We start from the raw sequence: 55,746 nt of genomic DNA on the forward strand, positions 1-55,746 counted from the left end.
TCGATCGCCTTGGTGCGCGCGACGGTTCGGGCCAGCCCGCCGACACCCCTGGCGACCAGTCCCCAGCCCGCGCGCACCAAGGAGATCGACTCCGCCCACCACCGCGACACGGTCGGCCTGTTGCTCATCGCGGTCGCGGTGATCTCCGCCGCCGGGGTCTGGTGGCAGGCGGGCGGTCCGGTCGGTGAGGGTCTGAACTGGGCCGTTCGCAGCGTGATCGGCGCGGGCGCCGTGGTGCTCCCGTTGCTGATGCTCGGCATCGGCATCACCGTGATGGTCCGCGAGAGCACTCCCGAAGCCCGGCTGCGCACCGTTCTCGGCTCGATCCTGGTCACCCTGGCCGTGCTCGGGCTGCTGCACATCTTCACCGCGCGCCCGCAGAGCTCCGACGGCTGGATGACCGGCGGCGGCGCGATCGGCTACGCGATCGGCGATCCGCTCTCCCAGGGGCTGACCACCTGGGTCACCGTCCCGCTGCTGCTGCTCCTGGTGATCCGCGGCGGCCTGCTGATCTCCGGCACGCCGATCCGCGAGCTCCCCGGGCGGCTGCGCGCGCTCACCCAGGGCGAGCCCTACGACGACGGCTCGGAGGAGGTCGACGCCGAGGACCTCTTCGACGACGTCGACCCGGCCTCGGTGCGGCTGCGCAAGCCCTCCCGGCGCCGCCAGGCCACCGCGCCGGAGGAGGACGACCAGCTCAGCCTGGACGACGTGCCGCGTGAGCCGGCCAAGCCCGCGCGCCCGGTCAAGGAGACCCCGCAGGTCGTCGACAAGGCGCCGGCCAAGCTGGCGATGCGCCCCGTCGAGGGCGACTACAAGCTGCCGCCGATGACGCTGCTGACCACGGGCGAGGCGCCCAAGGCCCGCAGCCGCGCCAACGACGCGATGATCGAGGCGATCACCGGCGTGCTCGACCAGTTCTCGATCGACGCGCAGGTCACCGGCTTCACCAGGGGCCCGACCGTGACCCGCTACGAGGTCGAGCTCGGCCCCGGCGTGAAGGTCGAGAAGATCACCGCGCTGACCAAGAACATCGCCTACGCGGTGGCCACCGACAACGTGCGGTTGCTGGCCCCGATCCCGGGCAAGTCGGCCGTGGGCATCGAGGTGCCCAACAGCGACCGCGAGATGGTCCGCCTCGGCGATGTGCTCAAGTCCGGGACCGCGGCCAAGGACCACCACCCGCTGGTGATCGGCCTCGGCAAGGACATCGAGGGCCACATGGTCACCGCGAACCTGGCCAAGATGCCGCACCTGCTGGTCGCGGGCTCCACCGGCTCCGGAAAGTCCAGCTTCGTCAACTCCATGCTGGTCTCGCTGCTGTCCAGGGCCACCCCGGAGGAGGTCAGGATGATCCTGATCGACCCGAAGATGGTCGAGCTGACGCCCTACGAGGGCATCCCGCACCTGATCACGCCCATCATCACCCAGCCGAAGAAGGCCGCCGCCGCGCTGGCCTGGCTGGTCGAGGAGATGGAGCAGCGCTACCAGGACATGCAGGTCAACCGCGTCCGGCACATCGACGACTACAACCGGAAGGTGAAGTCGGGGGAGATCACCGCGCCGCCCGGCTCGGAGCGGGAGTACCGCCCGTACCCCTACATCCTGGCCATCGTCGACGAGCTGGCCGACCTGATGATGACCGCGCCCCGCGACGTCGAGGACGCGATCGTCCGGATCACCCAGAAGGCCCGTGCGGCGGGCATTCACCTGGTGCTGGCCACGCAGCGGCCCTCGGTCGACGTGGTCACCGGCCTGATCAAGACCAACGTGCCGTCCCGGCTGGCCTTCGCCACGTCCTCGCTGACCGACTCGCGGGTCATCCTCGACCAGCCCGGCGCGGAGAAGCTGATCGGCATGGGCGACGCGCTCTACCTGCCGATGGGCGCCTCCCGCCCGGTGCGCGTGCAGGGCGCCTACATCGGCGACGACGAGATCAACTCGGTGGTCGCCTTCACCAAGGAGCAGGCGGAGCCGGAGTACACCGACGGCGTCACCTCGGCCAAGGCGGGCGAGAAGAAGGAGATCGACCCGGACATCGGCGACGACCTCGACGTGCTGGTGCAAGCCGTCGAACTCGTCGTGACCAGCCAGTTCGGCTCCACGTCGATGCTCCAGCGGAAGCTTCGCGTCGGCTTCGCCAAGGCGGGCAGGCTGATGGACCTGATGGAGAACCGCGGCGTCGTCGGCCCCTCGGAGGGCTCCAAGGCCCGCGAGGTGCTCGTCAAGCCCGACGAGCTCGACTCCGTCCTCTACTCCATCCGCGGCGGCGGCCCCGCAGACGACGACTAACCCCCGCCCACGCCAAAACCCGTTTCGTACTCCACTCGGGAAAGAGAGCGCTCCCAAATCCCGCTACCGGTACGAAACGGGAAGGGTCTGGACCACTTCCGCGCGCGTTGGGGCATGAAGAAGGCCCACCCGAGCAGGGAGCGGGTGGGCCTTCCGGTGTGCGGTGGGATCAGGTGCCCCACTTGCGGACGGCGGCGTAGTAGAGGTCCGCGATCCGCTTGCAGGCCCAGTTGGACCCGCAGATGCCGTAGAGGTCGCTCTTGAACTTGTTGTCGACCCGCAGCTTGGCGTCGGAGTTCCACCGCTGCTGCTTCTTGTAGTTGCGGTAGCCGAAGTCGTGCCGGTGGCACGCGGGCTTGAAGTTGAAGCCGACCGGCTTGTCCGGCGACCACGAGCAGGCGTCGGAGGACCAGTCCAGCTGCCCGTCGTAGGGCTTCTGGTTCCTGGTGTTCTCGAACTGGCTCAGCGAGTGGCTGAACAGGTACTGGTCGGTGACCGCCCGAATGTCGACAGCCTGTGCGGTGCCCGCGCCCATGGTGACGCCCATGGCCAGTGCCGTGGCCACGAGCGTGCCCCGGGCGGCGGAGCGGATGGAACCGGTCATGAAGTCTCTCCTCGCAGGGTGAGGTAGATAACACCGGGATTCCTACCTGGCCGGGCCGCCGATCGGTAGCGCGCTCTAAAAAATCCTGAACAGGATTCGACAAAAGGGATGGTGATCAATTCTCGGTGGGCCGAAAGTCGTGAGCCGTTCGCTGCTGGTCCGTTTGTACGACCATGCGGCCACGGGCACCCCGCGCTAGGCCGTTGGGGTGAGTCATCGATCACACTGTTGGCCTATTGTCGCTGCACAGGGCGTGTTCGGGGCGTTCTGGCAGCCCCAAGTGACCGATGTGTGCGGGATGCCAAAACGTGACCCTGACTAACGTGTCGCCGCCGCCCTCGCGGCTGCCTTCACGTCACTTCGGTTGAGCGCGTCGGCCGTGCTGCCGCTGCCGCCGAAAGCGCGCACCGCGTAGTAGTAGATGTCGGCCACCCGACGGCAGCCCCAGTTCCCGCCGCAGATCAGGTACATGTCGTCGCGGAACTTGTTGTCGATCCGCAGCCGGTTCGCCGAGTCGAATCGCCCCTGCCACGTGAAGTTGCCGTAGCCGAAGTCGTGCCGGTGGCAGGCGGGCAGCACCTGGAAGCCGAAGGGCCGGTCCGGGGCCAGGGTGCAGCCGTCGGTCGACCAGTCCAGCTCGCCGTCGTACGGGCGCGCCAGGCGGATCTGGCCGAACTCGGCGAGGGACTTGGAGAACATGTAGTCGTCGGTGACCGCGCGGACGTCGATCGCCTGGGCGGTGCCCGCGCCCATGGCGAGGGACAGCGCCAGCGCGACGATCGCGGTGACACCGGCTCTCACCCGGGGCGCCAGTCGCTGGAAGCCTCGTGAAGTCCTCATCGTGGTCTCCCTCCGTGCTCGGGCGCACAGATGCGCACACCCATCTAGTTACGGCACGGATGAGCTGGGAGAACAGCTCCGAATGGGGAATGCTTCCTAACGATCGCGCACGCGGTCGGCCAGCATCAGCAGCATCCGGGAGTTACCGAGCGTGTTCGGCTTGACGTAGGGCAGGTCGAGGAACTCCGCGACACCGACGTCGGGGGAGCGGCGGATCTCCTCGTAGACCTCCGGGGTGACCGGCGTGCCGTCGATCTCCACGAAGCCGTGCGAGCCGAAGAAGCCCGTCTCGAAGGTCAGCACGAAGATCCGGCTCAGCCCCAGCTCGTCGGCGACGTCGAGCAGCTTGCTCACGATCCGGTGGCCGATGCGCTTGCCCTTGGCGGCCGGTTCGACCGCGATGGTGCGGATCTCCGCCAGGTCCTCCCACAGCACGTGCAGCGCGCCGCAGCCGAGGAACCCGCTGGCGTCGGTGGCGACCCAGAACTCCTGCACGTCCTCGTAGAGGGTGACGAGGTCCTTGTCCAGCAGCACGCCCTCGTACTTGTCCGCGAGCGCCTTGATCGCGGGAACGTCACTCGTCCTGGCTCGGCGGACGGTGACCCCGGAGATCTCCGGATCGATCGACACGCGAGCAGCCTACGCCTGCCGCCGATCATCATTCGCCCAGCAACGCGCGCGTGGGAGTGGTGTGGTCGGAGGGAGTCGGTGCGGGCGGTTACCCTGACCCGCGTGTCTGCGCCCCCCTCTTCCCGCCGTGTCGCTCTGCTGACCCTCGGCTGCGCCCGCAACGAGGTCGACTCCGAGGAGCTGGCCGGTCGGCTCGGAGCGGGCGGGTGGGAGCTGGTCGACCCGGACGCCGAGGCCGACGTGGTGGTGGTCAACACCTGCGGCTTCGTCGAGTCGGCGAAGAAGGACTCGGTCGACACGCTGCTCGCGGCCTCCGACACGGGCGCGAAGGTCGTCGCCGTCGGCTGCCTCGCCGAGCGCTACGGCAAGGAGCTGGCCGACAACCTCACCGAGGCCGACGCGGTGCTCGGCTTCGACCACTACCCGAACCTGGCCGAGCGGCTGGACGACGTGGTCGCGGGCCGCGAGGTCACCTCGCACGTGCCGGTCGACCGCCGCACCCTGCTGCCGATCAGCCCGGTGGAGCGCCCCAAGGCCACCTCCGACGTCTCCGTCCCCGGCCACGGCTGGGTGCCCGGCGTGGTCAGCGCCAACCGCAAGCGCCTCGACGACTCCCCGGTCGCGCCGCTGAAGATCGCTTCCGGCTGCGACCGCCGCTGCTCCTTCTGCGCCATCCCGTCCTTCCGCGGCTCCTTCGTCTCGCGCACCGCCGACGAGCTGGTCGCCGAGACCACCTGGCTGGCCTCCCAGGGCGTCCGCGAGGTCTTCCTGGTCAGCGAGAACTCCACCTCCTACGGCAAGGACCTCGGTGACCTGCGGGCGCTGGAGAAGCTGCTGCCGCGCCTGGCCGCCGTGCCCGGCATCGACCGCGTGCGCGTCTCCTACCTCCAGCCCGCCGAGACCCGCCCCGGCCTGGTGACCGCGATCGCGAGCACCCCCGGTGTCGCCGCGTACTTCGACCTCTCCTTCCAGCACTCCAGCGAGCGCGTGCTCCGCCGGATGCGCCGCTTCGGCTCCACCGACTCGTTCCTGGCGCTGCTGGAGCAGATCCGCGAGCAGGCGCCGTCCGCGGGCGCGCGCACCAACGTCATCGTCGGCTTCCCCGGCGAGACCGAGGAGGACCTCGCGGAGCTGGAGCGCTTCCTGACCGGAGCGCGGCTGGACGCCATCGGCGTGTTCGGCTACTCCGACGAGGACGGCACCGAGGCGCTGGAGCTGGACGGCAAGCTCTCCGAGGACGTCGTCAACGAGCGCGTCGCCCGGATCTCCGCGCTGGCCGAGCAGCTGACCACGCAGCGCGCCGAGGAGCGCGTCGGCGAGGAGGTGCTGGTGCTCGTCGAGCAGCTGGCCTCCGAGGAGTCCGACTGCACCGGCCGCGCCGAGCACCAGGCGCCGGAAGTCGACGGCGAGTGCGTCTTCGCCGACTCGGACGAGTTGGCCGTCGAGGACCTGGAAGTCGGAATGCTGGTGCGCGCCAAGGTGATCGCTGCCGAAGGCGTTGACCTCGTCGTCGAGCCCCTGGAGATCGTGCCGGGGATCTCGGCGTGAGCGGCGGGGGTGAGCCCGCCGCGGCCACACCCGTGCCGCTGCTGAACATCGCCAACCTGCTGACCATGCTGCGGCTGGCGCTGGTGCCGGTCTTCCTGGTCACCCTGTTCGTCGGCGACGGCCACGACCAGTACTGGCGCTGGATGACCTTCGGCGTGTTCGCGCTCGCCTCCATCACCGACCGCATCGACGGCAGCGTCGCCCGGCGCTACGGCCTGGTCACCGACTTCGGCAAGATCGCCGACCCGATCGCGGACAAGGCGCTGACCGGCGCCGCGCTCGTCGGGCTGAGCCTGCTCGGCGACCTGCCGTGGTGGGTGACCATCGCGATCCTGGCCAGGGAGCTGGGCATCACGCTGCTGCGGTTCTGGGTGATCAGGATCGGCGTGATCCCGGCCAGCCGCGGCGGCAAGGTCAAGACGCTGCTGCAGATCCTGGCGATCGGGCTCTACCTGCCGATGCTGCCCAGCGGCTTCGACCCGCTGCTGTGGACGATGATGGGCGCCGCCGTGGTGGTCACCGTCGTCACCGGCTTCGACTACATCGTCCAGGCGCTTCGACTGAGGGCCGGTGCCCGTGAGCGTGAGTCCCACTGAGTTGATCACCGCTCTGCGTGCGCGAGGGGAGACCGTCGCCACCGCGGAGTCGCTGACGGCCGGTCTGGTCTGCGCCGCGCTGACCGATGTCCCCGGTTCCAGTGCCGTGGTGCGCGGCGGGCTGATCGTCTACGCCACCGAGTTGAAGGCCTCGCTCGCCGGGGTGGACGCGGACCTGCTCGCCGAGCACGGCGCGGTGCACCCGGAGGTCGCCGCCCAGCTCGCGGAGGGTGCGCGGCTGCGCTGCGGCGCGACGTGGGGGCTCGGGCTGACCGGCGTGGCCGGGCCCGATCCGCAGGACGGCGTCGCACCGGGCACGGTGCACATCGGCCTCGCGCACGCGGACCGGGAACCAAGCGTCGTCACCCTGCGTTGTGCAGGTGACAGGCACGCGGTGCGTGCGGCGTCTCGCGATGCCGCACTGACAGTGCTCGCGAGCCACGTCATGACCTGATCGGGGTAACTCCGTTCGGAACATCAGGGGAATGGATAACGTTCGCCCTTGGCGGACGAGCACCATTGCGCACTTCCGGTGTCGGAGACGCTGGGTACCGTGTTCGGCACGGCCGTGAGGCTCGGGCTTGCTGAAGGCTTGAAGGGAGGCACGCGATGACCGTGCTGCTGAGGGAGGCGCTGGGGGACCGGCTGCGCCGTGCCCGCACCGACCAACGCCGTACTCTTCGCGAGGTTTCGCGGACCGCCCGGGTGAGCCTGGGATACCTCTCGGAGGTCGAACGCGGCCGCAAGGAGGCTTCCAGCGAACTGCTGGCCGCCATCTGCGGAGCGCTGGACCTGCCGCTGTCGGAGCTGCTCGGCGAGGTCGCCGCGGACATCCGCGCGGGCGAGCCGGTCACCATCCCGGCGCCGTCGCAGGTCAGGCCGGAGCGGCGGGTCCCGGCCGAGGCGAGCGCGGAGCGCGGGGGCATCGACGCGGGCTCGCTGGTGCCCGCGATCGTCGGCAACGACCTCTCCGACCTCCGGCTCCAGCCCGTTCTGCGGACCCAGCTGACCCAGAAGATCACCAACTCCGTTTCCCGTGGTGTTGTCGTAGCGGCCTGATCAGGTCACAGGTGGGAAAACCCCCGAACCGCCCCGGTGTGTTCGCCCCTAGGGTGAGAATGGGTGGTCGGGGGTTGTTCCCTGAATCGTGTCGGGCTCGACCCTGATATCCGTGGGGGCCGGTGGAAGCCGGGACGAGCACCTGACACGATGGATGTCAGCACCGGGTGAACGCCTGGTCATGGGGCGTAGTCACGGGGCTGGGCCGCGGCAGGGTCGCACGAAGAAGGCAGGCGGAGGAGATGGCCAATCCGTTCGTGAAGTTCTGGAAGTACCTGATGGCGGCGTTCTCGTCGAAGATCGACGAGCACGCCGACCCGAAGGTGCAGATTCAGCAGGCCATCGAGGAGGCTCAGCGCCAGCACCAGGCTCTCTCGCAGCAGGCGGCGGCCGTGATCGGCAACCAGCGCCAGCTGGAGATGAAGCTCAACCGCCAGCTCGGCGAGGTCGAGAAGCTCCAGGCCTCCGCCCGCCAGGCGCTGGTGCTCGCCGACCAGGCGCGCGCCTCCGGTGACGAGGAGAAGGCGCGGCAGTACGAGGACACCGCGACCGCCTTCGCCACCCAGCTGGTGACCGCCGAGCAGTCGGTGGAGGACCTGAAGAGCCTGCACGACTCGGCGATCCAGGCCGCGGGGCAGGCGAAGCAGGCCGTCGAGCGCAACGCCATGGTGCTGCAGCAGAAGCTGGCCGAGCGCACGAAGCTGCTCAGCCAGCTGGAGCAGGCCAAGATGCAGGAGCAGGTCTCCAGCTCGCTGCGGCAGATGAGCGAGCTCGCCGCGCCCGGCAACACCCCCTCGCTGGAGGAGGTGCGGGAGAAGATCGAGCGCCGCTACTCCACCGCGCTCGGCCAGACCGAGCTCGCCAAGGACTCGGTGCAGGGCCGGATGCTGGAGGTCCAGCAGTCCACCGCGGACTTCGCCGGTGCCTCCAGGCTGGAGCAGATCCGCGCCTCCATGCGCGGTGGCTCGGCCACCCCGCAGGTCACCGGTGGGCAGGCGGCCGCTCCGGCGCCCGCGCCCAGCCAGGCCACCACCCAGCTGCCGCAGAACCCGCAGCAGGGCTGAGGCCGCGGTGGCGCCGGGACGGGACGAGCTCAACAAGCTGGGTGAGCTCGTGGTGAAGCAGCTGCGCAACAGCGGCGAGCTGACCAAGCACCTGCGCGGTGCCGCCGACGCGGTCGACGGCGTCCAGCGCAAGCTCTCGGCCTGGCGCGATCCGCGCGCCAAGATGATCCGCCAGCGCAAGCGCTCGGTGCGCCGGGTCTGGTTCCGCACGACGCTCGCGGCAGCCGCGGGCGTGGTGGCGTTCTTCGTCGGGGGCGACCCCGGCAGCCTGGAGTTGTCCGAGGCGGCGCTCGGCACGGTCTCCGTGCTCAGCGCCGCCGCGGCGACCTCGGCGGGGGTGCGCTCCTACAAGCTGCACAAGACCCCGCTCCCGGAGCCCGCGGCGCCGCCGCCCACGCTCCCGCCCTCCTCCTCCGCCGCTCGCGGTCCGATGCGCGAGCTCGCCGAGGCCGAGGCCCTGCTCTCCGACCTGCTCACCCAGCTCGCCACGCCGCGCAACGGGGTTCCCCCGGTTCCGCTGGAGTCCGTCGGCGAGTCCAGGGCGATCGCCGCCGAGGCCGCCATCGCGATCCGCGAGGTCGCCGCCCAGCTGCGCGCGGTCGAGCAGGCCCGCGACGTCGCGCCCGAGCACGAGCGCGCCGGGCTGGACGCCGCCGTCGCCCGCCTGCTGCACGAACTCGTCGAAGGCGTCGAGGGCTACCGCGGTCTCGTCGCCGCCGCGGGACGTGCCGTGGCCGAGAGCTCGACGATGCGACCCATGCACGCGCTGGAGGACGCCACCGACCGGCTCGCCGGTCTCGCCTCGGCGCTGCGTGAACTCGCCTCGGGCAACGGCAAGTTCTAAAAAACCCCGTCTGAGCTGGAAAAACCGCGTCAGTTCGACGAATCGCGCCCCTATCTCGATTTGATTACATACGGTGCTAACGTTGCTCTTCCGGGTGGGGCGCCGGTGGTTCCCGGCACTCTTCGGCTCCTGCTCAATCCCGCGTTGGAGGGGTCCTTGTGGCGTTGTGGACGGTGCACGGCGACGGCCGCCACCTCGCGGACGGAGACGTGGTCGCGCCGAACGAGCGGCTGACCTGGCCGCGCACCATGAGCTTCGGGCTCCAGCACGCCGTGACCATGTTCGGCGGCACCCTGCTCGTCCCGCTGCTCACCGGCCTGCCCCCGACCACCGCGCTGCTGTTCTCCGGCCTGGGCACCCTGCTGTTCCTGGTGATCACCCGCGGCCGGGTGCCCTGCTACCTCGGCTCCTCGCAGACCTACGTCGCCCCGTTGACCGCCGCCGACACCGCGTCGCTGGGCGGGCGCACCGGCGGGCTGCTGATCTCCGGCGTGCTGATCACCATGGTCGGCGTCGCGGTGAAGGCGCTCGGCGCCCGCCTCGTCGAGTCGATCATGCCGCCGGTGGTGACCGGTGCCGTGGTGATCCTGATCGGCTTCCACCTGGCCCCGGACGCGGTGAAGTCCTTCAACGCCAACCCGGGCCTCGCCGCGCTCACCCTGCTCGCCGTGCTGCTGGCCACCGCGCTGCTGCGCGGGTTCCTCTCCAGGATCGCGGTGCTGATCGGCGTGGTGACCGGCTGGGTCATCGCGGCCGTCTCCGGCAACCTCGACCCCGCGCGGCTGGCCGCCGTGCACACCGCCGACTGGATCGGGATGCCGCCGTTCGTGGCGCCGGAGTTCCAGCCCGAGATCGTGCTCAGCATGCTGCCCGCCGTGATCGTGCTCGTCGCCGAGAACCTGGGCCACGTCAAGGCCGTCGCGGCGATGACCGGCCGCAACCTCGACGGCAGCGCCGGTGACGTGCTCATCGGCAACGGCCTCGCCACCGCGCTGGCCGGCTCCGGCGGCGGCTGCGGCACCACCACCTACGCGGAGAACATCGGCGTGATGGCCGCCAACCGCGTCTTCTCCACCGCCGCCTACATGATCGCCGCGGTGACCGCGCTGCTGCTGGCGTTCTCGCCGAAGTTCGGCGCGCTGGTCAACACCATCCCGGCCGGGGTGCTCGGCGGGGCCTCCATGGTCCTGTTCGGGCTGATCGGCCTGGTGGGCGTGCGCATCTGGATGGAGAACAAGATCGACCTGACCGACCCGGTGAACCTCATGGTCGGCGGGGTCGCCCTGGTCGCGGGCATCGGCAACCTGACCCTGACCGTCTTCGGGGCCACCATCGGCGGCATCGCGTGGGGATCGCTGATGATCATCGTGCTGCACCCGGTGATGCGCGGCCTCAGCAACCTCCGCAAGACCCCCACCCCGCCCGCCGCGGACTAGCTCGCGTCCGTCGCCAATGCCCTGAACGACCCGTTCAGTGCGTTCAACGCGTCAAACGGGCCGTTGGGACAGCTCGCCCCATCCACCGTCCGGCCGTCACCGCGACGTACCCAATGTGGCATTTGTTTCGTCAGACGTAACCAATGCCGCATTGGGTACGCCCCCACCACGGGGCGCACGGGGTTGGCGACCGCGGGGCTTGAGGACTGGGTCACCCGGGTTGGCAGGTGGGGCAGTGGTAGGTGCTGCGCTGCTGGACGCCGGTGCCTTGCACGGTGCGGCGGACGGGGGTGCCGCAGCGGCGGCAGGGGCGGCCTCCGCGTTCGTAGACCCAGTGCTGGCGACCGCGCGCCAGTTCGCCCGTGGTGGACTGCTCGGGGCGGAGTGCGTTGCGCAGCAACAGCTTGCGGGCCAACGCCACCGCGCGTGGAGTGTCCACAGTGGACACGGGGGCGAACGGGGAGACGCCGAGCAGGAAGCAGACCTCGGCCTTGTAGAGGTTGCCTACGCCCGCCAGCACGCGCTGGTCGAGCAGGGCCAGGCCGAGTTCGCGGGAGGGATCGGCGGCGAGCCTGCGTGCGGCCTCGGCCTCGTGCGCGGAGCTCCACGCGGGGTCGAGCAGGTCGGGGCCGAGGTGGCTGACTAGGCGGGATTCCTCAGCTGTGGCAAGGAGTTCCATGTCGTGCAGGCGGAAACCCACTGCGATGCGCCGCTCCGTGGAGAGGATCGCGCGCACCTGGTGGCCAGGCCCGCGCCACCGCTCGCCGGGCGCGTAGAGGTGCCACGAACCGTCCATCCGGAAGTGCGTGTGCAAGCTCCACGCATCGTCGAAGCGGAAGAACAGGTGCTTGCCGACGGGGCGCACTTCGAGCACGACACGTCCCGCGAGGTCCACTGTGGACAGTCGTGGATGACGCAGTTCTCCGCGCTGCAACCGTTGCCCGGCAAGGGCGTCGTTGAGCCGCTTGCCCGCGAGGAAGACCGTGTCCCCTTCCGGCATCGAAGCGTCAGTGGTTCTCGAAGGCCAGCTTCACGCCGAGCCCGACCAGCACGGTCGCGGTGACCCGGTCGAGCCAGCGCCGCACGCGTTCGCGGGCGAGCAGTCGCTTTGCGCGGGTGGCCAGCCACACGACACCGAACAGCCACAGCAGGCCGGAGCCCGCGTGCGTCAGGATCAGCAGCGCGGCCCAGCCGGTGGTGTCACCGGTGGCGGGGAGGAACTGCGGCAGCAGGCTCAGGTAGAACACGCCGACCTTGGGGTTGAGCAGGTTGCTCAGCAGCCCGGCGCGCACCGAACCCCACGCACTCGTCGCAGCACTGGTGACCTCTGCGGAGGAGGCGGCTGCGGGACGGCGGGACTTCCACAGCGCGGACGCGCCGAGCCAGATCAGGTAGCCCGCACCCGCGTAGCGCAGCACGTCGTAGGCGAGCTGGGACGCGGTCAGCAGGGCGGTGATGCCCAGCACGCTCGCCGCTCCCCACGTCAGGCTGCCGAGGGAGACACCGACCGAAGCGGCCATCCCGCCGCGCCGCCCGCCGGTCACCACGTGCCGCAGCACGAGCATCGTGTCCAGCCCCGGCGTGATGATCACGAGCAGCGCCGTTGCCAGGTAGGTGAGGAACGCCGTGGTGCTCACACTTCCGCCTCCAAGTCCTCCAGGTCCTGCTCCTTGCGGCGGCCCCGGGCGGAGCGCAGCACGCGCGCCAGCAGCAGGTTGAACGCCAGCGCCACCTCGCGCGCCCCTGGGGTACCCCACTGGTGGATGGGTGTGCACGCGCCTTGGGCCTGTTGCACCGCGAGGCGGTCGGGCAGCGAGACGGGCATCACCAGCGGGCCGAAGATGTCGCGCAGCTCGTTGATCCGGAACTGGTGCTCGTGCGAGCGCGGGCGCACCCGGTTGACCACCACGCCCAGCGGCTGGAGCTCGGGGTTGCTGTTCGCCCGCTCGTCCTGCACCGCCTCGAAGGCGCGCTGCACCCCGGAGACGGCGAAGATCGTCGGCTCGGTGACCAGCAGCGCGCGGTCGGCCGCGACCAGCGCGGAGCGGGTCAGCCTGCCCAGCGACGGCGGGCAGTCCAGCAGCACCACCTGGTAGGGCAGCTCGTCCTCGGCCAGCACGCCGTTGACCTTGGCCAACGCGTCGGAGAGCCGGTGCAGCTGCTTCACGCCGGGGTCGTGGTCGTTGTGCGCTTCCCCGTCCTCGGTGCCGACGAGGACGTCGATCTCCTCACCCCAGCCGCTCGGCGCGATGGCGGCGCGCAGTGTCGAGCGGGTCGGGTTCTCCAGGACGTCGTAGAGGCTGGCCTCGGTCTCCTCCGGCTCAAGCGCCGATGTGGCGTTGCACTGGGGGTCGAGATCGACCACCAGGGTGCGGACTCCGCGTCGCAGGGCCGCCGAAGCCAGGCCCAGCACCACGGTCGTCTTGCCAACACCACCCTTGAGGCTCAGCACTGCCACCGTATGCACGCGTGAAGCCTACGGCCTGACACAACCGCGCGGAGTGCTCGATTAGGCTTTCCGGTCATGCGACCTGACGCAGTGCACCGCGTGCTGGACGCCGAGCTCCAGGCCGCGCGGCAGCGCAGGGGCGCGGCACCCGAGGTCCTCGACGTCGGCGGGGGCAGCGGTGTCTGGGCCGTTCCGCTGGCCGAGCGGGGCTGCCGGGTGACGGTGATCGAGCCGAGCCCGAACGCGCTGGCCACGCTGCACCGCAGGGCCAAGGACGCCGGTGTCGCGGACCTCGTGATCGGGGTCCAGGGCGATACCGAGACCATGGCCACACTGGGCGAGCTGGCCCCGGTGGGCGGCGCTGACGTGGTGCTCGCGCACGGGGTGCTGGAGGTCGTCGACGACGTCCAGCTCGCCGTCGCCGCGATGACCGAGGCCCTGCGCCCCGGCGGCGTGGTGTCGGTCCTGGTCGCCAACCGCTACGCCGCGGTGCTGGGCAGGGCGCTCGCTGGACGGGTGGCCGACGCGCGGCGCCTGCTCGACGATCCCAACGGCAGGGTCGGCGCGGCCGATCCGCTGCTGCGGCGCTTCGACCTCGACGGACTTGAGGAACTGCTCACCGGTGGTGGGCTGAGGGTTGAGGTCTTGCAGGGGCACGGAGTGCTCAGCGACCTGGTGCCGGGCGCGGTCCTGGAGGCCACTCCGGGCGCCACCGAAGCCCTCGCCGAGCTGGAGCTGGCCGCCGCCGCGCGGTCGCCGCTGCGCGATCTGGCCACCCGCCTGCACGCGCTGGCCCGCCGCCCCGCCTGAACCCTCAGCCGAGCCGGAGCGCCTGGAGCGCCACGAACAGCTCGGCGGAGTGCCGGGGATCGCTGAACGAACGGCCGGTCAGCTGCTCGACGCGCTGCATGCGGTAGCGAACGGTGTTGCGGTGGCAGTACAACGCCTTGGCGGTCTCGGTCGTCGAGCCGCCGTGCTCGTACCACCGCCACGCCGTGTCGAGCAGCACCACACGGTCCTGCTCTGGTAGCTCCCGCAGCGGGCCGAGCAGGCGGTCGGCCAGGTCGCGCGCGATGTCGGCGGCGCCCGCTATCAGGGTGGCGACGGGCTGGACACCGTGGTGGCGGACCTCGTCGCGGCCCGCTTCGATGCCCGCGGCGGTCAGCCGGGCCAGGCGCACCGCTGCGAACGTCTCGTCGATTCGTTCATAGCCGGGGCTCACGCCGACCCGGCCGCCGCTGAGCGCCTGGTCGAGGCCGTGCGGGTCGAGCTTCGGCAGCGACAGCACACCGATCCGGTCCTCATCGGTGTGCCGCCAGACGGAGTGCACGCCCAGCTCGCGGAGCCGCCGTTCGGAGCGGTCGAGCTCGTTCTCGGGATCGGCCACCACCACGTGGAAGCGGCCGACGCGGGGCAGCGCCAAGCCCTCCGCGGCGTCGGCCAGGCGCCCGGGGTCGGTGGTCCCGGTGATCAGCACGTGCAGCAGCGCCGCGCGCTCTTGGTCGGAGCGCCGCGCCCGCTCCGCCACTGTGCGGCGGTAGGACTCCTGGAACGCCTCCGAATAGCGGTCCAGACCGAGCCACAGCTCGTCGGCGTGGTCGAGCAGTGCCGCCCGCGCGTGCTCGCCGATGCGGTCGGCCTCCGCGCGCAGCTTCGACCAGATGTACTGCGTGCCGATGCGGTAGCCGTGCAGCACGGCGGGCAACGGGATGCCCTGGAGCGCGCGCTCGCGGCCGTTGTCGGCGGGCACGCTCAGGTCGAGCTGTTCGGCCGTCCCGAGCTGACCCAGGATCTCGGTCAGGTGCACAACGCAGGTGCGCAACAGGTCGGCGCGGGAGAGCGTGACGGCCGCGGAGATCTCCGACTCGGCGGCCCAGACCAGATCGCACAGCTCCTCGGCGAGCTCCGGCACCTTCGGCAGCAGTGACGTGCTGATCCGCGCCAACGTCCGCCGACCTGGCTCACTCATGCGCGCGACCCTAGCCACACCGGTGACGTCCTTCCCTCGACCGGAGGAAAACCGCTGTTGGCGCGCCTGCCCGGGGCTAGCTTCGCCGCTGAGGAGGCGATGACGATGAAGTTGATGGCGAAATCAGTGCTGTGCGCTCTCGTCCTGGTGGCGGCGGGGGTGTCCCCGGCGTCGGCCGAACCGAGGTGCGCCCAGCCCGCCGAGCGCGCGGGCGTGTGCAACCAGGTGTGCGGCAAGGTCTGCAAGCTCCCCGGCGTCTGCGACGCGCTCTGCGCGGTCATGTGCTGATTGTGCACGTGCACAACGAGAGCACCACGAACGTGAGGCCCGGGAACGTGGACACCGGCGGCTCCGCCCGCGAAGACTGAGCGGGTGGCTGCTCAGTTCGGGACCTACCAGTCCGAGATCTACCTCCAGGGCCTCGCGGGCGCGGTGCCCCCGTTCACCACCGACCCGACGGCGTTGGAGGCCAGCGCGCGCGAGGTGCTCGAACCGGGGCCATTCGGCTACGTCGCAGGTGGGGCGGGGGCCGGGGCGACCATGCGGGCCAACCGCGATGCGTTCGACCGCTGGCGGATCGTGCCGAGGATGCTCGCCGACGCCACCGACCGCGATCTGCGCGCGACGGTGCTCGGGACGGAGCTGGCCGCGCCGGTGCTGCTCGCGCCGATCGGCGTGCAGTCGATCGTGCACGAGGACGGTGAGCTGGCCACGGCCGCCGCCGCTGCCGAGCTGGGCATGCCGATCGTGCTCTCGACCGCCTCGTCCTACTCGATCGAAGAGGTCGCCGAGGCCAGTGGGGACGGCGAGCGCTGGTACCAGCTGTACTGGCCCAACGACGACGACGTCACCGTCAGCATCCTGGAGCGCGCCAAGCGCAGCGGCTTCACAGCGCTGGTGGTCACGCTCGACACGTGGACGCTCGCGTGGCGCCCGCAGGACCTCGACCAGTCCTACCTGCCGTTCATCCGGGGCGTCGGCACCGCGATCCCGTTCTCCGACCCCGCGTTCCGCGCGCTGCTCGCGCAGAGCCCCGAGGAGGACCGGAACTCGGCGGTGTTGCGCTGGGTGCAGATGTTCACCGGCGTCGACAAGAGCTGGGACCGGCTCGCGTTCCTGCGCGAGCACTGGGACGGCCCGATCGTGCTGAAGGGCGTGCTGCACCCCGACGACGCGCGGCTGGCCGTCGACGCGGGCATGGACGGGATCGTCGTGTCCAACCACGGCGGGCGGCAGGTCGACGGAGCCGTCGCCGCGCTCGACGCGCTGCCCGCGATCGCGGAGGCCGTCGGCGACCGCGTGGACGTGCTCTTCGACTCCGGGGTGCGCACCGGCGCGGACGTGATCAAGGCGATCTCGTTGGGCGCCAAGGCCGTTCTCCTCGGCCGCCCCTGGGTCTACGGGCTCGCGCACGGTGGTCGCGAGGGCGTGCGGCACGTGCTGCGCAGCGTGCTCGCCGACCTCGACCTGACGCTCGGCCTGTCCGGAAACCGCTCGCTCGCCGATCTCGGTCGGCACACCCTGATGGAGAAGCCGTGAAGGTGCTCGTCGTCCTGCCCCCGCACGTCGGCGGGATCAAGCTCGGAGGCCTGTTCGCGGGTGCGCTCGGGCCGGACTTCGAAGTCACGCCGGTGGAGGACGCGGTGGCCGACGAGGCGGCGCTGCGCGAGGCCGAGGTGGTCGTCACCGCGCTCGCCCCGATCACCGCCGAGCACCTGGCGGTCGCGGAGAAGCTGCGGGTGGTGCAGTGCGCCAGCCACGGTTTCGACTACGTGGACACCGAGGCAGCGGCGGCGCGGGGCGTGCGGGTGTGCAACATCGGCTCGACCTCGGCGGAGGCCCAGGACGTTGCCGAGCAGACGATGACGCTGATGTTGGCGCTGGCCAAGCAGCTGATCCCCGGGCACGAGGCGCTGCGCGAGGGCGACTGGGCGCTGCCGCGGCTCCAGTTCAGCATCACCGAGCTGTTCGGCAAGACGCTGGGCGTCGTCGGCTTCGGCGCCATCGGCAGGCAGCTGGCCAAGCGCGCGCGTGCCTTCGACATGCGGATCGTGGTCAACACCAGGACGCCCGTGCCGGTGGAGGTGCTGCGGGAGTTCGGGGTCGCGGCGCGGATGGAGCTGGACGAGCTGGTGGCGGAGTCGGACTACGTCTCGCTCCACCTGCCGCTGACCGAGGCGAGCCGGAACCTGATCGACGAGCGCCGGCTGGGGCTGATGAAGCCGACGGCGATCCTGGTCAACACCTCGCGCGGGGCGTTGGTGGACCAGGACGCGCTGGCCCGGGCGCTGACCGACGGGCGGCTGGCCGGTGCGGGACTGGACGTCTTCGACCCGGAGCCGCCGCCCGCCGACCTGCCGCTGCTGCGCGCGCCGAACGTGGCGCTGTCCCCGCACGCCGGTGGCGTCACCCGGGAGTCGATGCTGCGGATCGCCCAGGCGGCGCTGGAGAACGTTCGCCGCTACGCCTCCGGCGCGGACCCGGCGGACGTGGTCGCGGGCTGAGCGCGAGCCGGTTCCCTGTGACCGCGAACACTCTCGCGCGAGAGTGGGCTCGCCTGCGGCGCTTGATCTCCGCTTAGTGGGGAATGACAGAACTTTCTATGCAACGGGCTTTCTTTCCTGTTCAGATATTGCCGTTATCCCGTGAGTTCTCATAGATTCTGCTCGCACTTTCCCTAGCCGCCATGTGTGCGACGGCGTTCCCTGGAGAAAACGTGACGCAGAATCATGTTCCAACGGAGCTCGACTACACCTACGACCACGGCTGGATCGCTTACGAGAGCTGGCCGGTGACGGTCGGCATCACCCCGATCGCCACGGCCTTCCTGGGCTGCGTGGAGCGCGTGCAACTGCCTCGCCCCGGCAGCTACGTGACCGCGGGCCTGTCCTGCGGCGAGTTCGAGTCCCGCCAGCTCTCCCGGCCGCTGTACGCGCCGGTCAGCGGGGAGGTCGTCGAGGTCAACACCGATGTCCTGCTCAACCCGTGGCTGGTCGGCCGCGACCCCTACCAGGCCGGCTGGCTGTTCAAGGTCCGGCTGACCGAGTGGCCCGAGCACGCGCTCTCCCCGGCCGAGTACGGCCAGCTCACCGAGGCCGAGCCGGAGTACGACCGCGGGCCGGTTGTCGGACTCCCGCAGTAGTCTCGCTCTCGCCTGGTCAGCCAGGGAGAGAGCGGGTGGGGGATGGGACGCAGCGGTGACCTGCCGAGGGGGTTGCTGGAGCGCTTCCGCGTGCGCGACGGGGCGTGTCCCGATGACACCGGCTGCACCGTGCTGCACGTGGACATGGACGCCTTCTACGCCTCCGTGGAGATCCGTGCCCGCCCTGAGCTGCTAGAACGCCCCGTCGTCGTGGGCGGGGTCGGCGGCAGGGGCGTGGTGTCCTCGGCCAACTACATCGCCCGCGGCTTCGGCGTCCGCTCCGCGATGCCGACCGCCATGGCCCGCAAGCTGTGCCCCCAGGCGGTCTTCCTGCCGCCGAACTTCGCCGCCTACCAGGAGGTCTCGGCGGGGATGATGCGGATCTTCCGCGAGCTGACCCCGCTCGTGGAGCCGCTCAGCCTCGACGAGGCCTTCCTGGACGTGGCGGGCGCGCTGCGCAGGCTGCGCCGCACCCCGGCCCAGCTCGGCGCCGCGATCCGCGAGCGGGTGCAGGCCGAACACGGTGTGACCTGCTCCGTCGGCGTCGCGGCCACCAAGTTCGTCGCGAAGCTGGCCTCCGGGCTGTGCAAGCCGGACGGCATGATGGTCGTCCCGGCCGCCGAGATCATGGACTTCCTCAGCCCGCTGCCGGTCTCGGCGCTGTGGGGCGTCGGCGCCCGCACCGCGGATAAGCTCACCCAACAGGGCCTGACCAGGGTCTCCGACGTGGCGCGCACCCCGTTGCCCCGGCTGCGCCGGATGCTCGGCAACGCCAGCGCGGAGCACCTGTACGCGCTGGCCAACGGCGTCGACGGGCGGCGCGTGGTCGCCGAGGTCGCGGAGAAGTCGATCGGCGCCGAGGAGACCTTCGACGTCGACCAGACCGACCGCGAGGTGCTGCGCCGCGAGCTGCTGCGGCTGAGCGAGCGCACCGCGGCCTCGCTGCGGGCGCGGGACCTGCGGGCCAGGACGGTCTCGATCAAGGTCCGCTTCTCCGACTTCACCACCATCACCAGGTCGAAGACCCTCCAGGTGCCGACCAACCTCAGTCAGGAGGTCTACCGCACCGCGGCCCGGCTGCTGGCCGAGCAGGTGCCGCCGGGGGCCGTGCGGCTCATCGGGGTGCGCGCCGAGCAGCTCGGCGAGGGGGACGCCATGGGGGAGCAGTTGACCTTGGACGCCCCGGAGCGCGGCTGGCGCGAGGCCGACGAGGCCGCGGACCTGGCCCGCACGAAGTTCGGCACCGCCGCGATCCGCCCCGCGTCACTGCTGAAGGGCCGCCCCGAGCGCCAGGGGCGTTAGCTCCGACGCTTTTCTCACACACCCCCGCTAGCATTTGCGAGCGTCGGCCGTGGTTATACAAACGTCCAATAAAACATCCGCCATTTCGCACTCCCAACGGGAATGAAAGCGCTTACCGGCGCCGTTGGGAGTGCGAAACGGGAAGATCATCGACCGCTCTGGAGCGCCTTCCAGGTGTTGGCCCCGACGATGCCGTCCGCGCCGAGACCGCGGGCCGACTGGTACCGCTGCACAGCGGCGGTGGTGTTCGCGCCGAACTGCCCGTCGATGTTGAGCTTCGCCGCGACCGCCGCGTTGAGCGCGCGCTGGACCCGGCTGACCGCGTCGCCGGAGGAGCCGTCCTGCACCTGCGGCGTGCTGCCCGCCGACAGCAGCGCCGTCCACGTCTTCACGTCGACGGTGCCGGTGGCGGTCAGCCCCTTGGCCGTCTGGAACTTCGACACGGCCGCCGTGGTCGCCGCGTCCAACGCGCCGGTCGGATCGCCCTCCCCGGTGCTGAAGCCGTTGGCGCGCAACACGCACTGCGCCGCCTTGACCGCATCGCCGGTCGCGCCGGCGGTCAGGTCCGGGTACGCGGCGAAGTCGATCTTCGCGATGGCGCAGCCCTTGCGGCCCGACACCAGCTCGGTGGCGGCCGCCGTGCCGCGTGAGACCGCGCTGGCGTTGCTCTCGATGGGCGAGGCCTTGATGCCGGGGAAGAGGATGTAGTCCACGACCGCGCCGCTGACGCCGCCGTTCTTCGGGTTGGGGTTGATGCCCAGGAGCTCGGCCAGCCGGTAGGAGCCCTCGCCGATCGCGCTCGTCGGGCCGACGTCACCGACCACCGCGAAGGCGAGCTTGTCCTTGTGCACCACGGCTGCCACGGTGCCGCCGGTGATGTTGGCGCCCTTGTGGTTCCACGTCGAGCTGACCCCGGGCACCACCACGAAGGGCAGCTTGTCCGCGATCAGCGGCTTGCCGTCGGACTGGTTCCACGCGGTCTGCGCCTGGAACCACGGGTCGGTGCTCTTGTTGCACTTCGCGGTCGGTTGGCCGTCGCAGACGATGTCCATGTCGGCCCTCCAGTGCACCGCGTTGCCGGTCGCGCACACCGGGACCGTGCGCGTGCCGCCCGCGTCGTGGCCGAACTTGCCGTTGGAGATCTGCTTCGTGCACTTGGCCACCGCCGCCTTGAGCTGTGCGGCGGTGGGCGCGGCGGCAGCGGCCACCGCGGGGGAGGGCGCTGCGGCGAGCAGCAGGGTCGCGGCCGCGAGCTTCGCGATCGTCAATCGCATGGTCATCACTCCTGGAATGCGCGAGGGGAGTGGAGGGTAACCACGCGATTCCGTCAAAGACCAGGCTCTTGTTAAGTACTTTTACGAACTCCGCCAAAAAGAGTAGCCCCGCAAGGAGTGCTACCCTTGCGGGGCTCTGAGCTGCATCTTTACTGCTTGTTAGGCGGTTCTTGGGTGCTTTCCAGTAATGGCTCAGCCAACCAGTTTCGTCGCCGCGGTGGCCCCGAGCGACTGTGCGGAAGCCTGATTTTCGATCTGGCTGGCCTTCACTCCCGGAAAGAGGACGAAGTCCACGACCGCGCCGCCGACGCCGCCGGTCGACGGGTGCGGGTTGATGCCGAGGAGCTCGGCGAGCCGGTAGGAGCCCTCGCCGATGATCGCGGTCGGGCCGATGTCACCGACGACCGCGTAGGCCAGCTTGTCCTTGTAGACCACGGCCGCGACGGTGCCGCCGGTGATGCCCGCCGCCTTCCAGCTCCACTTGCTGCTGATGCCGGGAACCACGACGAAGGGCAGCGCGGCGGAGTTGAGGTGCTTGCCGTTGGACTGCTGCCACGCGGTTTCCGGCTGGAAGTACGGGTCGGTCTGCTTGTTGCACTTGGTGGTGACCTGGCCGTCGCAGTCGATGTCGAAATCGGCCTTCCAGTGCACCGCGCCCTTGGTCTTGCAGACCGGGATGGTGCTGGAGCCGCCCGCGTCCTGGGCGTACTTGCCGCTGGAGACCTGCGTCGTGCACTTGGCGACAGCGGCCTTGACCTGGGCGGCCGTGGGGCCGGCGAGCGCCGCGGGCTCCGCGCCCGCCTGCGCCGTGGTGAGCGCGGAGGCGGCCGTGAGCGCGAGCGCGGCCACAGCGAACCTGGTGAGCAACTTGTTCATGGCGACCTCGTCCTTGGCAGGGGGAACACCGAGGGCCAGGGGCGAGCCCCGGGCCCTCGTAAGGGTCGTTCACCAGTACGGGCGGTCACTTGTCCTGCGCTGGTCCCGCAGGTGGGCGGGGGCTCCGCGCCCCGACGGCGTGCCTAGCCGACGAGCTTGGCGGCGGACTTCGCGCCCAGCGCCCTCGCGGCGGCGGCGTCCTCGATCTTGCCGACCTTCACCCCGGGGAACAGGACGTAGTCCACGACCGCCCCGCTGACGCCGCCGGTCTTCGGGTCGGGGTTGATGCCCAGCGCCTTGGCCAGCGCGTACGAGCCCTCGCCGATGGCCTTGGTGGGGCCGACGTCGCCGACCACGGCGTAGACGAGCTTGTCCTTGTAGGTCACCGCGGCGACCGTGCCGCCGCCGATCCCGGCGCCCTTGTAACTCCACGTCGAGCTGATTCCCGGCACGACCACGAAGGGCAGCTTCTCGGCGTTGAGCGGCTTTCCGTTGGACTGCACGAATGCGGTCTGGTTCTGCCACCAAGGGTCGGTCGACTTGTTGCACTTCGGCGTTTTCTGGCCGTCGCAGTCGACGTCGAAATCGGCTTTCCAGTGCACGGCGCCCTTGGTCTTGCACACCGCTGTCGTGCGCGAGCCGCCGGCGTCGTGGGCGTACTTGCCGCTCGACAGCTGCTTCGTGCACTTCGCCACGGCCGCCTTGACCTGGGCGGCAGTGGGGCCGGCTTGCTCGGCGCTCGCGGGGGTGGTGGTGAGCGCCACGGCGGAGGCGAGTACGAAGGCGGTCGCGGTGACCTTGCGCGGGGTTGTGTTCACGGTGATCCCACTCTCAGCAGGGAAGAGTTCTTTACTAAAGAATGCCGCAGCTTCGCGAAAATGCAATCAAGGATTTTCTGTGCGTCGCGAAGTGGGCCTTTACTGAATCGCAGGCGAGTCTTGGCGGAACGCTCGTAAAGTCCTTTCGGGCGGTTCCGCTGCCGCAATGGGCCGAGCCATCGTTCACAGCCTTCACGAAGTTGTGAACCAGGTGTAGCTTCGGTCGGCATGGACCCGAACGCGCCCACCACCCTGGACGGACTCCCCCTCGCCCGGCGCTGCCCGCTGGACCCGCCGGAGGAGCTGACCCGAGCGCGCGAGCAGCGCGCGCTCACGCCGATGACCTACCCGGACGGCCACCAGGGCTGGCTGGCCACCGGCAACGCCGCCGCCCGCGCCGTGCTGGCCGATCCTCGCTTCAGCGTGCGCGTCGAGCTCCAGCACTCGCCGATCCCGATCGAGGTGCCCGCGGAGGTGCGCGCGACGCCGCGGCCCGGCATGTTCACGCGGCTGGACGACCCCGAGCACGCGCGCTACCGCAGGCAGCTGACCGGTGCCTTCACCGTGCGCCGGATCAGGACGATGGAGCCGATGATCGAGCGCATCGCTGAGGAACTGCTCGACGCGATGGAGCGGGGCCGCGCCGGCGAGGACGCGGTCGACCTGGTCGCCGAGTACGCGCTGCCGCTGCCGTCACTGGTGATCTGCGAACTGCTCGGCGTCCCGCGCGCGGAACGCGGCAGGTTCAACGAGGACAGCCGGCGACTGCTGGCGTTGGACGCGTCGGTCGAGGAGCGGATGGAGTCCTTCGGCGCGGTGGCCGCGCTGCTCGCCCGGCTGGTCTCGGAGAAACGCGCCGAGCCGGGCGATGACCTGCTCAGCGATCTGATCACGGCGGGCGACCTGACCGACGAGGAACTGGTCAACATCGGCGCGGTGTTGCTGGTCGCCGGGCACGAGACCACCGCCAACCAGATCGGCCTCGGCGTCTACGCGCTGCTGCAGAACCCCGAGCAGCTGCACCGGTTCCAGGGCGAGCAGTCCCTGGCCAACAGCGCGGTCGAGGAGATGCTGCGCTACCTGTCGATCATCCACATCGGACCGATCCGCACCGCGACCGAGGACGTCGAGGTGGCGGGGCAGCTCGTGCGCGAGGGGCAGACCGTGGCCATCTCGGTCCCGGTCGCCAACCGCGACCCCGAGCGCTTCGAGGACCCGGAGCGGATGGACATCGGCCGCTCCGCGACCGGGCACCTGGCCTTCGGGCACGGGGTGCACCAGTGCCTCGGCCAGCAGTTGGCGCGCTCGGAGCTGCGGATCGCCTTCACCGCGCTGTTCCGTCGCTTCCCGCAGCTGCGGCTGGCCGTGCCCGCGGACGCCGTGCCCATGCGCTCGGACATGGCGATCTACGGCGTGCACGAACTCCTAGTCAGCTGGGATCGCTGAGCTGCTTGGCGCGCAACTCATCGCGCACCGCGCGCCAGCGCTCCAGCAGGCTTGGCAGCTCGCCTTGGACGAACTCGAAGAACTCCAGCGTCTCGGTCATCCTGCGGCCGGCGGGGGAGTCGGGGCCCAGCACCTCGATCCCCTCGCGCAGGCTGGTCTCCCACCGGGTGAGGGCGCGGTCCTTGCGCACGGCGGCCTCGTACCAGACGTCATCGCGCACCTGGTAGACGTCGCGGCGGGAGCCCGGCTCGCGCTCCCGGCTGATCAGGCCGACCTGGCCCAGGTAGCGGACCGCCCCGGAGATCGCCGCCGGGCTGACCCGCAGCGCCTCGGCGAGCTCGGCCGCGGTGAGCCTGCCGGAGTCCACCGCGAGCAGGCAGACGAACACGCGCGCGGGCATCCTCGGCCAACCGCCGTCGGCCAGCACCGAGGCGAAGCGCTCCACGAAGCGCAGGAACGCCTCCGCGTCGCGGCCCTCGATCCGGCCTTCGGTCGTCTCGGTGCTCACTGATGCCTCCTCACGCTCGCCCGGTCAGGGTAGCCGCAGCCGGGTGTGACCGAAGCACCGCGAAGAACTTCGGAAGCGACTCAACCCCGCCCCCACCTCAGCGGTCTGTCACAGCGGGGCCGCCGACAGCCCCCGGCTAGGCTGCACGGACTTCGGCTATCGGGAGGCTTCACGTTGCTCACCACCATCTGGGACCGCTTCCGCACCCTGGTGCTCCGCAACGGGGCGGCACTGGTCGTCGCGGCGGTGGTCGCCCTGGTGGCGGTGGTGCTCTTCCGGCTCGCCGACGCCCGGCACGTCTACGAGGACCTCGACGTCTACCGGGCCGCGGTGCAGACCTGGTGGTCCGGCGGCGACATGTACGGCCTCCTGGAGAAGACCGCGGCGGGCAACCACCTGCCCTTCATCTACCCGCCGTTCGCCGTGCTCGTGCTCGCGCCGTTCGCGGTGCTCGCCCGTGACCCCGCCGTCGCGCTGAACTTCGGCATCTCCGTGCTCGCGCTCGCCGCCACGCTGTACGTCGTGGTGCGGCGGCTGTGGCGCTCCGGCGGGCCGAAGGGCGCCTTCGTGGTGACCGCGGTGCTGCTGCCCTTCGCGCTGCTGCTGGAGCCGGTGACCGAGACCCTGGACTACGGCCAGGTCAACCTGTGGCTGATGGCGCTCGTCGCCGTGGACTGCCTGGCGATCTCCCCGAAGTGGCCGCGCGGCACCCTCGTCGGCATCGCCGCCGCGATCAAGCTCACCCCGGCCGCGTTCCTGCTGTACTTCTTGCTGCGCAAGGACTTCCGCGCCGCGCTGGCCGTGGTGATCAGCGGCGCCGCCGCCACCCTGGTCGGCTTCGTGATCGCGCCCGGCTCCTCGCTGCACTACTGGCTGGAGGGCGGCGCGTCGTCGATGAGCGGCACCCCGTTCTCCGCCAACCAGACCATCACCGCGATGCTCGTCCGGCTCCAGCCGCCCGTCGTGCTCATGGGCGTGCTGATCGTGCTGCTGTCCCTGCTCGCCATCGGCATGGGCGTGGTGATCATCCGCCGCGCCGACGCCCCGATCGCGGTGATGGCCAACGGGATCGTCGCACTGCTGATCTCGCCGACCTCGTGGTCGCACCACTGGGTGTGGATCGCCCCGACCCTGGTCATCATGATCGCCTCGGCGCTGCGGGTGAACAGCTGGGTGTGGCTGCTCGTCGCGGCCGTGATCACCGTCGTCTTCTACGTCGGGTGGCACTTCAAGCTGCCGACCGCTGGCAACCAGGAACTGCTCTGGACGCCGGGGGAGCACCTGCTCGGCAACTCCTTCGTGATCGTCGGCTTCTGCCTGCTCGCCGCCGGTTCCTACCTGGCGTGGCGCCGTCCCCGCCTGCTCCTGGCCCGCCGCGACGCCGCCTTCCTCCCCTAGCGCCCGCGCGTTGTGGCAACGAATTGCCACAACGCGCGAGGAACGCCTAGTCGTCGGTTCCGGCGACGAGGGATTCGAGCTTGAACTCCGGGTGCAGGCGCTGGAGGGAGCCGACGGCCACCGGGTCCGGGAAGAGGGCCAGGTCGACGCCGTCGCGGTCGCGGCGCAGGACCTCGGCTCGGCCGCTGCGGTCGACGATCGACCGCTGCTCGGGCTGAACGAGGATGCGCGCGATGCGGTAGGGCAGCCGGTCCAGCAACAGCTTCACGCCGAACTCCGCCTCGATGCGGTGCGCGGCGACCTCGAACTGCATCGGGCCGACGGCGGCCAGCACGGGGGCGGCGTCACCGCGGCGGTCGGAGCGCAGCACCTGGACGACGCCTTCCTCCTCCAGCTGCTGGATGCCCTTGCGGAACTGCTTGGCGCGGCCGAGATCCGACGGGCGCGCGATGGAGAAGTGCTCGGGGGCGAAGCTCGGCAGCCTCGGGAAGCGCACGGCGGGCTTGCCGACGTGCAGCGTGTCACCGACCTGGAGCGCGTTGGCGTTGACCAGGCCGACGACGTCGCCGGGGAAGGCCTCATCCACCGTGTTGCGCTCGCGGCCGAACATCTGCTGCGCGTACTTGGTGCTGAACGGGCGGCCGGTCTGCGCGTGCGTGACGACCATGCCGCGCTCGAAGCGGCCGGAGCACACGCGGACGAACGCGACGCGGTCCCGGTGCGCGGGGTCCATGCCGGTCTGCACCTTGAAGACGAAGCCGGAGAACGGCTTGTCGAGCGCGCGCGCCTTCTCGTCGGCGTCCACGCGCGGCGCGGGGGCGGGGGACAGCCGCACGATGCTGTCGAGCAGCTGCCGCACGCCCATGTTGAGCACACCGGCGCCGAAGAGCACCGGGGTCGCTTTGCCGGAGAGGAACGCCTCCTGGTCGAAGTCGGAGCCGCTGAGCGAGAGCAGTTCGGACTCCTCGACGGCGCGCGTCCAGTCCTCACCCTCCTCCTCGGCGGCCCGCTCCGCGCTCATCGTCTCCTCGGTGGCCAGCGTCGCCCCGCCCGCGGTCCTGGTGAAGCGGGTGAACTCGCCGGAGGCGCGGTCCAGCACGCCGCGGAAGCGCCCGGCCTCGCCGACCGGCCAGTTCAGCGGCATCGGGGTGAGGTTGATCCGGGTGCTGATCTCGTCGCACAGCTCCAGCGCCTCGCGGCCGGGGCGGTCCCACTTGTTCACGAACGTGACCACCGGGATGCCGCGGTGCCTGCACACGTCGAAGAGCTTCAGCGTCTGCGGCTCCAGGCCCTTGGCCGCGTCCAGCAGCATCACCGCCGAGTCGACCGCGGAGAGCACGCGGTAGGTGTCCTCGGAGAAGTCGGCGTGACCCGGGGTGTCCAGCAGGTTGATCACCGTGTCGCCGTAGCCGAACTGCAGCGCCGCCGAGGTGATCGAGATGCCGCGCGCCTGCTCCATGGCCAGCCAGTCCGAGACCACGCCCTTGCGGCCCGCCTTGCCGTGCACCGCGCCCGCCTCGGAGATCACCCGCGCGTGCAGCGCCAGCGCCTCGGTGAGCGTGGACTTGCCCGCGTCGGGGTGGCTGATCACGCCGAAGGTCCTGCGGCGGCCCGCCTCCGCTGGCACGACCGAGGAGCCCTTGCCGGTGGCCGCCGGGGCGTCCGTGGGGTCCGAGGGGTCGAGATCTGGCCCTGTCGCCGTCACCGTGAGCACACTCCAAATCCGCTGAAAATCGCCCGGTGGATACTAGTTCCCGCCCGGCTGGTCACGTTCGCGATCGCCCCCGCTTCACAAAGGCATCACGCCGCGTACCTCCTCCGGGGTGAGTTCTGCGACCTGTTGTGTCGCCGCACCGCCGAACGGAGGACAGCCCGCCGCGGGCCCCCGGAACGCCGAAAACGAAGAAAAGGCCAGCTCAGCAAGGGTTTCGCGGCGACAGCACCCGGTATCGGCCGCTCCCCCGAGCGGATGACGCTGACAACAGGCTGGCTTCGGCAGTGCCGACCGGGTAGTCGCAGCGTCCCACGGATCGTATCCTCAAGGGTGACGCTCCCAACGGGGGCGCCCGCCGGGTCCGGCGGCAACCGTGACGCCCGGCGCTAGCGAGAAGATGTGCCGGAGGAGGATCCATGCCACTCTCCGAGCACGAGCAGCGACTGCTCGACCAGATTGAGCGCGCGCTCTACGCCGAGGATCCGAAGTTCGCATCGACGGTGCGCGGTTCCCGGCTACGGCGGCCCTCCAGAAGGCGTCGCCTCCAGGGTGTCGCCATTCTGATCATCGGTCTACTACTGCTCGTCGTCGGGGTCGCGCTACCCGTGGCACGGGTCGCGGAGATCCCGGTGCTCAGCGTCATCGGGTTCCTGCTGATGTTCGGCGGGGCCATGTGGGCCCTCTCCGCGGTCGGTCAACGCGACCAGGCCGTCGAGGAGGGTGGCGGCAAACCACAGCAGACGACACCACGCCGGAGTTCGTTCGCGCAGCGGATGGAAGAGCGGTTCCGCCGCAGGTTCGACGACAACGGCTAAGCACTGACACAACCGCAACCACCAAGGGCTGCCACATCGCCTCCCTCTCCCGGGACGGTGCGGCAGCCCTTGGTGGTTTCCGCCGCTCGCCCCCTCGCGCGCTGAAGTGGTCCAAACCTTTCCCGTTTCGTACCGGTAGCGGGAAAGAGAGCGCTCCCCACGGCCGCTAGGAGTACGAAACGGATTCTTGGCGGCCTGGCGGACGTTGGGGCGGGTCAGCGCGTGGGCATGGCGGAGCGGGGGAACAGCTTCGCGCGCAAGGACATCGGCGCGTTCACCGCGAGGCTGGCCAGCACCTGGTCCAACGCCGCCGGGAGTTCCGACGGCGTGGAAGCGCTCGCGCCGTACCAGGATCGCTCGACCTCGCCGACGAGCACGCGCAGCCCGGCGCGCCCGGACTCGTCCAGGCTGTGCTCGCGCGCGAGCTTCGTCGCGGCCACGCGAACCGTGTCCGTCTCGGCGATCCCCGTGCCGCGGTCCACGCTCGCCGCGACCAACTCCTGCCAGGCGGCGTCGGCGGCGTCCGCGCCCCCGGCGGCCACGGCGTCCAGCCGCTGCTGCCGAAGCGCCCCACGCACCCAGGACGGCAGCAGCGCGAGGTAACCACCGCCCAGCACGATCAGCAGCAGTGCCCACACGAACCCCGGCAGCGTCCACCACAGCGGCAGCAGGACGGCGATGACGCCGAGCCCGGTCGCCGTCGCCGCCCAGAACTCAGGCAGGGCAACGGTCTTCGACAGCCGCGCACGCCACGGCGTCGCGGCGGCGAGCAGGGCGCTCATCGCGCTGCCTCCTGATTCCCGCCAGCGGAGCTTCGATGTCGTCTCCTCCGCGCGCGCGTCGCGACGGCGGCTCCAGCGGCGCCCGCGACGGCGAGCAGCAGCAGGATCTCCCACCACACCACGGCCGCCGGGACCCGCATCGCCCCGAACAGGAGGACTCGGTCGTCGCCACCGCCGGGAGCCACCGGCGCGGTCGTAGCGGTCGGCGCGGACGACGGGTTCGACTGGGGCGTCGTGGTGCGCCCGGCCGAGGGCTCGTTGCCGCTCTGGTTGCCGCCGCTGGTGGACCCCTCGATCTCGTAGGGCGCGGTCACACCGCGCCCGTTGGCCTGCGGGGTCGGGTCGAACCTGGTCCAGCCGATGCCGGGGAAGTGCAGCTCCACCCACGCGTGGGCGTCGTTGGTGGTGATCACGTGGTAGCCACCGGCGTCGTAGCCCTGGGTGAAGCCGATGGCCACGCGCGCCGGGATGCCCGCGGCGCGCGCCAGGACCGCCATCGACGATGCGAACTGCTCGCAGAACCCGGTCTTGCCGTTGAACAGGAAGTCCACCAGGCCGTCGGAGTCGCCACCGGCCACCGTCTGCAGGCTGTAGGTGAAGCCGTTGCCGGGGTCGGTGAAGTGCTTGCGCAGCGCGAGGGCCTTGTCGTAGTTCGTCCGCGCCGAGGCCGTGATCCGGCGGGCCAGGTCGGTGATCCTGGGGTCGACGTCGATCTCCAGGTACTCCGCGCCGATCTCCTGGGTGTCCACGCGCGTCCCCGTCGCGCGCAGTGCCTCCGGGGTCGGGTTCGCCAGCACGCTCATCTGCGTGTAGCGCTCCACGCGCTTCTTCTCGTCGTTGAAGACCACGCCGACCTTGGGGTCGTAGAGCCAGTCGTCGGGAACGCCGTCCAGTCCCATCGGCACGCCGTAGACCGGGACCCAGTGGTCGAGGTAGCCGACCGTCTCGATGTCGATCTGCTTCGGCTTGCCCAGGCTCTCCGGGTTCGCCCCCACGTTGACCAGCTTGCCGGTGACGGGGGCTCCGCTGAGCGGGCTGTTGACCGACCAGCCGTTCCTGCGGTCGTACTGGCGCAGCGTCAGCGACCGCAGGTAGGACACCTCGTCGAGGCCGCGCACCCGGAACAGCTCGATGGTTCCCTTGCGCTCCAACTGCCCGCGCAGCGACGCGAACGGCTTGATGCCCATGCCCGCCGTGCCCGAGTTGCCGCCGACTCCCGGCAGCCTGCCCGCGGTGCCGACCAGCGTCAGCGTGGACCCGCCGACGATCGCCACGACCAGGCCGATGACCGTCACCGCCGACGCGCTGAAGCCGGAACCACCGCCGCGACGGCCGTTCTTCTCGCCGTTCTGCCCGCGTGCGGGGAGCCCGAGCCTGCCGCGCCACAGGCGGTGCCGCTGCGCCTCGTCCACCACCAGCAGGAGCGCGAAACCGCCGGCTCCCAACGCGAAGGACCACCACGGCAGCATCTCGTCGGCCAGCGAGGCGGGGACGGCGAAGACGCACAGCAGCACCAGACCGGCGGCTGCGGGCGCCTGCGCCGCGGTGGCGAGCGTGTCCACCGCGATCATCACGATGCCGACCGCGAGCGCGGACAGGCACAGTATCGCCGACGTCCCGCTCACCGGGGGTACGCCCGTGCGGACCTGCTGCACGGATTCGCTGAGCACGTTGCCCAGTTCCTGCAAGGCTTCCGGGCCCGGCAGCACGCCGAACAACCCGCTGCGGGTGAACACCGCGGTCAGGAAGAACGCCAGCGCGCAGATCTGGCCGAGCGCGACGACGAAGATCGGTGCCCGGATCGCGCGCAGGCCGGTGCCGACCGCGATCACCACCGCGATGGTCACGGCGACGAAGCCGATCCACCGCCCGCCCTCGATCACCGCGGAGAGCGCGGTCGCCGCGCCCAGCACGGAGACCGCCGCGGCGAGGGAGATCGCGGCGCCGTGCTCGGTCGACGGTGCCAGCACCGCGTGTCGTGAACTCACCAGGCAGCCCCGCCCTTCCCCACGGCCATCCGGTCGGCGGTGCTGTGGCACAGCCGCGTCCAGACGGTGGTCATCGGCGTCCGCGCGTCGGCGATCATGACGCCCCAGCCCGCCGAGGTCAGCAACCGCGCGACCTCCTGGGGGTCGGCGGCCCCCTCCTCGCTGGAGCCCGCCCAGCTCTTGACGTCCAGCAGCACCGCGAGGCTGCGCACCGACCGCTGCCGGTACTTGATCAGCTCGTGCACGGCCGAGGGCGTGGTCGCGCCGAGCACCGCGATCAGCTCGCGACCCGAACCGGGGTCGTTGCTGCACGCCAGGTCCCTGCGGTGGGACGGGCGAAGCGCCGCGAGCGCGTCGAGCACCTCGGTGTCGCTGTGCCCGCCGTCGCTCTGCCCACCGGCGAGCGCGTGCCCGTCCTCGGTGCTCAGCCGGACGTGCTGGCCGTGCCGGTGCAGGTGCAGGCAGATGCTCGCGGTCAGCGACACCGCCCACTCCAGGCTGGAGCTGGGGCCGCTGCCCCGGTGCGCCGACTCGCGCGCGTCCAGCAGCACCGCGATCCCGCCGCGCCACGGGCGTTCCTCGACCCGCACCATCAGCTCGTCGCGGCGCGCGGTCGAGCGCCAGTGCACCTTGCGCATGTCGTCACCGTGCCGATACTGCCGGACGATCGCGTCGTCCTCGCCCTGCCCGGTGCGCAGCCGGATCGCGCCGTCGTCCCCGGTGCCCAGGCCCGCGCCGACCGGGAGCCCGGAGAGGCCGACGATCTTCGGTGCGACGATCAGCCTGCTGGTCCCGCCGAGCTCGCGCTCGAACTCGGCCAACCCGAAGGGATCGGTGATCCGCGCGCGCATCGGGCCGAGCTGGTGCACCCCGCGCAGCACCGGCTGCAACGGGTAGCGCAGACCGACGGAACTCTTGCGCGACATGCGTTCCACGACGAAGCGCGGTCTGCTGCCCAGCGCGTACGGGACCCCGTCCTCCAGCAGCAGCCCGCCGGAGGGCACGCGGCCGGTGCTGCGCAGCTCCACGCGCACCTCGGCGGCGTTGCCCACGTGCACGCGCTCGGGCAGCACGTGCCGCAGCGCGACGAGACCGACGCGCGCGCCCGCGGCCAGCACGGCCGACAGCACGGGGAGCGCGACGGCGAAGATGGCCACCCGCAACAGGTCCCGCTCGTTGAGCACCAGCGCGCAGAGCGCGGCGGCGATGCCCGCTGCGAGCAGGCAGCGCCCGCGCGTGGTGAGGCCGGACAGGGCGCCCCGCATTTACCTGGTTCCCCGCAGACCGTTGCGCTGGTACGGGCCGGCTTGCGCGGGACCCGTTCCGCCCTGGGGGACCGGAACCCGTTGCACCAGACCGCGAACGAGGTCCGCCGGGGAGCGGCGGGCCGCCTGCGCCTCCGCCGTGAGCACGAGGCGGTGGGCCAGCACCGGCACCGCGACCGCGTGGATGTCGTCCGGCACCACGAAGTCGCGGCCGACGAGAGCGGCCTGCGCCCGGGAGGCGCGGACGAGCTGGAGCGTGGAACGGGGGGAGGCGCCGAGGCGGAGCTCGGGCAGACGGCGGGTGGCCGAGACCAGCTCGACGCAGTACCTGCGGATCTCCTGGGAGAGGTGCACCTGGCGCACCGCCTGCACCAGCGAGCGCACCTGCGCGGCGTCGGAGACCGGGCGCAGGTCCGCCATCGGGTCGTGCCCGGCGTGCTCGTCGACCATGGCCAGCTCGGCCTGCGGGTCGGGGTAGCCGATGGACACGCGCGCGGTGAAGCGGTCGCGCTGGGCCTCGGGAAGGGCGTAGGTGCCCTCCATCTCGATCGGGTTCTGCGTGGCGATCACCATGAACGGCGAGTCCAGCCCGAAGGTGCGCCCGTCGACGGTGACCTGGTGCTCCTCCATGCACTCCAGCAGCGCCGACTGCGTCTTCGGCGAGGCGCGGTTGATCTCGTCGCCCACCACGATGTTGGCGAAGACCGGGCCGGGGCGGAACTCGAAGTCCGAGGTCTGGCGGTTGTAGATGGACACGCCGGTGATGTCGCTCGGCAGCAGGTCCGGGGTGAACTGGATGCGGCTGACCGTGCAGTCGATGGAGCGCGCCAGCGCCTTGGCCAGCGAGGTCTTGCCGACGCCCGGCACGTCCTCGACCAGCAGGTGGCCCTCGGCGAGCAGCGTGACCAGCGCGACGCGCACGACGTCCGGCTTGCCGACGAGCACCCGCTCCACGTTGCCCGCGATCCGCCGCGCGGTGTCGTGCAGCTCGGCGAGCACTTCGACGGGGCGTTGCGCGCCGTCCGGCTCGGGCAGCGGCTGGCCGGGCAGAGCGGTCGGCTGGGTACTCGGCGTCACTCGACAGACCTCCATGGTGGTGCGGCTCCCACGCGGTGCCCGCGTCACCGGCCGACGACACCGGCGGGGCGGGTTGATGCTCGATCCCGCGAGCGGATCTTCGGCGGTCGTCCGGCGAACGACGAGCAGCGTGACACGCAGTGTGTCAAAACCTGGCGAAGCTCCCCACCCCGTCCGGGCACCCGGGTTTCCCCACCTCGCCCCACCTGCTCGTCAGCGACCGGATGGCCGCCGGCGATGCTCACCCTAATGGGGGAATTCCGCCGCTCCCGTCCCCCGGTAGTGGGATGCCTTCCGGGCGTGGGGCAGCCGTCACCCCCCACGTGGACCCACCCTCGTCTAGCTGCGGAAACGTCACTCGGGCGGTCGAAAAACGGGCCTTGATCGCGTTGACTGTGGTGGAAAGTGGGGTACTGTGGCGGCCGGTGGGGAGAACGGGGTCCCCGCTGCCGGTCCGGACGGGTCGGTGGGGAGGTGAAGCCGGTGTTTCTCGGTACCCACAACCCAAAGCTGGATGACAAGGGCCGGCTCACGCTGCCGGCCAAGTTTCGCGACGCGTTGGCGGGGGGGCTGATGGTCACCAAGGGACAGGACCACTGCCTCTACGTGTTCCCGCGCGCGGAGTTCGAGCAGATGGCGCGCAAGGTCGCCGAGGCCCCGTTCACCAACGAGGCCGTCCGCGCCTACCAGCGCTACCTCTTCGCCGGGACCGACGAGCAGCGACCGGACTCCCAGGGCCGCGTCACCATCGTCCCGGAGCTGCGCCGCTACGCCGGGCTCAGCAAGGAGTGCGTCGTCATCGGCGCCATCACCCGCCTGGAGATATGGGACTCCTCGGCGTGGCAGACCTACCTCGAGGACAACGAGGAGAACTACGCGAAGGCGAGGGAGGAAGTCCTGCCGGGGATGTTCTGATCCCGGCACGTGGTCGTGGTTCGGGTGCCGTGAGGCCTCGGTCCGCTCGATCTCTCGGTCCTGGTGCACCTTCCCCGGTACCAGGCTCGACGGGCGGGCGGGGACCTGGCGACATCCGCCACACCCGCCGTGATACTCCACAGTGGACGTCCACAGAGGACAGACAGGGGTCGGTGCGCCGGTCGAGTGATCGTCAGAGCGCGGAGCAGGGCAAGGGAGGGACCGCCATGGCGGAGTCGGCGCGGCCCGCGCACATCCCGGTCCTGCTCGACCGCACGATCAACCTGTTGCGCCCGGCCCTGGAGAAGGGCCCCGCCGTCGTCGTCGACGGCACGCTCGGCCTCGGCGGTCACTCCGAGGCGATGCTCACCGCCTTCCCCGAGCTCACCCTGGTCGGCCTCGACCGCGACCCGCGCGCACTGGAACTCGCCGGTGCGCGGCTCGCGCCGTTCGGCGAGCGCGCCAAGCTCGTGCACGCCGTCTACGACGAACTGCCCTCCGCGCTGGACGGCCTCGGCATCGACCACGTCGACGGGGTGCTCTTCGACCTCGGCGTCTCCTCGATGCAGCTCGACGAGGCCGACCGCGGTTTCGCCTACGCCAAGGACGCCCCGCTGGACATGCGGATGGACCCCACCGCGGGGCTCACCGCCGCCGACGTGCTCAACGAGTACGCGCCCGGCGAGCTGATCCGCGTGCTGCGCGACTACGGCGAGGAGCGCTTCGCCAAGCGCATCGTCTCCGCCGTCGTCCGCGAGCGCACCAAGGAGCCCTTCACCACCAGCGCCCGGCTGGTCCAGCTGCTCTACGACGCCGTTCCCGCCGCGACCAGGCGCACCGGCGGCCACCCGGCCAAGCGCACCTTCCAGGCGCTGCGCATCGAGGTCAACGGCGAGCTGGAGGTCTGGCGCAGGGCGCTGCCGAACGCGCTGGACGCGCTGGCGCCGGAGGGCCGGGTCGTCGTGCTGTCCTACCACTCGCTGGAAGACAAGATCACCAAGCGCGAGCTGGTCGCCAGGTCGACCTCGCGCACGCCAGTGGGCCTGCCGGTCGAACTGCCCGGCCACGGCCCCGAGTTCCGGTTGATCACCCGCGGCTCCGAGCCCGCGACGGAGGAGGAGATCGCGCAGAACCCGCGCGCCGCCTCCGTCCGGTTGCGCGCCGCAGAGCGGATCGGGGAGGCGTCATGAGCGCGCCGGCACGTTCCGAACCACCCGTCTCGCGCGGGCAGGGCACCCAGCCCGTTCGCGACCGCGAGGCCGAGCGCGCCGCGCAGCACCGGCGCTCCGCAGCGGCCGAGCGCGCCTACGCCCGCAGGGCGCACCGCACCGGGGCCGCCGTGCCCGAGCGCCGCGCCGCGCCCGCGCCGAGGGCTCCCTTCGTGCTGCTGGTGATGGGCCTGCTCGGTACCGGCATCGTCGCGTCGCTGTGGCTGTCCACGGCCGCCGCCGCCGACTCCTACCGGCTGGAGGAGACCCGGCGCGAGGTCCGCAAGGGCGCCGAGGACGTGGAGCGGCTGCGCCGCGAGGTGTCCACTTTGGAGTCTCCGATCGAGCTGGACCGCCGCGCCCGCGAGCGCGGCATGGTCCCCGCCGGTGACCCCGCGCGCCTGCAGGTCCAGCCCAACGGCGACGTCGAGGTCGTCGGCGATCCGAAGGCCGCCGAGAAGCCGCGCTCCAGCGTGCGCAGCCAGCCGCCGCCGGAACAGCAGCAGCCCGCTCCTCCCGCACCCCCGGCTCCTCCCGCTCCGCCTGCGGGGCAGCAGCAGCCGCCCGCGCAGCAGCCTCCGGCCGGGCAGCAGCAGCCCCCGGCGGCCGGTGGGGGCGGCTGATGCAGGGCCCGAACCGGCGCACCGGCCGACCGCGGCCCGCTCCGAGGTCGTCGACGCGGGCGGCGGCCCCGAAACCCAAGCCCCCCAGGGCCAAGCTGAGGCGCAACCCCAACGGCATGGGCGATCACCGCGTCCGCGTCGTGGTGGGGCGCGCCTTCCTGGTGATCGCGCTCGTCGCGGCCGGGCTGCGCCTGGTGCAGGTGCAGGGCTTCGAGGCCGAGGCGCTGTCGCAGCGCTCGCTCAAGCAGCGCGTCACCGTGCAGAACATCCCCGGTCAGCGCGGCTCGATCGTGGACCGGGACGGCAACCTGCTGGCCTTCAGCGTGGAGGCGAAGGCGCTCTACGCGCTGCCGCAGCTGATCGTGGAGGAGCAGCGCAAGGCGGGCAAGGACCCCGACGAGCGCAAGCGCAACATCGCCGCCTACATGAAGCAGGTCCTCGGCGACCAGGTCGACGAGCAGGAGCTGCTGCGCAAGCTGTTCTCCGACAGCAAGTGGCTGTACCTGGTGGACCGCGTCGAACCCGCGAAGGCGCGGATGATCCGCGAGAAGTTCCGCGAGATCGGCGCCGAGTACCGCCAGATCCGCCAGTACCCCTCCGGCAAGGTCGGCGCGGACATCGTCGGTTTCGCCAACTGGCGGATGGAGGAGCGCAAGGCGGCGGGCCTGGAGGGGCTGGAGACCTACAAGAACAACCTGCTCTCCGGCAAGGACGGCAGGCGCGTCGTGGACACCGCCGCGGGGAGCGCCAACGTCACCATCCCCGGCTCCGAGCGCGAGGTCGAACCCGCGACGCCGGGCTCCGACATCCAGCTGACCATCGACACCGACCTCCAGTTCACCGTGCAGAACATGCTCACCAGCTACGTGCAGCGGGTGGAGGCCAAGGGCGGCAGCGCCGTCGTGCTCGACGCGAAGACCGGCGAGGTCATGGCGCTGGCCGACGACAAACCGTTCGACCCCAACAACTTCGCCGACTCCAAGCCCGAGCAGCGCAACAACCGCGCGGTGACATCGCCCTTCGAACCGGGATCGGTCAACAAGGTCGTCACCGCCGCCACCGCGATCGAGCTCGGCCTCGCCACGCCGCAGACCGTGCTGTCGGTGCCCGGCAGCATCAAGGTCGCCGACCGCGAGATCGGCGACGCGTGGAACCACGGCACCATCCCGATGACCTTCACCGGGGTGATCGGCAAGTCCTCCAACGTCGGCACGCTGATGATGGCGCAGCAGATCGGCCAGGACCGCTTCGCCGAGATGCTCTCCAAGTTCGGCCTCGGCGAGCGCACCCGGCTCGGCCTGGCCGGTGAGACCTCCGGCCGCGTCCCGCCGCGCTCGCAGTGGTCCGGCTCCACCTTCGGCAACCTGCCCATCGGCCAGGGCCTGTCCATGACCGTCGTGCAGATGGCCGGCATGTACCAGGCGCTCGCCAACGACGGCCTGCGCATCCCGCCGCGCATCATCAAGGCGGAGATCGGCCCCGACAAGGTCCGCAAGGAAGAGCCCCGCCCCGAAGGCGTCCGCGTCGTCAGCCCCGAGACCGCGCGCACCGTCCGCGACATGATGCGCGCCGTCGTCCAGGACGCCCCCGGCCAACGCGGCACCGGCCCCGCCGCCGCGCTCTCCGGCTACCAGATCACCGGCAAGACCGGCACCGCGCAGCAGGTCGACCCGAACTGCGGCTGCTACAGCAACTCCTCGTACTGGATCACCTTCGCCGGCATCCTGCCCGCCGACAAACCGCGCTACGTCATCGGCATCATGCTCGACGCCCCCAAGGCCGGCACCTCCGAAGCCACCTCCGCCGCGCCCCTGTTCCACGACATGGCCGACTACGTGGCCCAGCGCTACCGCGTCCCCCTGTCCCCGGTCGCCCCCACCCTGGAGCTCCTGCCGAAGAACGGCTGATCCTGTTTCACAGCAACGTGATCAGGTGCGTGATCAGCATGACCAGGTAGAGCGGTGCCCACGCCGCCCACAACCACCCCCCGATCGCCCGCTGCTTGTCCAGCGCCTTGTTGCCCCCGATGTTCGCGATCATCAAGCCGATCACGGTCGCGGCGATGGTTACCAGGAGGAGCAGCCCAGGCCAGGTGCCGTACAGCGAGTCAGGGCGTTCGAGGCTGCCCAGGTAGTGGGCGAAGTACCAAGCCGAAGCCGCGAGACCGGCCGCGCTCAGCAGCCACATGTGCGTGAAGAGCCGCACCACTTCCCGAGGCTCACGACTCACGTTGTCGGCTTCCCGGCGTTCGCCGGATGCGCCTTCGCTTCCAGGTGACACCCGGTGTGCAGCATCAGCGTGGTGTTGAGATACGTCCCGAGCGTGTAGGAGGCGCCGTAGGAATCCATCCCGACGATGTCGTGACGACCAGGACTGTTGACCCTCGCCGCGGGTTGCTCGAAGCCATAAGCCCCGGTGACCTCGGTGGTGATCGCGACCACCTTGCTCCACTTGTCATCGGGGATGTTCCCGAAGTGGACCCACAAACCGAGCGTTCGGCGCACGGCGTCTCGAATCTGTGAGAACCCGGAGCAGCCGGAGCCGCCCCCGGGGGAGTGCTCTTTCCAGGTCAAGGGGCCCACTTCGGCTGAGAGGCGGGTTCGCAGCTTTTCCTGCATCTCTTCGTACCGAGCTGTTGCTGCGTCGATGTCGGGTCGCTGGGCGAGGATGTGAAACGGATCTTTCACGCTGCTCCCTCCGCAGCCGGTGAGGATCAGAAAGCAAAGTGTGAGTGCCCCAAACCTCTTCATCAGTACGGTCCTCGGTAGGGGCGGTCACCGAAGACGTCGCTGAGCCGGGGGCCCGTGTCCTCCTTGACCAAGTGATGTAGTCCCGCGGTCACCAGGCTCATGTTGTACCGGCTCGTGGTGTCGGGAGCGAGATAGCCAACTTTGGGCTCCACTGAACCGTGTCCGAAGGATTCGTTCAGACGCCGACCATCTGGCAGCGTGAGTTCTCTCGCAGACAGCTGAGTTGTTCCTCCGATGCGACTCGGGTCGCCTCCGAACGTGCCGAGATCGGCAACGATGTCCCTGCGTGATTCAATCACCCAGGAATGTCCTGCCGGTACCTTCAACATGTCCGCGTGGAATATGCCCACCCCTGGGGAGCCGAAGAAAACCGCGTCGTCGACACCCGTTCCCTTCTGCAGTGCGAGCCCTGTGGTCAGAGATCCGTAGGAGTGGCCGATCGCGGTGAGGTGCGGATCGGTCGTACGGGAGGCATCGATGCCGTTGAGGAAGCTCGTGAGCTTCTCCGCTCCTGTTCTTGCCGCCACATCACTCACGACAGAGCGGTTCGGGTTCAAGAGTTCGTCCGGGGACGCTTGTGGTGCTTCGTAGCCGATCCATGTCACGGCTGCCACGGAGGTCGGCTTGTTCGCCCTGAGTGACTCGCTCTCGGCGTCTTCGCGCAGCTGGTACATGTGGTCGTCGTACGCCCGCATATCGCCTTGAACGGTGGTCCCCAGGCCCGGAGTGAAGACGGCGACGTGTTCGGCGGTGTCGACGTTGCCTGCCGCGATAGCCGCCTTGACGCGTTGTCCTGATGTGTCCATCACGAGGAGTTGGCGATCAGACTGCTTCAGCGTTTCCTCGATCGCGTCCAGTGAAGCGAGTTTCGCCTTGATGGTGGCCAGTTCGGCGGCGGGACCGGCGAGCTGGCGGGCGATCGACAGTTCACCGATCTCGCTGGTGGACGCACCGAGCCGTTTGGTGAGGGAGTCGACCAGAGGCTCCAGCTTCGCGGCTTCGGCCAGCAGCCTGGCTCGTTCGCCCGGGATCTGGGCGCGGTTGGCCTGGTCGCGGACGACGGCGGGCAGGCCGTCGAGGTTGCCGATCCAGTCGGGGTGGTCCTTGAGCATCGCCGCGCGTTCCGCGTCGGACAGCGACGTCCACCAGCCGGAGTTGTCGGCGGGGGAGCCGCCCTGGGGCGGGCCGACGGTGGAGAGGCCGCCGGTTGCCTGTCCGGCAAGGGAAGCGTCGGTCAGCGAGGTGCCACAGCCGTCGTCGATGCGGTCGAGGGCGGCGCGTTCCAGGACGGCGGCGAGGTCGGCGTCGATGTCGTTGGCCCGGCGCAGCACCTGCTCGACGCGGTCGACGAGCTCTGCGTGCATGGCGGCGCGCTCGCGGATCTGGGGTGCCTCGGTGGGGCGCGACTGCGCGATGTCGACGATCTTGCCGTCATCGGCGATGGAGAAGCCGTAGCGGCCGGCGAGGTGTTCGGCGTCGCCGAGTGCGCGCTGGACGGCCTTGACGGCGTCGGCGGCCTCACCGGTGGCGCGCCGCACGGCGGAGATGCCAGCGACCAAACGACGCATTCGTTCAGTGAGTTCGCCGTGGTGCTTGGCGGCGGCCTCAGCGGCGGAGCCGGTCCACCCGGCGGGCGACCTCGTGGCGTGCAGTTCGTCGTCGAAGCCGACGAGGGTGTCGCGGCGCGAGCCGAGCGCCTGGAAGACGCCGTCGAGGGTGGGCGGCCGCCACCGCCGCACATCGCTGACGGAGACCATCAGAATGCCTCTCGCATGTCGTTGCGCGCGTTGGCGTCCTTGGCGTCGTAGAGCGCGGCGCTGTCGTCCAAGCGCTTCGCGTGCGCCTGGACGTCGTTCGCCCACGCGGAAACGCTCGACTTCCAGTGCCCGGCGAGCTTGGCGGCAGCCGCAGCGGCCGCGCCGCCTGGCATGGCCGTCGCGATCTGGTCGGCCTCGGCAGCGATGTTCACCGCTCCCGCGCCCTCACCGGCGCTCCGAGCCGTCCGAGCTGCCTTGCGGAGCTCGTCGGTGACAACTGTGAATCCCACGTTCGTCTACCTCCCCCGGCGGCTCACGCTACTGCGTCGTGCGCGGCCGCGCGGGGGAATCAGTACGGTCAGGTGACGGTGAATGCCGGAGACGTGCCGCTGATCGGACTCACCGCGCCGAGGAGGTTCTTGGCGTCACCGCGGTACACGATGCGGTAGCTGCCGGGCTGTGCGGTGCTCGGCACGTCCCACGACACGGTGACCCGCGAAGCCGCTACGCCCCACCGCGCCCAGCGGAACTTCGTTGACCAGTCACCGTCGTCGGCGACGCGCTTCCACGTGGCCCCTTCCTGGCGCTGCACCTCGATGAACGTGCCGTTGCGGTGCACGTCGTTGTTCGGGTGCGCGCCCGCGAACTCGACGACGACCTGCTGTCCCTTGACGTAGCTCGGTTTCGGCGCGGTGACCACGTCGCCGAAGTTGCCGCCGATCGGGGGCGCGTCCAGCACGACGCCGGGCTGCACCGTCCACACCGAACCCGACATGTCCGGCGGCGTCGGGCCCGCCGCGCTCGGCCGCCCGGCCTTCATGTCGGCGGCGATGCGGGCGAATTCCTGTTGGTAGGCAGGCAAACTCCAGCGACCGAACATCGTGTGACCCGCCTCGTAGTCCTGCTGGTCGTACTCCTCCGGCGTGGTCAGGTACCCGGCGTAGTCGTTGGCGTAGCCCGCGACGAGGACGTTCTGCAGCGGCGCGCCGACCTGCTCGGCCACGGTCCTGCGCAGTCGAAGCCCGCTGACGATCGTGGCTTCCTGCGGCAGACCGATCAGGTAGAGCTGGCCGACGCGGACGAGCTGGATCGGCAGGATCTTCGGCGTCAGGTTCAGCGCGCCGGTGTCGAGCAGGATGTCCTTGGGAGCCTGGCACGCGCGCAGCGCGGGGGAGGCGACGTAGCGCGCCTTGGTGACGAGCTCGATGAGCGGGTTGTTGCCGACGCCCTCCTTGAAGATGTCCGGCCCCGGACCGTCCTCTGTGGACCCTGCGGCGAAGCTCGCGCCCATCGCGGCCTGGCAGGTGGTGTGCGTGGCACCGTCCCCGGTGAACTCCGGGCGCACGGCCGTGCCGCTCATGTCCACATGGGACAGACGAGCGTCGACGCCGCCGCTGAGCGAACGCCCCGGGCTCGCGGCGAGGGCGCGGGCCGCGTCGGCCTGGCGCTTGCCGAGGATCTGGGTGTTGGCGAACTCGTCCTCGGTGGGGCCGCTGCCCGGCTTCAGGTTGAGGTTGGGCGACATGTCGCCCGCGTTGGTCTGCGCGAAGGCGGTGACCAGACCCGGCTGTCCGGCGAGGTAGTCCGCGCCCGCGACCTCGCGTTCCCAGTTGTATGCCGCGTAGCCCTTGTTGTCGCCGCTGATGAGCGTGTTGTTGCCGGTCATGCTCGTGTTGTGGGTGGCGAACCAGTTGATCGCGCCGACCGTCCTGCCGCCCCGGTCCATCCGCAGCAGCGAGGTCATCGGGTCGATGCCGTCCGGGAAAGCGGCCTTGTCCTGCGCGGGGTTCTTGTCGAAGGCGCGGCGCGAGCGGTTGGCGCTGGCGTTCTTCAGCTCCCCGTTGGCCAGTGACAGCGAGCCGGGCGCGAGGTCGTCGTGCGCTCGGTTGATCGACTCCACGATGCCGTCGACGGCCGCGTCGAAGGTCTTGCCGTGGTAGCCGAACGTGGTGATGTTGTAGAGCGAGTAGTGCGACTGCCCGCCCGGCCCCGCGTGCGTGTGCGTCGCGGTGAGCAGCACGTTGTCCGCCGAGTACAGCGTCCCGTGCTTGGCGGCGAGCTTGCGCAGCACCGCCTGCCGCACGCTGCCGAAGATCATGCCGAGGTCGGCGGTCACCATCGCGACGCGCTTGCCGCTCGCGGGATCGGCGATGACGAACGCCCGCGAGCGCTGCCGCTGGTGGATCCCGGAGGTGCGCTGGTCGAGCTTGGCGTAGCCCATCATCCCGCGCTCGGCCGCCTCGCCGGTGACGTCGGCGATCCCGCGTCCTACCAGGTAGGCGCCATCGGCGCTGGTGGCCTGGGCTGGCTCACCGAGCTGGACGAGCGTGGCGGCGCCGACCACGGCCGCCAGCGCCACGCCGAGCACCCCCCTGACCCGTTCTCCGGACAACCAGCGCACAACGACCTCCCGGGTGTCGATGCTCGGTGACCGCCGTCACAGCTCACCGTGACCGACGGTAGCGAGGCCGGAAAGAAATGTGAATGCTTCTCGCTTAATTGGCCGCAGCGGTCAGCTGGTCGATCTGGCGCACCAGCACCCGCGTGTCCGCCGGGCTGACCGTGGTCCAGCCCCGGGACTCCTCCATGAGGTAGCGGCCGTCCTCGGTGTCGAAGTACGCGACGACGTGGTCGGCGCGCTTGCGCCGCAGGCTCGCCCCGAACTGGCCCCGGTGCCCCGCCGCCTTGGTCATCAGCGCCAGCTGCTCGGCGTCGTCGGCCGAGATCTCGCCCCGCAACGCCGCTGCGAGCGCTTGGCGATCGCTGCCCGCGGCGTGCGCGGCCTTGGCCAAGACCTCGTTGGGCACTGACACCGAGTGGCCAGGACCCGGCTTCACCGCGGGCAACAGCTCCGTGGCCGCGCGCGCCAGGCCCGTCGCGTAGATCGAGCGGAAGATCATGCGGCCGCCTCGGAGAACCGCGAGGACACCCTCGTCCTCGCTCTGGGCCGCCGCGGCGACCGCGCGCACTTCCTCGCCCAGCCACAGGCGTGCGTCCACCAGCCGGTCCGGCGCGGCCAGCACCGTCAGCCACCGCACCAGCTGCTCGTCGAGGTTCGCGCCGTCCACGAGTCCGGCGCCGCGCAGCTCCTGCCACGCGTCCGCCACGACGGCATCGCGCTCCTCGTGGCGCGCGCCTTGGGGATTGACGAGCAGTGCCAAGGGCATCTGGTCGAAGCCGATGTGCTCCCACGCCACCTGGTAGGCGGTGTCGGAGATCGTGAGCGTGGTCATCGAAGTCATCGACTCACTCACCGATCACGGGCGGGGCGACCATCGGCAGCTCGCCGACGATGTCCTCGGTGATGTCGTACTTGCGCTCGTGCTCCTGGTCTTCCTCGCGCTGACCGGTGCCGAGGGCGGGTTGCATGAACCCCTGCCGCGCGCCCGCCGCCGTTGTCGTTGCCGTCGTCGGCCTGACCGGCGGCGGCGTCGGCCTCGGCGGCTGATTCACCGGCGGCGCGCTCAGATTCGCGCCCGGGCGGGCCAACAGGCCACCCACCGCCGCGCCCGAGCCGCCTCCGACCGCCGATCCCCCGGGCCCGGCGATCGAGCCCAGCCCACCGCTGTTGGTGAGAGCGGGCGGCGGCGTGAAGCCGGCCTGCTGAACCTCGCCGAACTTCGGCCCCGGCACATCGAGGTTCTGACCACCCCGCTGATCCGGGATCGGCGGAGTGGGAACGCCTTCACCGCCAACGTTCTCGCCGATGTCCTGTCCCTCGCCGATGTCACCGCCACGCGGCCTGGTGATCGCCCTGCCGCCGCCACCAACCGGCGTCCCCGGCCGCGGATCACCCGGCGCTCCGCCACCCCCGAACCGAGGCGGCTCGTCGTAGTCCGGAACCGGCTTGTTCACCGCATCCGCATACGCCTGCATCACCCGCGCCGCTTCCCGGTGCGCCTCGTTCGCCGCACCCTCGAGAACTTCGCGGTCCTGCGTCAACTGGAACACATCGCGCAGCGCGTTGCTGTTTCCCAGCTCCTCCAACGACGGAACCCTCTTCGGCTCCGGCATCGAATTCCGCGCGTGCACGAACGCACTCATCCCATCAAGAATGCTCGTGGTCCGGGTGTTGGTCTTTTCACCCGACGAGTTCGTCCACTGCCGGAGAGTGTCGATCTTCCCAACGGCCTGCTCCGCAGCAGCTCCCTCCCACACCGCCCCCAGCGAGGAGAGCGCTTTGCCAAGGTCAGCTTCCGTGTTGGCGAGCACCCAGGCGATGTCGTTGCTCTGCGTCGCGACTGGTTGATGCCCCGCTGGACCGTGCCCCCCGTGAAGCTTCTGGTAAAGCTCCTCGTGAGTAATGGCCATCCAGTTCACATTGACATCCACGTCGTCCCCCCGTGTCGTTGGTTGGTGGTCGTGCCCGCGTCAGCGGCGGTTCAGCAGGTTGCCCACGGCGAGCTCCGCCCCCCGCGTAGCTCGTCGACAGACTTCGTCATAGGACAGCGGCCTGGATTTCCGCCCCTGCTCCAAGAAGCGTGCGCGGATGACCTGCCCTTTCGACACGCCCACGTTGACGGAGCATCCCTGGTCTCCTGGATCACTCTCCTTCAGCCGGACCTCGAAGGCGGGGAAACCAGCAACCTGGACGGCGCGAGGGATCGTCGCAGGGTTGCCGATACCGAACCTGGCGACATCGTGCTTCAAGATCACGTTGAAGGCGATGCTCACCCGTTCGGAATGGCTGATCATTTCGCAGATCTGCGATTGAAAGGCCGACTCCGACTCCTCGCTGAACGGCACGTCGATCTTGAACTCCTGCCGCTGCTCAGCGGTGATCAGCTCGCAGGGCCGGAGGTCGTCGATCTTGATCTCACGTGGCCGTTCGGGGCCATCGCTCGCTGGCGGCGGAGATTCCGGAATCGCACTTTGAGGGCTCGCCGTACCCACCTGCGTGACAGTGCAGCCTGCCACCGACGTCACCAACGCGACGAGAAGTACGAGCCGCGAAACTTCGAGAACGCGCACAGTCACCCCCTCCTGAAGCCCTGTCCAGCGGCATCTTCGACACGGCGATAGTGGCGCTTCGCCGCTTCGAGCTGCGCTACGACAGCACTCAGCGCGTCACGCAGGCTCTTCACCGCGTTGCGGGTGCTCCCAGGATTGGTGGCGTGACGCTTGTTGACCTCGGCCGCCAAGGCGACGCTCACGTGGTCCTGCCCCATGGGCAGGGCCTCGACATGATCATGCGTCTTCGCTGCTGCCTTCTCCACATTGGCCAACGCGTCGTTGAAGATCTTGATCGCGGCGGGGACCTGGTCGAGGTCGATGCGCCATCCCCCGACGCGCACGTACTGCTTGGACATGTGAGAACGCCTCCCCTGCGTCACTGGCCCGCGAGCAGGGTAACAACGCGCGCGAACGGCGGAGGGGTTCACCGAAGTGGCCCAGGCGCGCGTGAGAGTGGCGTTCTGGCGAATGCCTAGGCTTCGAAGCGGTAGCCCATGCCGGGTTCGGTGATCAGGTGGCGTGGGCGGGACGGTTCGGCTTCGAGTTTGCGGCGGAGCTGGGCCAGGTAGACGCGGAGGTAGTGGGTCTCCTTCGCGTACGCGGGGCCCCACACCTCCTGGAGCAGCTGCTTCTGCGCGACGAGGCGGCCGCGGTTGCGGACGAGCATTTCGAGCACGCCCCACTCGGTGGGGGTGAGGTGCACCTCGGAGCCGTCGCGGTGCACGCGCTTGGCGACGAGGTCGACGGTGAAGGTGGCGGTCTCGACGACGGCGAGCTCGGTCTCGTCGGCGGGGTGGGCGGCCCGGCGGACGGCGGCGCGCAGGCGGGCGAGGAGTTCGTCCATGCCGAAGGGTTTGGTGACGTAGTCGTCGGCGCCGGCGTCGAGGGCGCCGACCTTGTCTGAGGAGTCGGTGCGGGCGGAGAGCACGAGGATGGGCACGCTGGTCCAGCCGCGCAGCCCGGCGATCACCTCGGTGCCGTCGCGGTCGGGCAGGCCGAGGTCGAGCACCACCACGTCGGGTCGGTCGGACGCGGCGACGCGGAGCGCGGAAGCGCCGTCGTGGGCGGTCAGCACCTCGTAGCCGCGCGCGGCGAGGTTGATCCGCAGCGCCCGCACGATCTGCGGCTCGTCGTCGACAACCAGGACCTTGGTCACCGCGTTCCCGCCTCTCCAGCGCGATCCCCGTGCACTGGCAAGGAGATCACGATCGTCAGCCCGCCGCCGGGGGTGTCCTCGGCGCGAATGGTGCCGCCCATCGCCTCGGTGAAGCCCTTGGCGACGCTCAGTCCGAGCCCCACGCCGCTGGAGGAGTCACCGAGCCGCTGGAACGGCGCGAACACCTCGTCGGCTGCGCCCTTCGGCAGGCCTCGGCCGTAGTCGACGACGCGCAGCTCGACCTGTGCGGCGTGCGCGCTCGCACGGACCTCGACGTTGCCGCCGCCGTGCCGGAGCGCGTTGTCGACGACGTTGGCGATCACGCGCTCCAACAAGCCGACATCGGCCCACACCAAGGGAAGCCGGTCGTCCACGTCGACAGCGACGCGCGCGTGTCCATCCATAAAGGACAGAGCGCGGGCGACGGCTTCGTAGAACCCGGTCGGCCGGTACTGCGGGCGGACCGCGCCGGTCGCCAGTCGCGAGGAGTCGAGCAGGTTGTCGACGAGCTTGGCGAGCCGGTCGGCGGATTCCTCTATTGCCTCAAGCAGTTCCGCGGTGTCCGAACTGGACAGTACGAGTTCGGGATCGCGCAGGCTGCCGATGGACGCCTTGATCGACGTCAGTGGCGTGCGCAGGTCGTGCCCGACCGCGGACAGCAGTGCCGTGCGCAGCTCGGTGGTCTCCGCACGGCGCCGGGCCTCAGCGTTCTGCGCGGAGAGCCGTTGCTGTCGGAGTGCGAGAAGTGCTTGTCCCGCAGCGCCTTCGAGCACCTTGCGGTCGGCCGCGGCAAGTGCTCGCCCGCGCAGCGCGAGGTGCACGTCGACGGTCACGGCGATGTCGACATCGGCTTGCCCAGGGCGGTCGCACGCGTCGACGCCAACCACGGCGACGCGCTTCCAGTCACCGTCGCTCTTCTCCAGCAGCGCGACGGAGGTCAGGCCGAAGTTCTCGCGCACCTTCTCCAGCAACCGCTGCACGGGCTCGGGATGGGTGAGCACGGTGTGCGCGTAGGAGGACAGCAGCGCGGCCTCGGTCCGAGCCCTGGCGGCCTGCCCGGCCCGGCGCGCGGCGCGGTCGACGACGAGGGCGACCATGATGCCGACGACCACCATCGCGACGAGCGTGATCACGTTCTCCTGCGCGGAGATCGTCAGGGTGAACACCGGCTCGGTGAAGAAGAAGTTGAGCATGAACGCCGAGCCGATCGAGGCCAGCAGCGCCGGGCCGAGCCCGCCGACGAGCGCGACGACGACGATCGCCAGGAAGTAGTCGATCACGTTGGTGGACAGGATCAGCTCGGGTTGCAGTGCCACTCCGAGCGCGGTCGCCGCGGACGGGAGCGCCACGGCGAGCACCCAGCCTAGGACCTTGCGCCACGGAGCGAGCGCGGTCCGTCGAGCGCCGGGCTGGCGCACGGTCCCGCCTGCCTCGTCGTGGGTGACCATGTGCACGTCGATCGGCCCGGAGCCCTGCACGACGCGCGAGCTGACGCCCTCGTCGAAGACGCGTGCGAGCCGCGACCGGCGCGAGGTCCCGAGCACGAGCTGCGTCGCGTTGACCCCGCGCGCGAAGTCGAGCAGCGCGGCGGGCACGTCGTCGCCGACCACGGTGTGGAAGCTCGCGCCGACATCGCTCGCGAGCTTGCGGCACCGGCTGACCGCAGCAGCGGGAACTCCGGCGAGGCCGTCACTGCGCAGCACGTGCAGCACCAGGAGCTCCGCGCCCGCGCGGTTGGCGATGCGCCGGGCGCGGCGGATCAGCGTCTCGCTCTCCTTGCCGCCGGTGATCGAGACGACCACGCGCTCCCTGGTCTCCCAGGTGTCGGTGATGCTGTGCTCGGCGCGGTAGCGCTGGAGCGCCACGTCGACCTGGTCGGCGACCCAGAGCAGGGCCAGCTCGCGCAGCGCGGTCAGGTTGCCGGGCCGGAAGTAGTTGCCGAGCGCGGCGTCCACCTTGTGCGCCGGGTAGACGTTGCCGTGCGCCATCCGCCTGCGCAGCGCCTCCGGGGTGATGTCGACCAGTTCGACCTGCTCGGCGCGCCGCACGACCTCGTCCGGAACGGTTTCCTGTTGCGCCGCACCGGTGATCCGCTGCACGACGTCGTTGAGGCTCTCCATGTGCTGGACGTTCACGGTGGACAGCACGTCGACACCGGCGTCCAGCAGCTCTTCGACGTCCTGCCAGCGCTTGGCGTTGCGCGAGCCGGGGACGTTGGTGTGCGCCAGTTCGTCGATGATCGCGACCTCGGGCCGCAGCGCGAGCAACGCGTCGACGTCCAGCTCGGTGAACTCGTGGCCGCGGTGGCCCATCCGCCGCCTCGGCACCTCCGGCAGCCCGTCCAGCAGCGCGGCGGTCCGCTCCCTGCCGTGGGTCTCGACGAAGCCGACCACCACGTGCGTGCCGCGCTCGGCGCGCCGGTGGGCCTCGCCGAGCATGGCGAAGGTCTTGCCGACGCCGGGTGCCGCGCCCAGGTAGATGCGCAGCTCACCGCGCCTGCGCTTGGTGCCGGACTCCATCGCTCCAGTCTCCGCCACGCTCACCCCGAGCACCCTCCCGCGACGCGCGCGGCGAGGTTGAGCTTGCGCACATCCGGGGTAGGAGTTGTCATCAGAAGTTCTCCAACTGGATCAGTGTGGTCACCAGGAGGAACGCGGTCGCGGGCCGCGGGGTGGGACCGGTGCGGGCCGAGTCGGCCATGTCGATCACTCCCCTTCGCCGTGCGGCCGTGCCGGGGCGAGCGTGCTCCAGGGGTGGGCTTAGATAACGGTCCCCTGACACGTCCTTGACGGGGACTACCTCGACGTTTACGCGCTCCTTACACTCTGTGTGACGGCGGCAACCACCAAGCTTCACCCAGGGCGGGCGGCTTCGCGGCAGCGAAGTCACCGTCTGCGACCAGGCCTCGGCCGTGGCCGCACGAACGGACTAATCACCTTCAACCGTGCTGATTCATTTCGGGCCATGAGGAATGTATTTTTCACATGGCGTGAGTGGCGCGGGCCCTGAAGACGACGAGGAGGTCGACGTGTGCGGCATTACCGGCTGGGTGGGCTTCGCGCGTGACCTGACCCGCGAACGGGCCACCCTGGAGGCCATGACCGCCACGATGCGTGAGCGGGGACCGGACGACGGCGCCACCTGGTTGGCCCAGCACGCCGCGCTCGGCCACCGCAGGCTCGCGGTGATCGACATCGAGGGCGGCGCGCAGCCGATGGTCGCCGACACCCCTGACGGCCAGGTCGTGCTGACCTACAGCGGCGAGGTCTACAACTTCGTCGAGCTGCGCCAGGAGCTGCGTCGCAGGGGCCACGAGTTCCGCACCGCCAGCGACACCGAGGTGGTGCTGCGCTCCTACCTGGAGTGGGGCGACGCGCTGGTCGACCGGCTCAACGGCATGTACGCCTTCGCGATCTGGGACGCGCGCACCGAGCGGCTGCTGCTGGTCCGCGACCGCCTCGGCGTGAAGCCGCTGTACCTCTACCGCACCGCAGACGGCGTGCTCTTCGGCTCCGAGCCCAAGGCGATCCTGGCGAACCCGCTGGTCAAGCCCCGCATCGGCCTCAACGGGCTGCGGGAGCTCTTCGCGTACAGCAAGACCGTCGGCGAGGCCGTCTGGGCGGGGATGCGCGAGCTCAAGCCGGGCAGGCTCGCCGTCATGGACCGCTCCGGCCTGCGCGAGCGGACCTACTGGCAGCTGGAGGCCAAGCCGCACGAGGACGACACCGAGACCACCTCGGAGCGCGTCCGCGAGCTGATGGACGACATCATGCGCCGCCAGCTCGTCTCGGACGTGCCGCAGTGCGTGCTGCTCTCCGGCGGCCTGGACTCCAGCGCGTTGACCGGGCTCGCCGCGCAGCACCTGTCCCCGCTGCGCACCTTCGCCGTGGACTTCGTCGGGCAGACCGACAACTTCACCGCCGACGTGCTCCAGGACAGCCCGGACGCGCCGTTCGTCAGGGACGTGGCCCAGCACGTCGGCACGGACCACACCGACATCGTGCTCGACCACTCCGAGCTGGCCGACCCGGAGGTGCGCAGGGCCGCGGTGGCCGCGCGCGACATCCCGATCGGCCTCGGCGACATGGACAACTCGCTCTACCTGCTGTCCAAGGCCGTGCGGGAGCACTCGACGGTGGCGATCTCCGGCGAGTCGGCCGACGAGGTCTTCGGCGGCTACTGGTGGTTCCACGACCCGGGCGTGCAGCGCGGCAACCTGTACCCGTGGGTCTCCGGGCCGGGCGGGAAGCAGAGCGTGGGCAGGCCGCTGCTGCGCAAGGAGCTGAGCGACCAGCTCGACATCGGCACGTTCCTGCGCGACGGGTACGCGGCCGTGCGCGCGGAGTCACCGGTGCTGCACGGGGAGGACCCGCACGAACGGCGGATGCGGCGGATCTCCTACGCGCACCTGACCCGGTTCCTGCCGTACATGCTCGACCGCAAGGACCGGATGAGCATGGCGGTCGGCCTGGAGGTCAGGGTGCCGTTCTGCGACCACCGCCTGGTCGAGTACGTGTTCAACGCGCCCTGGGCGATGAAGACCCACGACGGGCGGGAGAAGAGCCTGCTGCGCTCCGCCGTCGCCGACGTCATCCCCCGATCGGTGGCGGAGCGGCGCAAGAGCCCCTACCCGTCCACCCAGGAACTCAAGTACGTGATGGCGCTTCAGGAACAGGTCGAAGAATTGTTGAACGATCGGAGTAATCCAACCTTCAACATTATTGACACCACCTGGGCACGTGAAATCGTTTCCAGAGAGCCTGGATCGCTCAATCGGGTGGACCGACTGTTCACAGAACGCCTGCTAGACATCGCTGCGTGGCTAGGTTCTCACCGACTTGAGCTACACCTAACTTGACTGCACCTCACCCAGAAGAGAAAGTTGTGAGCGGCTACAAACGCGCACGGCGATCGGCCCTGGAGCGTTCGATGTCCTCCCCTGAACGGACGACACCCAAGTAGTAACCCGTTCAGGGGATCGGACAGTCACCCTCGGGTGAACCAGAGCGATTTTTGTACTCCGGTCGGGCGCTTGAGGCCCCGATTGATGGACTTAGTCGTGACACGTTGGTAATGTCCTGATTATCCGGTGTTGTTGGTGAAGTTCTGCCTGGATGAAGCCGGGGCAATCACAGCGCGGTGACCCCTGGGGGAGGATTCGGATGCACGAGCGGGAGTTTCGAGCGTTCGTCTCGATCGCGGACCTTGGTCGGATGGACCTGGCCGCAAAGTCCTTGGGTTATTCCCAGCCAGCGATCAGCTATCAGATCAAGTCCCTGGAGCAGTCTCTGGGTACCAAGCTCTTCACCCGCGATCCAGCGGGTGCGAGGTTGACCCGAGAGGGACAGATGATCTTGCCTTCGGTTCGAGCGGTGCTCATGCTGATCGACAGCATCAAGGAGCTGTCGGTCCGCAACAACGAGCCCGTGCCCACCACGAGTTTCGAGTGGGCGACGAGCCAGCTGCGCTCCAGCTGAGAAAAACCTTCCCCGTGACCGTTCGGCAGCAGGTCACGGGCCGATGAGAACTACGTGGTGGGGCGGTCCTCCGGGACCGCCCCTCACGCTTGTCCGGGGTCGGCTCAGCGTGGGGCGCGCTGGCACTTCGGGCAGGAGAAGGACGACCTGTTCATGAAGGCCTCGCGGATGATCGCGGTGCCGCAGCGCCCGCACGGCCGGTCCTGCTGGCCGTAGGCCGCGAGCGAGCGGTCGAAGTAGCCGGACTGCCCGTTGACGTTGACGTAGAGCGCGTCGAACGAGGTCCCGCCCGCGACCAGCGCCTCCCGCATCACCTCGGTGGCCGCTTCCAGCAACTCCACGGCCTTCGGCCTGCTCAGCCCGTTGGCCGCGCGGGACCAGTGCAGCTTGGTCCGCCACAGCGCCTCGTCGGCGTAGATGTTGCCGATCCCGGAGACCACCGTTTGGTCCAGCAGCGCGCGCTTCACCTCGGTGCGGCGCGCGCGCAGCGCGGCCACTCCCAGGGCGAGGTCGAACTCGGGGTCCAGCGGATCGCGGCCGATGTGCGCGATCGGCACCGGCAGCCCGGCGACGACGTCGGTCAGCGCGAGGCCGCCGAAGGTGCGCTGGTCCACGAAGCGCAGCTCGGGGCCGTCGTCGGCGAAGCGCACGCGCACCCGCAGGTGCTTCTCGTCCGGGGTGCCCACGGGCTGGACCAGCATCTGGCCGCTCATCCCGAGGTGCGACACGATCGCCTCGGCGGCACCGTCCAGCTCGATCCAGAGGTACTTGCCCCGGCGGCACGCGGCGTCGAAGCGCCTGCCGCTGAGCCGGGTGGCGAAGTCGACCGGACCGGGCACGTGCCTGCGCACCGCACGAGGGTGCAGCACCTCGACCTCGGCGACTGTCCGCCCGGCGACGTGCCGTTGCAAACCGGCACGCACGACCTCGACCTCGGGAAGTTCTGGCACGCCCATCCTCCTCCACGATCAGGAGGCGGCGTCGTCCGCCTCACCCTCGGCGGCGAGCCGGACCTGTTCGGAGAGCACGCGCCAGGCGGCCTCAGCGGCCTTCTGCTCGGCTTCCTTCTTCGTGCGGCCGTCGCCGGTGCCCTGCGGGTTGCCACCGACGATGACGGTGGCGGTGAACTCCTTGCGGTGGTCCGGCCCCTCCTCGGACACCCGGTACTCCGGGACACCGAGCCCGGCGGCCGCGGTGAGCTCCTGGAGGCTGGTCTTCCAGTCCAGGCCGGCACCGCGCCGGGGCGCCTCCTCGAGCAGTCCGTCGAAGAGGCGGTGCACGAGGACGTGCGAGGTCTCGATGCCGTGCTCGAGGTACACCGCGCCGATCACCGCTTCCAGGCCGTCGGCCAGGATGCTCGGCTTGTCCCTGCCGCCGGTGAGCTCCTCGCCCTTGCCCAGCAGCAGGTGCGCGCCGAGCCCACCCGGACCGAGGGTGCGCGCCACTCCGGCCAGCGCGTGCATGTTGACCACGCTGGCGCGCAGCTTGGCGAGCTGCCCCTCGGGAAGGTCCGGGTGCGCCCGGTACAGGTGATCGGTGATCACCACGCTGAGCACCGAGTCACCGAGGAACTCCAGCCTCTCGTTCGGCGGAAGACCGCCGTTCTCGTAGGCGTAGGACCGGTGCGTCAGTGCCAACGTGAGCAGCTCGATGCCGAGTCCGACACCGAGTGCTTCGAGCAGCGGAGCGCGATCAGGCGCGGGACCCCGCGACGGTCTGCTCCCCACGATCTAGTCTCCCCGTCTGGTTCAGGCGGGGGTGACGACCTGGCGGCCGTCGTACTGACCACACTGCGGGCAGGCCACGTGCATCAGCTTGGGGGCGCGGCAGGCGCGGTTGGAACAGGTCGCCAGGTTCGGGGCGCTGGCCTTCCACTGGGAGCGGCGCGAGCGGGTGTTGGACCGCGACATCCTGCGCTTGGGGACGGCCACGACTAGTTCTCCTCTGAGTTGTTTCCAGCCTCGCCGAACCGCCCTTGCAACGCGGCCCAGCGAGGGTCAATCTTCTCATGCCCGTGGTTCGGGCCGAGATCGGCCAGCTTCTCCCCGCACTCCACGCACAGACCCGGGCAGTCCGGGTCGCACAGCGGAGCGGCGGGCAGGGTCAGCACGATGGTGTCGCGGGCGACCGGCTCCAGGTCGAGCAGGTCGTCGACGAGCCTGCTGACCTCGTCCTCGTCGGTGCTGGCCTCGGTGGCGCTGTCCGGATAGGCGAACAGCTCGGTGACCCGGACCTCGACCTCACCGCTGAGCGGGTCGAGGCAGCGGGAGCACTCCCCCACCGTCGGCCCGGAGACGGTACCGGTGACCAGGACGCCCTCGACCACGGACTCCAGCAGCACGTCGAACTCGACCTCGGCGCCCTTGGGGATACCGAGGACCTCGACCATGCCGAAGTCGCTGGTGGCCTCGAAGGTCCGCTGGTAACCACGGCTGCTGCCGGGCCGCCGTCCCAGGTCCCGGGTGTCGATGATCCAGGGGCCGGTCGGCGTACGGTGCGTGGTCTTGCTGCGCTCAGACATGTGTGTGGTGTGTGCGGCCGTGGTCGGTTGGCGGCCAACTCGGCAAGGGTACGGGACGCCACCTCGGAGAACGAAATCCGTTCCCCTCGCCGACCGGCTCAGTACGCGCCGCGGGGGCGGGCGGAGCGAGGACCGACCGGTTCCTCGTCCTGGTAGTCGAAGACGGTGTCGTGGCTGTGGCTCGGACCGCCGCGACCGCGCAGCTGGGCACGGCCCTTGCCGACCGTGCGCAGGGTGCGGCCGAGCAGGTCCTCGAACTCGCCGAGCTTGCTGTCCACGTAGGCGTCGCACTCCGAGCGCAGCCGCCCGGCTTCCTGGTTCGCGGCGTCGACCACCCGGGCCGACTCGCCGTGCGCGGCGCGCACCACCTCGGTCTGGTCGACCATGCGCGCCTGCTCGGCGCGGCCCTCGTCGACGGAGCGCTCGTAGGAGGCGCGGCCGGCCTGGATCATCCGCTCCGCCTCGGACTCCGCCCTGCCGACGGCGTCCTCGTACTCGTGCCGGGCCGCCGCGGCGATCCGCTCGGCCTCGGCCTCGGCGTCGGCGACCATGCGCTCGGACCGCGCCCTGGCCTCGGCGAGCAGACGGTCGGCCTCCTCGCGGGCCTCGGTGACCGTCTGCTCCGCCTCGGCGCGGGAACTGCTGATGCT

Annotated in this window: 55 protein-coding genes (1 of these 55 only partly in view); 23 read left to right on the forward strand and 32 right to left on the reverse strand. The window is 70.3% G+C overall.

Annotated elements, in window-relative coordinates; all coding sequences use genetic code 11:
* The first annotated feature begins 12 nt into the window (after window positions 1-12).
* Window positions 13-2,292: a DNA translocase FtsK gene (locus CCN37_RS25090; protein ID WP_168200853.1), complete on the forward strand. Its 2,280-nt coding sequence runs from the start codon at window positions 13-15 to the stop codon at window positions 2,290-2,292.
* A gap of 169 nt (window positions 2,293-2,461) precedes the next feature.
* Here CCN37_RS25090 and CCN37_RS25095 read toward each other — a convergent pair whose 3' ends face one another.
* The 3 genes from CCN37_RS25095 to CCN37_RS25105 all read right to left on the reverse strand — a co-directional run bounded on the left by CCN37_RS25095 (window position 2,462) and on the right by CCN37_RS25105 (window position 4,366).
* Complete coding sequence (locus CCN37_RS25095; RefSeq protein WP_086825328.1) at window positions 2,462-2,896, reverse strand: phospholipase; 435 nt, start codon at window positions 2,894-2,896, stop codon at window positions 2,462-2,464.
* A 318-nt stretch (window positions 2,897-3,214) separates the two neighbouring features.
* Window positions 3,215-3,736 carry a phospholipase gene (locus tag CCN37_RS25100; protein ID WP_086825330.1) on the reverse strand — a complete coding sequence of 174 codons (522 nt, stop codon included), beginning with the start codon at window positions 3,734-3,736 and terminating at the stop codon, window positions 3,215-3,217.
* A 96-nt stretch (window positions 3,737-3,832) separates the two neighbouring features.
* A complete protein-coding gene (locus CCN37_RS25105; RefSeq protein WP_086825332.1) occupies window positions 3,833-4,366 on the reverse strand; it encodes an amino-acid N-acetyltransferase in 534 nt (177 codons plus the stop codon).
* A gap of 102 nt (window positions 4,367-4,468) precedes the next feature.
* Between CCN37_RS25105 and rimO the strand changes: the two genes are divergently transcribed.
* From rimO to CCN37_RS25140, 7 genes are all read left to right on the forward strand, one after another.
* The gene (gene rimO, locus CCN37_RS25110) at window positions 4,469-5,914 is read left to right on the forward strand and encodes a 30S ribosomal protein S12 methylthiotransferase RimO (protein WP_210408186.1); all 1,446 of its coding nucleotides are present in this window, start codon (window positions 4,469-4,471) and stop codon (window positions 5,912-5,914) included.
* Window positions 5,911-6,510 carry a CDP-diacylglycerol--glycerol-3-phosphate 3-phosphatidyltransferase gene (pgsA, locus tag CCN37_RS25115; RefSeq protein ID WP_246843284.1) on the forward strand — a complete coding sequence of 200 codons (600 nt, stop codon included), beginning with the start codon at window positions 5,911-5,913 and terminating at the stop codon, window positions 6,508-6,510. The genes rimO and pgsA overlap by 4 nt, the downstream gene beginning before the upstream one ends.
* Window positions 6,497-6,964: a CinA family protein gene (locus CCN37_RS25120; protein ID WP_086825496.1), complete on the forward strand. Its 468-nt coding sequence runs from the start codon at window positions 6,497-6,499 to the stop codon at window positions 6,962-6,964. The genes pgsA and CCN37_RS25120 overlap by 14 nt, the downstream gene beginning before the upstream one ends.
* A 155-nt stretch (window positions 6,965-7,119) precedes the next feature.
* Window positions 7,120-7,569: a helix-turn-helix domain-containing protein gene (locus tag CCN37_RS25125; RefSeq protein WP_086825334.1), complete on the forward strand. Its 450-nt coding sequence runs from the start codon at window positions 7,120-7,122 to the stop codon at window positions 7,567-7,569.
* 242 nt (window positions 7,570-7,811) lie between these two features.
* Window positions 7,812-8,633, forward strand: a complete 822-nt coding sequence (locus CCN37_RS25130) for a PspA/IM30 family protein (RefSeq protein WP_086825336.1) — start codon at window positions 7,812-7,814, stop codon at window positions 8,631-8,633.
* 7 nt (window positions 8,634-8,640) lie between these two features.
* Window positions 8,641-9,477, forward strand: a complete 837-nt coding sequence (locus tag CCN37_RS25135) for a hypothetical protein (protein WP_086825338.1) — start codon at window positions 8,641-8,643, stop codon at window positions 9,475-9,477.
* A gap of 158 nt (window positions 9,478-9,635) precedes the next feature.
* Window positions 9,636-10,913, forward strand: a complete 1,278-nt coding sequence (locus CCN37_RS25140) for a uracil-xanthine permease family protein (RefSeq protein WP_210408187.1) — start codon at window positions 9,636-9,638, stop codon at window positions 10,911-10,913.
* Between the two features lie 211 nt (window positions 10,914-11,124).
* Here the strand turns inward: CCN37_RS25140 and CCN37_RS25145 are convergent, their stop codons facing one another.
* Genes CCN37_RS25145 through CCN37_RS25155 form a run of 3 tightly spaced genes read right to left on the reverse strand, consistent with a single transcriptional unit; the run spans window position 11,125 to window position 13,380 of the window.
* Window positions 11,125-11,913, reverse strand: coding sequence for a DNA-formamidopyrimidine glycosylase family protein (locus tag CCN37_RS25145; RefSeq protein WP_086825341.1), 789 nt, complete (start codon window positions 11,911-11,913; stop codon window positions 11,125-11,127).
* Between the two features lie 7 nt (window positions 11,914-11,920).
* Window positions 11,921-12,550 (reverse strand): LysE family translocator, encoded by a 630-nt coding sequence (locus tag CCN37_RS25150; RefSeq protein WP_086825343.1) that lies wholly within the window; start codon window positions 12,548-12,550, stop codon window positions 11,921-11,923.
* Window positions 12,547-13,380, reverse strand: coding sequence for a ParA family protein (locus tag CCN37_RS25155; RefSeq protein WP_086825345.1), 834 nt, complete (start codon window positions 13,378-13,380; stop codon window positions 12,547-12,549). Before CCN37_RS25155 ends, CCN37_RS25150 begins: the two co-directional genes overlap by 4 nt.
* Before the next feature lie 57 nt (window positions 13,381-13,437).
* Here CCN37_RS25155 and CCN37_RS25160 point away from each other — a divergent pair, with 57 nt between their 5' ends.
* Complete coding sequence (locus CCN37_RS25160; RefSeq protein WP_086825347.1) at window positions 13,438-14,172, forward strand: bifunctional 2-polyprenyl-6-hydroxyphenol methylase/3-demethylubiquinol 3-O-methyltransferase UbiG; 735 nt, start codon at window positions 13,438-13,440, stop codon at window positions 14,170-14,172.
* A 4-nt stretch (window positions 14,173-14,176) separates the two neighbouring features.
* On the opposite strand, the gene CCN37_RS25165 is transcribed toward CCN37_RS25160, so the two are convergent.
* A complete protein-coding gene (locus CCN37_RS25165) occupies window positions 14,177-15,331 on the reverse strand; it encodes a CdaR family transcriptional regulator (RefSeq protein WP_143261794.1) in 1,155 nt (384 codons plus the stop codon).
* Between the two features lie 99 nt (window positions 15,332-15,430).
* Here CCN37_RS25165 and CCN37_RS25170 point away from each other — a divergent pair, with 99 nt between their 5' ends.
* The 5 genes from CCN37_RS25170 (at window position 15,431) to CCN37_RS25190 (ending at window position 19,775) form a co-directional block, all read left to right on the forward strand.
* On the forward strand, window positions 15,431-15,619 hold the full coding sequence (locus tag CCN37_RS25170) for a hypothetical protein (protein WP_143261795.1): 189 nt from the start codon (window positions 15,431-15,433) through the stop codon (window positions 15,617-15,619).
* Between the two features lie 84 nt (window positions 15,620-15,703).
* Window positions 15,704-16,870 carry a lactate 2-monooxygenase gene (locus tag CCN37_RS25175; RefSeq protein ID WP_086825353.1) on the forward strand — a complete coding sequence of 389 codons (1,167 nt, stop codon included), beginning with the start codon at window positions 15,704-15,706 and terminating at the stop codon, window positions 16,868-16,870.
* Window positions 16,867-17,835 carry a 2-hydroxyacid dehydrogenase gene (locus CCN37_RS25180; protein ID WP_086825355.1) on the forward strand — a complete coding sequence of 323 codons (969 nt, stop codon included), beginning with the start codon at window positions 16,867-16,869 and terminating at the stop codon, window positions 17,833-17,835. Before CCN37_RS25175 ends, CCN37_RS25180 begins: the two co-directional genes overlap by 4 nt.
* Window positions 17,836-18,047: 212 nt before the next feature.
* Window positions 18,048-18,473 (forward strand): glycine cleavage system protein H, encoded by a 426-nt coding sequence (locus CCN37_RS25185; protein ID WP_210408188.1) that lies wholly within the window; start codon window positions 18,048-18,050, stop codon window positions 18,471-18,473.
* Window positions 18,474-18,515: 42 nt separating this feature from the next.
* Entirely contained in the window at window positions 18,516-19,775 is a 1,260-nt protein-coding gene (locus CCN37_RS25190) for a DNA polymerase IV (RefSeq protein ID WP_086825360.1), read from the forward strand.
* Between the two features lie 146 nt (window positions 19,776-19,921).
* On the opposite strand, the gene CCN37_RS25195 is transcribed toward CCN37_RS25190, so the two are convergent.
* From CCN37_RS25195 to CCN37_RS25205, 3 genes are all read right to left on the reverse strand, one after another.
* Entirely contained in the window at window positions 19,922-21,049 is a 1,128-nt protein-coding gene (locus CCN37_RS25195; protein ID WP_246843285.1) for a peptidoglycan-binding protein, read from the reverse strand.
* Between the two features lie 192 nt (window positions 21,050-21,241).
* The gene (locus CCN37_RS25200; protein ID WP_086825365.1) at window positions 21,242-21,925 is read right to left on the reverse strand and encodes a glycoside hydrolase family 75 protein; all 684 of its coding nucleotides are present in this window, start codon (window positions 21,923-21,925) and stop codon (window positions 21,242-21,244) included.
* 143 nt (window positions 21,926-22,068) lie between these two features.
* Window positions 22,069-22,743: a glycoside hydrolase family 75 protein gene (locus CCN37_RS25205; protein WP_086825367.1), complete on the reverse strand. Its 675-nt coding sequence runs from the start codon at window positions 22,741-22,743 to the stop codon at window positions 22,069-22,071.
* A gap of 228 nt (window positions 22,744-22,971) precedes the next feature.
* Between CCN37_RS25205 and CCN37_RS25210 the strand changes: the two genes are divergently transcribed.
* Window positions 22,972-24,189, forward strand: a complete 1,218-nt coding sequence (locus tag CCN37_RS25210; protein ID WP_086825369.1) for a cytochrome P450 — start codon at window positions 22,972-22,974, stop codon at window positions 24,187-24,189.
* Here the strand turns inward: CCN37_RS25210 and CCN37_RS25215 are convergent.
* Complete coding sequence (locus tag CCN37_RS25215) at window positions 24,173-24,697, reverse strand: GbsR/MarR family transcriptional regulator (RefSeq protein ID WP_086825371.1); 525 nt, start codon at window positions 24,695-24,697, stop codon at window positions 24,173-24,175. The genes CCN37_RS25210 and CCN37_RS25215 overlap by 17 nt on opposite strands.
* Window positions 24,698-24,871: 174 nt before the next feature.
* Here CCN37_RS25215 and CCN37_RS25220 point away from each other — a divergent pair, with 174 nt between their 5' ends.
* Window positions 24,872-26,095 carry a glycosyltransferase 87 family protein gene (locus tag CCN37_RS25220; protein WP_086825373.1) on the forward strand — a complete coding sequence of 408 codons (1,224 nt, stop codon included), beginning with the start codon at window positions 24,872-24,874 and terminating at the stop codon, window positions 26,093-26,095.
* Window positions 26,096-26,141: 46 nt separating this feature from the next.
* Here the strand turns inward: CCN37_RS25220 and CCN37_RS25225 are convergent, their stop codons facing one another.
* Complete coding sequence (locus CCN37_RS25225) at window positions 26,142-27,800, reverse strand: peptide chain release factor 3 (RefSeq protein ID WP_371504955.1); 1,659 nt, start codon at window positions 27,798-27,800, stop codon at window positions 26,142-26,144.
* Window positions 27,801-28,225: 425 nt separating this feature from the next.
* Between CCN37_RS25225 and CCN37_RS25230 the strand changes: the two genes are divergently transcribed.
* Window positions 28,226-28,624: a DUF3040 domain-containing protein gene (locus CCN37_RS25230; protein WP_086825376.1), complete on the forward strand. Its 399-nt coding sequence runs from the start codon at window positions 28,226-28,228 to the stop codon at window positions 28,622-28,624.
* Window positions 28,625-28,839: 215 nt separating this feature from the next.
* Here the strand turns inward: CCN37_RS25230 and CCN37_RS25235 are convergent, their stop codons facing one another.
* From CCN37_RS25235 to CCN37_RS25250, 4 genes are read right to left on the reverse strand one after another with little or no spacing between them, the layout of a single operon-like run.
* Entirely contained in the window at window positions 28,840-29,406 is a 567-nt protein-coding gene (locus CCN37_RS25235; RefSeq protein ID WP_086825378.1) for a hypothetical protein, read from the reverse strand.
* On the reverse strand, window positions 29,403-31,394 hold the full coding sequence (locus tag CCN37_RS25240; protein ID WP_143261796.1) for a DUF3488 and transglutaminase-like domain-containing protein: 1,992 nt from the start codon (window positions 31,392-31,394) through the stop codon (window positions 29,403-29,405). Before CCN37_RS25240 ends, CCN37_RS25235 begins: the two co-directional genes overlap by 4 nt.
* Window positions 31,391-32,659: a DUF58 domain-containing protein gene (locus CCN37_RS25245; RefSeq protein WP_086825382.1), complete on the reverse strand. Its 1,269-nt coding sequence runs from the start codon at window positions 32,657-32,659 to the stop codon at window positions 31,391-31,393. The genes CCN37_RS25240 and CCN37_RS25245 overlap by 4 nt, the downstream gene beginning before the upstream one ends.
* Window positions 32,660-33,736, reverse strand: a complete 1,077-nt coding sequence (locus CCN37_RS25250) for an AAA family ATPase (RefSeq protein WP_371504957.1) — start codon at window positions 33,734-33,736, stop codon at window positions 32,660-32,662.
* Window positions 33,737-34,219: 483 nt separating this feature from the next.
* Between CCN37_RS25250 and mraZ the strand changes: the two genes are divergently transcribed.
* The 4 genes from mraZ to CCN37_RS25270 all read left to right on the forward strand — a co-directional run bounded on the left by mraZ (window position 34,220) and on the right by CCN37_RS25270 (window position 38,389).
* Window positions 34,220-34,651, forward strand: coding sequence for a division/cell wall cluster transcriptional repressor MraZ (gene mraZ / locus CCN37_RS25255; protein WP_086825504.1), 432 nt, complete (start codon window positions 34,220-34,222; stop codon window positions 34,649-34,651).
* Window positions 34,652-34,878: 227 nt separating this feature from the next.
* Complete coding sequence (rsmH, locus tag CCN37_RS25260) at window positions 34,879-35,841, forward strand: 16S rRNA (cytosine(1402)-N(4))-methyltransferase RsmH (RefSeq protein WP_086825386.1); 963 nt, start codon at window positions 34,879-34,881, stop codon at window positions 35,839-35,841.
* Entirely contained in the window at window positions 35,838-36,482 is a 645-nt protein-coding gene (locus CCN37_RS25265; RefSeq protein WP_086825388.1) for a hypothetical protein, read from the forward strand. Before rsmH ends, CCN37_RS25265 begins: the two co-directional genes overlap by 4 nt.
* Window positions 36,482-38,389 (forward strand): penicillin-binding protein 2, encoded by a 1,908-nt coding sequence (locus CCN37_RS25270; RefSeq protein ID WP_086825390.1) that lies wholly within the window; start codon window positions 36,482-36,484, stop codon window positions 38,387-38,389. The genes CCN37_RS25265 and CCN37_RS25270 overlap by 1 nt, the downstream gene beginning before the upstream one ends.
* Window positions 38,390-38,396: 7 nt before the next feature.
* On the opposite strand, the gene CCN37_RS25275 is transcribed toward CCN37_RS25270, so the two are convergent.
* The 11 genes from CCN37_RS25275 to CCN37_RS25325 all read right to left on the reverse strand — a co-directional run bounded on the left by CCN37_RS25275 (window position 38,397) and on the right by CCN37_RS25325 (window position 49,617).
* Entirely contained in the window at window positions 38,397-38,711 is a 315-nt protein-coding gene (locus CCN37_RS25275) for a hypothetical protein (RefSeq protein WP_143261797.1), read from the reverse strand.
* Window positions 38,708-39,169 carry an LppA family lipoprotein gene (locus tag CCN37_RS25280; RefSeq protein ID WP_168200848.1) on the reverse strand — a complete coding sequence of 154 codons (462 nt, stop codon included), beginning with the start codon at window positions 39,167-39,169 and terminating at the stop codon, window positions 38,708-38,710. Before CCN37_RS25280 ends, CCN37_RS25275 begins: the two co-directional genes overlap by 4 nt.
* A gap of 62 nt (window positions 39,170-39,231) precedes the next feature.
* The gene (locus CCN37_RS25285) at window positions 39,232-40,989 is read right to left on the reverse strand and encodes an alpha/beta hydrolase (RefSeq protein ID WP_086825396.1); all 1,758 of its coding nucleotides are present in this window, start codon (window positions 40,987-40,989) and stop codon (window positions 39,232-39,234) included.
* The gene (locus CCN37_RS25290; protein WP_086825398.1) at window positions 40,989-41,279 is read right to left on the reverse strand and encodes a hypothetical protein; all 291 of its coding nucleotides are present in this window, start codon (window positions 41,277-41,279) and stop codon (window positions 40,989-40,991) included. The genes CCN37_RS25285 and CCN37_RS25290 overlap by 1 nt, the downstream gene beginning before the upstream one ends.
* Window positions 41,280-41,347: 68 nt before the next feature.
* Window positions 41,348-43,390 carry a neutral/alkaline ceramidase gene (locus tag CCN37_RS25295; RefSeq protein WP_086825400.1) on the reverse strand — a complete coding sequence of 681 codons (2,043 nt, stop codon included), beginning with the start codon at window positions 43,388-43,390 and terminating at the stop codon, window positions 41,348-41,350.
* Window positions 43,391-43,484: 94 nt separating this feature from the next.
* A complete protein-coding gene (locus tag CCN37_RS25300; protein WP_086825402.1) occupies window positions 43,485-44,231 on the reverse strand; it encodes an ESX secretion-associated protein EspG in 747 nt (248 codons plus the stop codon).
* 4 nt (window positions 44,232-44,235) lie between these two features.
* Entirely contained in the window at window positions 44,236-45,321 is a 1,086-nt protein-coding gene (locus CCN37_RS25305; RefSeq protein ID WP_143261798.1) for a PPE domain-containing protein, read from the reverse strand.
* 39 nt (window positions 45,322-45,360) lie between these two features.
* Window positions 45,361-45,960, reverse strand: a complete 600-nt coding sequence (locus CCN37_RS25310; protein ID WP_168200849.1) for a DUF3558 domain-containing protein — start codon at window positions 45,958-45,960, stop codon at window positions 45,361-45,363.
* Window positions 45,961-45,962: 2 nt separating this feature from the next.
* Window positions 45,963-46,298, reverse strand: a complete 336-nt coding sequence (locus CCN37_RS25315) for a hypothetical protein (RefSeq protein ID WP_086825411.1) — start codon at window positions 46,296-46,298, stop codon at window positions 45,963-45,965.
* Between the two features lie 116 nt (window positions 46,299-46,414).
* On the reverse strand, window positions 46,415-47,098 hold the full coding sequence (locus CCN37_RS25320) for a response regulator (RefSeq protein WP_086825413.1): 684 nt from the start codon (window positions 47,096-47,098) through the stop codon (window positions 46,415-46,417).
* Entirely contained in the window at window positions 47,095-49,617 is a 2,523-nt protein-coding gene (locus tag CCN37_RS25325) for a sensor histidine kinase KdpD (protein ID WP_086825415.1), read from the reverse strand. The genes CCN37_RS25320 and CCN37_RS25325 overlap by 4 nt, the downstream gene beginning before the upstream one ends.
* Window positions 49,618-50,126: 509 nt before the next feature.
* Here CCN37_RS25325 and asnB point away from each other — a divergent pair.
* A complete protein-coding gene (asnB, locus tag CCN37_RS25330) occupies window positions 50,127-51,956 on the forward strand; it encodes an asparagine synthase (glutamine-hydrolyzing) (RefSeq protein ID WP_086825506.1) in 1,830 nt (609 codons plus the stop codon).
* A gap of 304 nt (window positions 51,957-52,260) precedes the next feature.
* The gene (locus tag CCN37_RS42185) at window positions 52,261-52,575 is read left to right on the forward strand and encodes a LysR family transcriptional regulator (protein WP_030430557.1); all 315 of its coding nucleotides are present in this window, start codon (window positions 52,261-52,263) and stop codon (window positions 52,573-52,575) included.
* Between the two features lie 104 nt (window positions 52,576-52,679).
* Here CCN37_RS42185 and mutM read toward each other — a convergent pair whose 3' ends face one another.
* From mutM to CCN37_RS25360, 5 genes are all read right to left on the reverse strand, one after another.
* Window positions 52,680-53,525, reverse strand: a complete 846-nt coding sequence (mutM, locus tag CCN37_RS25340) for a bifunctional DNA-formamidopyrimidine glycosylase/DNA-(apurinic or apyrimidinic site) lyase (protein WP_086825508.1) — start codon at window positions 53,523-53,525, stop codon at window positions 52,680-52,682.
* Window positions 53,526-53,543: 18 nt separating this feature from the next.
* Entirely contained in the window at window positions 53,544-54,302 is a 759-nt protein-coding gene (gene rnc, locus CCN37_RS25345; protein ID WP_086825418.1) for a ribonuclease III, read from the reverse strand.
* A gap of 21 nt (window positions 54,303-54,323) precedes the next feature.
* Window positions 54,324-54,506, reverse strand: coding sequence for a 50S ribosomal protein L32 (rpmF, locus tag CCN37_RS25350; RefSeq protein WP_086825420.1), 183 nt, complete (start codon window positions 54,504-54,506; stop codon window positions 54,324-54,326).
* Window positions 54,507-54,508: 2 nt separating this feature from the next.
* A complete protein-coding gene (locus tag CCN37_RS25355) occupies window positions 54,509-55,096 on the reverse strand; it encodes a DUF177 domain-containing protein (RefSeq protein WP_086825422.1) in 588 nt (195 codons plus the stop codon).
* Window positions 55,097-55,194: 98 nt separating this feature from the next.
* Window positions 55,195-55,746, reverse strand: the 3' portion of a protein-coding gene (locus CCN37_RS25360; RefSeq protein ID WP_086825424.1) for an ATP synthase F0 subunit B. It continues 216 nt past the right edge of the window; the window shows 552 of its 768 coding nt (coding positions 217-768); its start codon lies beyond the right edge, outside the window — the gene reads right to left on this strand; it ends in the stop codon at window positions 55,195-55,197.

The sequence above is a fragment of the Allokutzneria sp. NRRL B-24872 genome (genome assembly GCF_002155965.1).
Classification (GTDB): domain Bacteria; phylum Actinomycetota; class Actinomycetes; order Mycobacteriales; family Pseudonocardiaceae; genus Allokutzneria.

What these genes read in the sequence shown, in the direction of transcription:
- CCN37_RS25095 (WP_086825328.1), bottom strand. Translation starts at nt 2,896, where the DNA reads ATGACCGGTTCCATCCGCTCCGCCGCCCGGGGCACGCTCGTGGCCACG.
- CCN37_RS25100 (WP_086825330.1), bottom strand. Translation starts at nt 3,736, where the DNA reads ATGAGGACTTCACGAGGCTTCCAGCGACTGGCGCCCCGGGTGAGAGCC.
- CCN37_RS25125 (WP_086825334.1), top strand. Translation starts at nt 7,120, where the DNA reads ATGACCGTGCTGCTGAGGGAGGCGCTGGGGGACCGGCTGCGCCGTGCC.
- CCN37_RS25130 (WP_086825336.1), top strand. Translation starts at nt 7,812, where the DNA reads ATGGCCAATCCGTTCGTGAAGTTCTGGAAGTACCTGATGGCGGCGTTC.
- CCN37_RS25145 (WP_086825341.1), bottom strand. Translation starts at nt 11,913, where the DNA reads ATGCCGGAAGGGGACACGGTCTTCCTCGCGGGCAAGCGGCTCAACGAC.
- CCN37_RS25160 (WP_086825347.1), top strand. Translation starts at nt 13,438, where the DNA reads ATGCGACCTGACGCAGTGCACCGCGTGCTGGACGCCGAGCTCCAGGCC.
- CCN37_RS25165 (WP_143261794.1), bottom strand. Translation starts at nt 15,331, where the DNA reads ATGAGTGAGCCAGGTCGGCGGACGTTGGCGCGGATCAGCACGTCACTG.
- CCN37_RS25170 (WP_143261795.1), top strand. Translation starts at nt 15,431, where the DNA reads ATGACGATGAAGTTGATGGCGAAATCAGTGCTGTGCGCTCTCGTCCTG.
- CCN37_RS25190 (WP_086825360.1), top strand. Translation starts at nt 18,516, where the DNA reads ATGGGACGCAGCGGTGACCTGCCGAGGGGGTTGCTGGAGCGCTTCCGC.
- CCN37_RS25195 (WP_246843285.1), bottom strand. Translation starts at nt 21,049, where the DNA reads ATGCGATTGACGATCGCGAAGCTCGCGGCCGCGACCCTGCTGCTCGCC.
- CCN37_RS25200 (WP_086825365.1), bottom strand. Translation starts at nt 21,925, where the DNA reads ATGAACAAGTTGCTCACCAGGTTCGCTGTGGCCGCGCTCGCGCTCACG.
- CCN37_RS25210 (WP_086825369.1), top strand. Translation starts at nt 22,972, where the DNA reads ATGGACCCGAACGCGCCCACCACCCTGGACGGACTCCCCCTCGCCCGG.
- CCN37_RS25230 (WP_086825376.1), top strand. Translation starts at nt 28,226, where the DNA reads ATGCCACTCTCCGAGCACGAGCAGCGACTGCTCGACCAGATTGAGCGC.
- CCN37_RS25235 (WP_086825378.1), bottom strand. Translation starts at nt 29,406, where the DNA reads ATGAGCGCCCTGCTCGCCGCCGCGACGCCGTGGCGTGCGCGGCTGTCG.
- CCN37_RS25245 (WP_086825382.1), bottom strand. Translation starts at nt 32,659, where the DNA reads ATGCGGGGCGCCCTGTCCGGCCTCACCACGCGCGGGCGCTGCCTGCTC.
- rsmH (WP_086825386.1), top strand. Translation starts at nt 34,879, where the DNA reads ATGGCGGAGTCGGCGCGGCCCGCGCACATCCCGGTCCTGCTCGACCGC.
- CCN37_RS25265 (WP_086825388.1), top strand. Translation starts at nt 35,838, where the DNA reads ATGAGCGCGCCGGCACGTTCCGAACCACCCGTCTCGCGCGGGCAGGGC.
- CCN37_RS25270 (WP_086825390.1), top strand. Translation starts at nt 36,482, where the DNA reads ATGCAGGGCCCGAACCGGCGCACCGGCCGACCGCGGCCCGCTCCGAGG.
- CCN37_RS25285 (WP_086825396.1), bottom strand. Translation starts at nt 40,989, where the DNA reads ATGGTCTCCGTCAGCGATGTGCGGCGGTGGCGGCCGCCCACCCTCGAC.
- CCN37_RS25300 (WP_086825402.1), bottom strand. Translation starts at nt 44,231, where the DNA reads ATGACTTCGATGACCACGCTCACGATCTCCGACACCGCCTACCAGGTG.
- CCN37_RS25315 (WP_086825411.1), bottom strand. Translation starts at nt 46,298, where the DNA reads ATGTCCAAGCAGTACGTGCGCGTCGGGGGATGGCGCATCGACCTCGAC.
- CCN37_RS25325 (WP_086825415.1), bottom strand. Translation starts at nt 49,617, where the DNA reads ATGGAGTCCGGCACCAAGCGCAGGCGCGGTGAGCTGCGCATCTACCTG.
- CCN37_RS42185 (WP_030430557.1), top strand. Translation starts at nt 52,261, where the DNA reads ATGCACGAGCGGGAGTTTCGAGCGTTCGTCTCGATCGCGGACCTTGGT.
- CCN37_RS25355 (WP_086825422.1), bottom strand. Translation starts at nt 55,096, where the DNA reads ATGTCTGAGCGCAGCAAGACCACGCACCGTACGCCGACCGGCCCCTGG.